The organism is Nonlabens ulvanivorans (assembly GCF_000732625.1).
Lineage (GTDB): Bacteria > Bacteroidota > Bacteroidia > Flavobacteriales > Flavobacteriaceae > Nonlabens > Nonlabens ulvanivorans.
Genome location: NZ_JPJI01000003.1, coordinates 1 through 57,671, shown reverse-complemented (window position 1 = coordinate 57,671; position 57,671 = coordinate 1). Strand labels below are relative to the sequence as shown.

Below are 57,671 nucleotides of genomic sequence, written 5' to 3'. Positions count from 1 at the left end.
ATTTGGAGTAGAAATTTTTCCAGAACAAGCCTTTCAAGTGCGACTTGGGTATAATTTTCGCAGGGCACAAGAGTTGAGTATTCAAGACACCAGAGCATTTTCTGGTGTAAGTGCAGGATTCTCTTTAAAAATTAATAAAATGCGATTCAGTTATACACATGCACGATATACACTGGCGTCACATACCAGCCTTTTTGGGGTTAATATAAATTTACAATAATGAGTGATAAGATTACGATAGCGATTGATGGACATTCTAGTACCGGTAAGAGTACTGCTGCAAAACAACTTGCGCAGCGATTAAAGTACATTTATGTAGATACAGGTGCCATGTATAGAGCTATTTCTTATTACGCTTTAAGCGAAAACATCTACCGAGATAATCAACTGCATGCACAAGAACTTATCGATTCCTTAGATAAAATTAAGGTATCATTCCAACGCAATGAAGAAACAGATCGCGCAGATGTTTATTTAAATGGTAAAAACATTGAAAAGCAAATACGCACACTCGAGGTAAGCTCTATAGTAAGTTTAGTAGCATCGGTATCTGAAGTTCGTGCTAAACTGGTTGCACAACAACAAGAAATGGGAAAAGAAAAAGGTGTGGTCATGGATGGTCGTGATATAGGAACCGTTGTTTTCCCAGATGCAGAACTTAAAGTATTTATGACCGCAGCACCAGAAGTGCGTGCGCAGCGACGTTATGATGAACTTATAGGTCGTGGTGATGAGGTTGTTTATGAAGAAGTTCTTAAGAATGTCATAGAACGTGATCATATCGATTCTACAAGGGAAGATAGTCCGCTAACACAAACAGCAGACGCAAAATTATTAGACACTAGCGAGATGAACAGAGAACAGCAGTTTGAACAACTGGTTCAATGGGCTGAAGAGGCGAAGCGATAGTTAAATAATGTCATTCCGAGAGCAACGAAGGAATCTGCTTTGTTTAACCGATTAGATTATTAAAACCATGTTATTCCGCACTTGATGCGGAATCTGCACATGAATCCTCAATAATATTTAATTCAACTTTATAAAAGTGCCAGTAGAAATAGTTATATGTAAATTTACCATGTTTTCAAATTTATAATAGTTTCCATTACAAGTTGTAATTCTATAGAAATTGTCTTTGCTATAGTTGTGTAATGTTTTTTGAAAATCTGTTAGTGAATCTTGATTGATTTCTGGATATTCGATGCTAAAAGTACCATACTCAGAACGCTCTATTTTAAAACGTTGCTCTTCAGTAAACAAACTATCATCAGTTATTTCAAAGATAAATTCTGGATAATCAGAAAATTGTTTATCATAAATGGTTTTATAGGTCCCATTAGGTATTTCGCATGAAATTACTTCATTATTGATGTTTTTATGAATTAATGCGGTCGCATTAGAGTTGTATTTATCATCTAATTCAATCATGTATTTAACAAAAAGTAAAAGCCCAACTATAACAGCGATACTACCAATAACTAGTATGAAGTTATTAATAACAAGTAATGGTTTAGGAATTTTATCTTCTTTCCCTTTTTTCATTATTTACTTCTTGATGTTCTCTTCATAAATCCCAATCCATTGATCAACACTCATTTTAGTACACAACTCTGCAATCAACTCTAGCGGAATATCATTCACCTTTTTAAAACGGATACAGCTTTTTCCCATATCTAGTTTATACTTAGAGTGTTTTGGGTATTGCTCTTTGAACCATTCCATTAGAGGTGGATGAGCATAAATTCCAGAGTGATACAGTGCTATAAAATTCTTTTGTGAAGCAACATTAATAAATGGTAATGGTGAATAGTCCTTACCTACATGATATCCTGGTTCATAAACCGATTGAGGTACATAATAACCTAACATACCATATAACATACCTTCTTCTAATTCTGCCGGCATATTTTTAAGAATAACACTTCTCAAGTCAGAAATAGGCTTTTTACGGTCTTCAGGAAGCTGATCGATATATTCTTGTGTAGTAGTGGCTTTTGAGGTCATAATCAGTATCAATGGTTTTATCAATAATACGATTATTTAAGAGTATTAAAAAAACCTCGCAGATAATGAAAAGTACTTTTGGCTTATAAGTCTTCTCATGGTCCAATCTGCGAGGTTACTGAGCATCTGTCGTTAAATTTTCATTTAATAACACGATGATTTATATTTTTCAATATTTGGGTGGGCGAATGTAAGGTTGAATTTCTGTAAATTCAAATAGGAATGAGTAAAAGATACTATTGATTGAGCCTATGATAGGTAACTGTCTAGACTACAGATATACATTACGCTTTCGCGAAAGCTAGAACAACAAGCATCACACACAGATAATTAGATCTAAAAAGGGCTATGATTTTATTAAAAAGTATTGTACTTTTGCAAACCCAAATCGAGAATAAGGAAACCGATTGGGAATCAAAACTTTATAAATAATTCTTCTAAAAAAGTTCTATTAGTTTCCACGCCTTTTTAGAATACAAATTTTAATCAGCAAACAAACATGGCTGAAGACAACAAAAAAGTAGCAGAAGTTTCTACTGAAGAAACACAGGCGCACACTGCACCAACCGCTACAGCACAACAAACTAACCCAACTGAATTTTTAGATACGTTTGATTGGGAACGTTACAGCGAAGGAATCGAAAAAGTTGATGAAGATCAATTGAAAGCTTTTGAAAAGCTTGTAGAAGATAACTTTGTAGACACTATCGATAATGATGTAATGACTGGTGTTGTTATCAAGATCACAGATCGCGATGCAATTATAGACATTAACGCAAAGTCTGAAGGTGTTATCTCTTTAAATGAGTTCCGTTACAACCCAAACCTTAAAGAAGGTGATAAAGTTGAGGTTCTTGTAGATGTACGTGAAGATGCGACAGGACAATTAGTTCTTTCTCACCGTAAGGCACGTCTTATCAAGGCTTGGGAACGCGTTAACAATGCACACGATACAGGAGAAATCGTTAACGGTTACGTAAAATGTCGTACTAAAGGTGGTATGATTGTAGACGTATTCGGTATTGAGGCATTCTTACCAGGTTCACAAATTGATGTGAAGCCTATCCGTGATTATGACGCTTATGTTGATAAGACTATGGAATTTAAGGTTGTGAAAATCAACCACGAATTTAAAAACGTAGTAGTATCTCACAAAGCTCTTATTGAAGCAGATATTGAAGAGCAGAAAAAAGAAATTATCTCTCGTCTAGAAAAAGGACAAGTACTAGAAGGTGTTGTGAAAAACATTACTTCTTATGGTGTATTTGTAGATCTAGGTGGTGTAGATGGATTAGTTCACATTACAGACCTTTCTTGGTCACGTATCAACCACCCTAATGAGGTTGTAGAACTAGATCAAACACTTAACGTAGTAATCCTAGACTTTGATGAAGATAAGTCTCGTATCCAGTTAGGTCTTAAGCAATTAGAGCCACACCCATGGGAAGCTCTATCTGACAAGATCAAGCCAGGTGACAACGTAAAAGGTAAAGTAGTCGTTATTGCTGACTATGGTGCTTTTGTTGAAATCGAAGAAGGTGTTGAAGGATTGATCCACGTTTCTGAAATGTCATGGTCTACACACTTAAGAAGTGCTGGTGACTTTGTAAAAGTAGGAGATACGGTTGATGCACAAGTTCTTACTATTGATAGAGAAGATCGTAAGATGTCTCTAGGTATGAAGCAACTTCACCCAGATCCATGGACAGACATTACTACTAAGTATCCTGTAGGTTCTCGTCACACTGGTGTGGTAAGAAACTTCACAAACTTTGGTGTATTTGTTGAGTTAGAAGAAGGAGTAGATGGATTAATCTACATCTCTGACTTATCATGGACTAAGAAGATCAAGCATCCAAGCGAATTCTGCGCAGTTGGAGATAAACTAGATATAGTTGTTCTTGAATTAGATGTAGAAGGACGTAAATTATCACTAGGTCACAAACAAACTATGGATAACCCATGGGATAAGTATGAGGCTGAATTTGGAATAGGAACAACTCACGACGTTACTATTACTGATATGGTTGATAAAGGTGCAGTAGTTGAATTTAATGAAGACATCACTGCTTTCATTCCAACTCGTCACTTAGAAAAAGAAGATGGTACTAAATTGAAGAAAGGTGAGTCTGCTCAAATCCAGATCATCGAATTCAATAAAGAATTTAAGAGAGTAGTTGCTTCTCACATGGTTATCCATAAAGAAGAAGAAGCTAAGATTGTTAAGCAGGCAGCTGCAAAATCTCAAGAGTCAACTGATAAGCCTACATTAGGTGATGCAAACTCTAAGCTTCAAGCTCTTAAAGATCGTATGGAAGGTAAAGTAGCAGCTCCAGCAGCGTCTACTGAAGAAGAGTAATCTTTTACTTCTAGTATATTTAATAAATCCCTTGTCTGTTAGACAAGGGATTTTTTTATGCTCAAGATGCGAGGATAGGAGTCTGTTTTCAGGATACAATCAATAGGACCATTTTATGTTCCTAGTTTTTCTTTTTAAGTGTATCTTTGCTTTTAAGCAGCAGCAATTAATGAGTCAAAAATTACTTCTCAACGCGCAAGAACTGGATATTATTCTTCACAGACTGGCTTGCCAATTAATTGAAAATCATAATCGTTTTGAAAATACAGCACTTATAGGTCTACAACCTAGAGGTAGATTTTTATTAAATAGATTATCCGTTATGCTACAAGAGCATTATGGTATTAAGGAGTTAAACACAGGTTTACTAGATATTACGTTCTATAGAGATGATTTCCGTCGTGGTGAAGAGCCACTCAAGGCAAATTCTACAGACATACAATTTTTAGTAGAAGGTAAAAAGGTCGTTATAGTAGATGATGTACTTTATACTGGTCGCAGTATAAGAGCTGCACTTACTGCATTACAGTCCTTTGGTAGACCAGCTTCTATTGAGTTATTAACTCTTATCGATCGCAGGTTCTCAAGGCATTTACCTATTCAACCAGATTATAATGGTCGACAAGTAGATGCGATAGGTGATCAAAAGGTAAAAGTAATGTGGACAGAAAATGCTGGTGAAGATGCCGTTTACCTATTAAAAAATGAAAACTAATGAGTGAATTAAGTGTGGACCATTTATTAGGAATAAAAGACCTCACTAAAGAGGATATCCAACTTATTCATACCACTGCAGATCAGTTTAAAGAAGTGATTAATAGGCCTATTAAAAAGGTGCCGTCGCTTAGAGACATCACCATTGCTAATTTGTTTTTTGAAAACTCTACCAGAACTAAACTATCCTTTGAACTTGCAGAAAAACGTCTCAGTGCAGATGTCATCAACTTTAGCGCAGCGCAAAGCTCTGTAAAAAAAGGAGAAACGCTGGTCGACACTGTTAATAATATTCTAGCCATGAAGGTGGATATCGTGGTAATGCGTCATCCTAATCCTGGTGCAGGTGTGTTTTTATCTAAACATGTCGATGCACGTATAGTAAACGCTGGTGATGGTGCCCATGAGCATCCTACACAGGCTTTACTCGATTCTTATAGTATAAGAGAAAAACTAGGCACGTTAGAAGGTAAGAAGGTTGTAATCGTAGGTGATATTTTACACAGTCGTGTCGCACTTTCAAATATTTACTGTCTTCAAAAACTAGGTGCCGAAGTCATGGTATGTGGTCCGGCCACTTTGATCCCTACTCATATAGCCTCGCTAGGTGTTAAGGTAGAGTATAATCTACGCAAGGCACTAGAATGGTGTGATGTGGCAAACATGTTACGTGTTCAAAACGAGCGTATGGATATATCTTATTTCCCTAGTGTACGTGAGTATGTACAACAATATGGAGTGAATAAAGAGTTGCTGGATAGTCTTAAAAAGAAGATCGTCATCATGCATCCAGGCCCTATAAATAGAGGTGTAGAGATTACCAGTGATGTAGCAGATTCTGACCAGGCTATAATATTAAATCAAGTAGAAAATGGTGTAGCCGTGCGTATGGCTGTACTGTACTTAATTGCTTCAAAAATTCAACGCAATGATTAGTGAAACGCACGATAATTATATATTACTGAGAGATGAGTATGATGACATCAGTGGATTTGCTCAGTTTTTACCAACAATATTTAATCAGTTTGAGGGAAAGAATGTAATCGTAGATTTAATACAATATACGGACGCTACTTTAACAGACTTACTACTATTTCTTGCTTTAAGTAATCAACATAGATCTACAAAACAATCGTTTGTGATGGTGAATGCCGCGTTATCAATCGACGAGATTCCTGAAGAATTAATGGTGGTGCCTACTTTGCAAGAAGCCCAAGACGTGATTGAGATGGAAGAAATTGAACGCGATTTAGGATTTTAAGCATCTAAGTCTATAAATAACCTTATCTATTGAAGTTAACCATTCTAGGTTGTCATAGTGCAACACCTACCGCATCAACCCGACCTACATCTCAAGTTCTTGAGATAAGAGGTAATCTATTCTTAATAGATTGTGGTGAAGGTACGCAAATGGCAATGCGCACTAGTCGGGTAAAGTTTTCACGCATTAAAAACATCTTTATATCTCACCTGCATGGTGATCATTTCTTTGGATTGATTGGTATGATATCCACCTTTTGCTTATTGGGAAGAGATACGCCATTGACGATTTATGGTCCTAAAGGAATCAGAGAAATCATCTTATTACAACTTAAGCTTACTAAGAGCTATACTACTTTTGATTTACGCTTTCGCGAAAGCGAGTCCAAAGATTCTCAACTCATCTATGAAGATGATAAGGTAACGGTGACCACCATACCGCTGGATCATCGTGTATATACCAATGGTTATCTGTTTGAAGAGAAACCGTTAGATCGTAAATTAGATGTTGTAGCATGTGAAGAATATGGTGTGGATCAAGCCTATTATCGCAAGGTTAAACAAGGTCACGATATTGAATTAGCGAGTGGTGAGGTAATATCTAACGATCTATTAACTTTTAATCCTGTAGCGGCAAAGAGTTATGCTTTTTGTAGTGATACGATGTACAAGCCAGATATTGTACCGATTATTAAAAATGCGACAGTGTTATATCACGAATCTACTTTTTTAAAATCACATGAAGATCTTTGTGAACGTACTAAACACAGTACAGCAGCACAAGCAGCAGATATAGCAAAACAAGCAAACGTAGGAACACTTATACTAGGTCACTATTCTACACGCTATGGCGACTATGAGTTGTTTAGAAAAGAAGCGCAAGAAATTTTCCCAACTGTAGAACTCGCAGCAGATGGTAAGGTATTTGAGTTTTAAATGCTTATGATTAATTGTCATTCCGAATTTATTTCGGAATCTGATCATTATGAAATTCGATCAATTTTAGATAAGAAGAAGCTGAAATAAATTGATGTTAAATGCATTGCTATTAATTTGACCAAACAACAAAGCCCAATCTCAAGATTAGGCTTTGTTATAAATTTAAGGTTATAAACTTAAATTTTCTTCATTTGCTGTTTCATCATTTTGATTTGATCACCCAGCATGTTGTGCTTATCTAATTTTTTAGCCTCAGTAAGTAGGGTAGTAGCTTCACGTTTTCTACGCTTGGTCATAGCGATACCTGCCAGATTAAGTTTTGCTACAGCAAGATCTTGATCCATACTAAGTCCTAGACTTATAGCTTTCTTAAAATATTTCTCTGCTTTGGTCATGTTTGTTTGTGAGATCATTAAGCCCTGCAAATAGTTATAGTAACCTTGTTGCTTAGTAACTAGTGCTGCTTCAGGATCTTTAATCTTCTCTAGCCATTTCATAGCGCCAGGAAAATCTTGTTTTCTAAGCTTTAAAAAAGCTAGTAAGATCATCTCATTTTTAAAATATAAGAAGATGAATATTCCAGCAAGTAGTATCAAGAAGATACCATTCATGATTTCGTTTAAAGTAAATTGATATACGGCAAACGCTACGATTAATACAGCGATGACGATTTTAATGTTTTTGTTAAACATGGTAGGTTTAAATTTAAGAATGCAAAGATATAGATTTAAGCTAGACTAATATCTTCAAGGTCATATTGATTTTTGAGATTGAATTACAGGCAACGGATTGAAGCCATCTTGTGTTACCCAAGAAAATAATATTTCTATGATATCATTAGGTTATCAAATCATTATTAGTACAATTTACTTTCATTTTTCGTTTTTTTTTTTTTCTTCAAATTTGTGACTCATAATCATATAAGCTGCAGTAATATAAAGGTTATTAAAATTAACCATGTTCCTTCTAAAGGAACAAAAAAACTTTACAAATGAAAAAAATAAGCCTAATTTTAAGCATGTTATTTTTCACCATGTTTATCACATCTTGTGAGACAGAAACATCTGTTCAAGAAAATAATGATTTTCAAAAGTCAACAACTTTTGATGCAGAGACAATCTACTGGAGTATTCTAGGGAATACTGAAAGTGGAATGGACCAGTTTGATGCTCTTACTAATGAGCAAAAACAAGCTGTATGGGTGTTTAAGTATGATCGCTTTCTAGCTGACAATACGTTATCAGCAAGTCAAATAGATGCCGTTAATAGCGCAAAAGACTATGTAAGTGTTTTAGATTTTTCAGGGGAACCTAATGATACAGAATTAGATGCTCTTGAGGATGAATTATTATCTGCATTTCTAAATGAAGACACTAAAAACTTTTTGTTTTTAAGTTTAGAAAATGGGGCAGGAGATATTAATGCACCAGGTTACGGTAATGATTATCAAACTACAGGTTGTTTTTGGTGTTGGCAAGAAGTTCCTGGAGCTGACCCTATATCTCCTTGTACCGCCATTCTGAATAGTGATGGTGACTTAGTGGGTTATCAAACAACAGTTCTAGCTTATCGAAGTAGGTTGTTTTTTCGCCATGGTAGTCGTACTTTTAGTGTAAATCGAAATTGCGACGAAGCCGCTTGGTCAGCGTCTGGAAGTCCTGTGTCTTATCAATAATTATTTAACTTAATAAGTTATTAGGAGTGTTTTTTAACACTCCTAATAATTTTTATTATTTCATTTCGAATGCTTGATTTTGGGCGATTTATTTATCTTAAAAACTTATATGAGAAAATTAATTATAATAATTTTATTACAGTTACAGTTATTGTCAAATGCACAGTCATTATACTCCTTTAAAACTACAACCGTACAGTCCAATGAAATATCTATTATCTCATTCAAAAACGGAACTCAAGTCAACAACCAGAAAGTTGACGACAAATTCCAATTCCGATTTGATAAAGATCAATTAAGTAGGTTAGATTCCCTAGTAGTTTATTACTCATTTTATACTAAGAGACTTTTCAACGCCGATTTTGAAAAGAAAATCATCAATTTACCAGAAGTTATTGAAAGTGAGGAGATTGTTCTGATTGCAAAGAAACCTAAATTCTTTGGGCCAGAGAAAGAAAAAGCTAGCACAACCACCTTTTTAGCAGGTAATAGATCTGGGATTCTCTTTCCTACAGACACTGTTCGTAATTTTGATTTGAGAGGTTTTAGAATCTTTTTACATAATAGGAATTTCTTATCATCTAAACCTTCTTACGGAGTTCGATATCAATTTGAAATTGTTGCATTTGATAGTATTGGTAAATATGGTAAGCCAGTTTATAGATATGAAGTTGAAAATATATATAAAGTTTCGCAAAAAAAGCGACATTGGTTTCAAGTGAAAGTTGATGATAAGATTTGGGATGAAGTTTTGAAGTACCCATATTTTGCAATTCTTTTTAAACCGCTAGATGTAAATTTGATTGTAGGACATGTGAAACGTGACATTGATAGTAAAATAATACCGATAGGCTATTGGAGTCATATTGATGCTTATCCAATTAGCTACAGGTCTCCAACAAATTATAGAATTGATTTGATATATAATGATAAGGAGGAAATTGATGAATGATAGGACTTATCTTATAGAGTTATGAGAAATAAGTTCTACATATTTATAGTAATGTTGCCATTTACGGTGCAATCACAAGTCAATAATTGCATCAATTTTCTTTCCTCAGAAACAGGAAAAAAAATAGAAAACGTTGAGCTATATATTTATAAATCTAAAAAAGCTTTAATCTTACACGATTATAAAGGTGAAATATGTTTCAATGAAGAAGAAATTAATCTTCCTAGGGTAGACTCCATAATAGTGAAACATAACTTTACTTCAGACAGACTAGATAAGAACAACTTATTTTCTTTACCTATATATCTTTCTACTAGTAATGAATTAGATGTAATTTCGTTATCCGCAAAAAAAGAGAGAAAATTTGGACCTCATAAAAATAGAAGTATTCCGACCACAATATATTCTAAACAGCAGAAAGGAATTGGTTTTGCCATAGATAGCACTATTGCTGGTAAAAGTCTTAGAACCATTTCTTTTAAAGTAAGAGGAAAAGGTCTCTTTATTCCTGATCGAAGTTATGGTACTGAATTTAAAGTAGAAGTTTATCATTATAAAGATTCTGTTAATTTAACAGATCCAGCTATATTGTACAAGGAAGAGAATGAATTGCATAAAGTGGATATAAGAGGCAAACATTTTGTTTCAGTTAATACCATAGATAAGGATATTTATATTCCCGAAACAGGATATATTGTGGTTGTTATAAAGTGTGTAAAAGGTAGTTTGAATTTAATGTGTTACAAAAGAAAATCTAATCCTCAATTTACATCAGCTTCCCAACGTAACTTAAAAAATAAAGAAGGACCTGTTTTTAAGCTTTTTACTGGCTCAGATATACCGCAACTAGAGTTAATTTTATATTAGAGGTAATTATTAAAAATTATTTCAAAAAAAATCACATCACCTATTGTCCGAGTAAAAAGACTTCTTATATTTGCACCCGATTAAAAATGGAGGTTAAAACCTCATTACTATATAGAGCATACAGAATATAAGCTATGGCACAAAAAAGAACATACCAACCGTCAAAGAGAAAAAGAAGAAACAAACATGGTTTCAGAGAGCGTATGGCTTCTGCAAACGGTCGTAAGGTTCTTGCGCGTCGTAGAGCTAAAGGACGTAAGAAACTATCTGTATCTACTGAATTAAGACACAAGAGATAATGATTCTCTAATTAATATATATAAGGCGTTACTTTTTATAGAAGTAACGCCTTTTTTTATGTCTCGTCGGGAAATGAGTAACACCTTAGTAATTAGTAGAAAACCTGTTTATTACTTCTCATATCTTACAGCATAACCATAAGTAAAACTGATTTTTATCAACGATATTTAAGCCACCTAAAAAAGCACCTTTATCATGCCTAAAAGAACCGATCTCAAATCCATACTTATCATAGGAAGTGGACCTATTGTTATAGGTCAAGCCTGTGAGTTTGATTATTCTGGAACACAAGCCCTACGTTCCTTAAGAGAAGACGGAATAGAAACAATTTTGATCAATTCAAATCCAGCTACGATCATGACAGATCCTAGCATGGCAGATCATGTTTATCTATTACCATTAAACACTAATTCCATACGCAAGATTTTAAAAGAACATCCACAAATAGACGCGGTATTACCTACTATGGGTGGACAGACCGCTCTTAACTTGTGTATTGAAGCTCAAGAAAAAGGAATCTGGGAAGATCATAATGTAGATTTAATAGGTGTTAATATAGACGCTATTAATGTTACAGAAGATCGTGAACAATTTAGAAACCTGATGGGTAAGATAGGCGTAGGGATGGCTCCACAAGCTACTGCTACTTCATTCTTAAAAGGTAAAGAGATTGCACAAGAGTTCGGTTTCCCATTATGTATACGTTCTTCATTTACATTAGGTGGTGCTGGTGCAGCCATCGTTTATAAAGAAGAAGATTATGATGAGTTATTAACTCGTGGTTTAGAAGCTTCTCCTATTCATGAAGTAATGATTGATAAAGCATTACTAGGTTGGAAAGAATATGAACTAGAGTTATTACGTGATGATAATGATAACGTCGTTATTATTTGTAGTATAGAAAATATGGATCCTATGGGAATCCATACTGGTGATTCTATTACAGTAGCACCAGCCATGACACTATCAGACCGCACGTATCAAAAAATGCGTGATATGGCTATTCATATGATGCGCAGTATCGGTGCGTTTGCTGGTGGATGTAACGTGCAATTTGCGGTTAGTCCAGATGAAAAAGAAGAAATCATCGCTATTGAGATCAATCCGCGTGTAAGTCGTTCTAGTGCACTAGCATCAAAAGCAACAGGTTATCCTATTGCAAAAATAGCAGCAAAACTAGCGATAGGTTATACACTAGATGAACTAGATAACCAGATTACAAAATCTACTAGCGCTCTTTTTGAGCCTACATTAGATTATGTCATTGTAAAAATACCACGATGGAATTTTGACAAATTTGAAGGCTCTGACCGCACTTTAGGCTTACAAATGAAGTCTGTAGGAGAAGTGATGGGAATAGGACGTTCTTTTCAAGAAGCATTGCACAAAGCAACACAATCGCTTGAAATTAAGCGTAATGGTCTAGGAGCAGATGGTAAAGGTTATAAAGATTACAACCAGGTAATTGACAAACTAACACACGCTAGCTGGGATAGAGTATTTGCTCTATACGATGCCATTGCGATGGGAATTTCTTTAGAGCGCATTCATGAGATCACAAAAATCGATATGTGGTACCTCAAGCAGTTTGAAGAATTACACTCACTAGAAATTGAAATCTCTAAGTTTGATATCAACACGCTTTCTCGAAAGCTACTTCTAGAAGCAAAACAAAAAGGATTTGCAGATCGCCAGATAGCACACATGCTGGGCTGTTTAGAAAGTGAAGTATACACTAAGCGTGACGAATTAAACATCAACCGTGTTTATAAACTAGTTGATACCTGTGCGGCAGAGTTTCCTGCGCAAACACCATATTATTACTCGACTTTTGAGGCAGAAATGGAAACCGCAGATGGAAAACGATATGCAGAAAATGAAAGTATCGTATCAGATAAGAAAAAAGTAATCGTACTAGGTTCAGGACCTAACCGTATAGGGCAAGGTATTGAATTTGATTACTGTTGTGTGCATGGTGTTTATGCCGCACAAGAATGCGGTTATGAAACCATTATGATTAACTGTAATCCTGAGACGGTTTCTACAGATTTTGATACTGCAGATAAGTTGTATTTTGAACCAGTATTCTGGGAGCATATTTATGATATTATACGTCATGAAAAGCCTGAAGGTGTTATTGTTCAATTAGGTGGTCAGACAGCCTTAAAGCTTGCAGAAAAGTTAGAGCGTTACGGTATTAAAATTATGGGAACGAGTTATAAAGCACTGGATCTAGCAGAGGATCGTGGTCTGTTCTCAAAAATGTTACAAGAAAACGATATTCCTTATCCAGAGTTTGCAACGGCGACGACACCTGCTGAAGCACTTCAAGCTGCAGAGCAATTAGACTTTCCTATATTAGTAAGACCATCCTATGTATTAGGTGGCCAAGGAATGAAAATCGTTATTAATAAAGAAGAACTAGAAGAGCATGTTGTAGATATTCTTCGCAAGATTCCAAATAACGTATTATTACTAGATCACTATCTAGATGGTGCCATAGAGGCAGAGGCTGATGCGATTTGTGATGGTGAGAATGTTTACATCATAGGTATCATGGAGCATATAGAACCTTGTGGAGTGCATTCTGGAGATTCAAACGCATTGCTACCACCATTTACTCTAGGTGACCTGGTCATGCAACAAATTAAAGATCATACTAAGAAGATTGCACTAGCACTGGACACTGTAGGTTTAATCAATATACAGTTTGCTATTAAAGATGATAAAGTTTACATCATTGAGGCTAATCCACGTGCATCACGTACGGTTCCTTTTATCGCAAAAGCTTATGGTGAGCCTTATGTAAATTATGCTACTAAGGTCATGTTAGGACACAATAAAGTAACAGATTTTGATTTCAATCCTCAACTAGATGGATATGCAATTAAACAACCTGTTTTCTCTTTTAATAAGTTCCCTAATGTTGATAAACGTTTAGGACCAGAGATGAAGTCTACAGGTGAAAGTATCTTATTTATAGACAGTTTAAAGGATGATGACTTTTATGAACTGTATGCTCGTAGAAGAATGTACTTGAGTAAATAAATACTAGATTCTTAAACAATTTTAAAAACCTTGCTTCATGAAGCAAGGTTTTTTATTTTAGAATAATTGTTAGAGATTATGGAAAAAGAAAATATACATAAAGTTTTAAAGCACGCTAGAAACCTGAGAATTTTAATTATTCTTTACAGTTTAGTGTACTTGGTGTTTGCCGTTTGGGACATATATTTAAAAGACTTTTTTTCTACTAATTTCGAATTGAAAATTTATCATATATTGGTTTTAGGCCTACCTATTAAAGCATATGCCATATGGTATGTCCTCAATATGGCGCCCAACAGAGAACAAAACAAAACAAATAATGTATTAGGATTATTGTTTTTTGGCGTTATCGGTATGTGGATGACTTATCCTCGTAAAAAGAGACTCATCAATAGACTTAAAGCTAATAACTCTATGTTTAGTTTAAAATCTTAACATGTGGCTTTCTATATTTAGGAGGCTTTTTTAGGTTACGCTTTCGCGAAAGCATAACAACCACTATCTTTCTATCACATTAAAATTATTGAAATGAAAAAACTATTCATTCTACTGTTTTTATTTGCAGTATCCACGTCTATTGCGCAAGATGTAGACTTACAAGAACTTGATACCTACATATCAAAAACAGTTAAAGATTGGGGAATTCCTGGTGTGAGCGTAGGTATTGTCAAAGATGGTGAGATTGTTTTTGAGAAAGGATATGGAGTTATGGAAGTAGGCAAGCGCAAATCACCGGACGAGCATACCTTATATGCTATAGCTAGTAACACAAAAGCATTTACAGCGGCTATCATCGCTCAATTAGTAGAAGAAGGAAAGTTGAATTGGGATGATAAAGTGCAGCGTCATTTACCATATTTTGAAGTTTATGATCCTACTATAAGTGGTATGATAACAGTTGAAGATTTATTAAGTCATAACGTTGGATTGGGAACTTTTTCTGGTGATGGAATATGGTATAAGTCTGAGCTAAGTACAGAAGAAGTGGTACGTCGTATTAAGTTTGTACCACAGGCTTATGAATTCAGAGACGGATATGGTTATTCCAATTTAATGTTTATCACTGCCGGTGATTTAATAGAAAAAATTACTGGAAAGTCTTTTAAAGAAAATGTGACCGAACGCTTATTAAATCCTGTAGGTATGGATGATACGGTGGTTAGTGTTCAAGATTTTGGTAATAATAAAAACGTAGCCACTCCACACGCAATGAATGATAAAAATGAGAATTATGTCATTCCATGGGTAGCCTGGGACAATGTTCAATCTACTGGTGGAATTATTTCTAGTGTTCACGACATGAGTAAATGGATGATTACTAATATGAATCATGGCGTCACTGCATCAAATGATACTTTATTTAGTGTTCAAAACAGAAATAATATGTGGAACTTGCATAACAGTTTTGGTGTTAATCAGGTTAAGAGAAACAGTACTGGTTCTCAGTATGCAGGATATGGTCTAGGATGGTTTCTGGGAGATTATCATGGTCATTTCAGAGTACGACATGGTGGTGGATATGATGGAATGATTTCTACAGTACAAATGTTGCCTGATGAAAAGCTAGGAGTAGTAGTATTAACTAATGGTCCTAAAGCGCCTACTAATGCTATTGCATATGCTGTTTTTGATCGTTTTTTAAGTAGAGATAAGAAAGACTGGAGTACTGAGATGCTAGAAGGTTATGACAACTGGAAAAAATCAGATACTCGAATTGCAGATCGTAAAGAAAAACAAATAAAAGGAACGCAGCCTACTTTAGAAATATCTGAAATAGTAGGAACTTATCATGCTGATATTTATGGAAACTTTTATGTAAAGCAACAGGGAAAAGATCTTGTATTAGAATGGGAACACACGCCGCTATTGAATAGCCGTCTAACTCATTTTAATTATGATTCTTATGAAATCAATTGGGACGAGCCGCAAGCTTGGTATTCTTTTGGGACTGTAACCTTTGAGAAGGACGCCTATGGTACCGTTACAGGAATTTCATTTGATGTACCTAACGATGACTTTTTCTTTTATGAAATGAATGCTAAAAAAGTAGAGTAATCATCATTAAATTAGAATTTAAAAAGGACTTGCCATCAAATGTTTGCTCGTCCTTTTTTTAAACCGATAGTATTTACTTTTTGTTTAAAATCGCCTTTACTGATATCTGAACCTCTTGTGCTATTTTATTAGAAACCACAGATGGGATTTCAATATTGAAATCAGCTGGTTTCAAATTAAAATTAGATTCTAACTGTATGTTTTCACCAGATTGACTTAGAAGAACGGGAATAGAAATCATTTTTTTCTGTCCATGTAATTCAAGAGTTCCGTTAAGAATAAATGTTGTTGAAGTGTTTTGTGAAAATCCATTAGCGTCAAAGTTTGAAAGAGTTCCTTTAAGAACGGCTTTAGGGTAATCATCACTTTCTATATAATTTTCATTAAAATGTTCTTGCATTAAGGCAATAGGAAATCTAAATCCTTTTACTAGAGCAAGTGCAGCGATATTACCCGTTTTCATATCTAATACGACTGTGGTACTCTTATTTACTGCTCGTATAGGCTCAAATGTAGGTACAGATGCTTCAAAGCTTATGGATCCGGTTCTAGTTTGATATCGATCGGTTTGTGTTGAGCTTATAGATGATATACTAACTAAGGCTAAAAATGCAAGACATATAATTTTCATATTAATTTTCTAAATAACCATCAGTTTGCCACTGCGTGATCAGGTTTATACTAGTAGGTGGTAACTGACCATTCTGAGGCATGATCAATGGATCACCTATGTTTCTTGTAATTCTATCAATTAATGAGCCAGTCTCTGTACTCATACGTACATCGTCATAGTTTTCTAATACTAATCCACCAGAAGGACTTGTTGTATTATGGCACTGAGTACATTGATTTTGTATGATAGGTGCTATATCCATATTGTAGGTTACTAGCTCTGTAATAGGCTCATTATCTGTAAGATCATCTGTGCTTGTATTTGTACAAGAAATAAGGATAAAAGCGGGAATAATGTATAACAGATTGTATTTCATGCAGTTAAATTTTGAGCTAAATATATACTCTTGTGATTTAATTGTTATAAATTTAAACAATATTTGTTTCAACAAATGATTAAAAAAATACTTTTTGGGTTTTTATTAATTGGTTTTATCGCCATTATCGGATATAATTATTTGTATCAAGATCATGTTGATGTTGAGCAAAGTAAATCATCAGCCTCTTTTACATCTCAAGTATTAATAGAGTTATTTACAGATCAAGATTTACAAAATGATCAAAGAGCTTTAGATCAAATTATAGAAGTAAAAGGTAAAGTAACTAATGTAGAAAAGAATACTATTATACTAGATGAGCAAATTTTTATTGAAATGGTTGCTGATCAAAAACTAAAAGAAAACCAATTAATAATAATTAAAGGTAGATGCTTAGGTTATGATGAACTTCTTGAAGAAGTAAAAATCGATCAAGCAATACTGACGAACTAAATTAAAAAGCTATGAAAAAAAATTACTCTTTTTACAGTCTATTAACTGCACTACCAATCGCGCTGCTGGTTTTAGTAGGATTCACAAGTGGTCAAGGTGGTAACTTTTCTGGATCACCAGGAGATTCAAACGCAAACTGTACCTCTTGTCATGCACCAGGCGCAAACCATGGTGGAACACCTGTATTAACTGGTGTGCCCACGAGTTATACTGCAGGTACTACCTATAATTTAACCTTAGCTATAAATGGATCATCCGTTAATAAATTTGGTTTTAACATCACCGCCGAAGATCAAAATGGTGTGAAAGTAGGGAACTGGACTGCTGGTACTGGTAGTCAATTGCGCAATGGTGGTACTACAGATGGATTAACCCATTCAGCCACTAATAGTCCTACATGGACTTTTTCATGGAGAGCACCTAATATGAGCGTTGGACCAGTAACATTTTATTATGCTACCATACAAGCTAATAATGCTTCTGGAAATAGTGGAGATCAAATGGTTTCAGGTAATTCTATGCAAGTTCTTTCTAATGATATAGATTTATCGATTACTAGTTTTAACATGTATCCTACCGAAGCTGATGATGTTTTAAATATCGATCTTAACCAATTAGAGCAAGGTCAGCTAGAAATATATAATATGAATGGTTCACTTATTAAGCAAGTGAATTTATTTCAAGAAAATCAGCTGGATGTTTCTAATTTAAAATCTGGTATTTATCTAGCAAATGTTACTGTAAATGGCGCTGTTACAACAGAGCGATTTATAAAAAAATAATTCTTCCCCTTTAATCCGAGCCGCTTTTTAGTTGATAAAAAGCGGCTTTTTACCGTTATGAAAAACCTAACCTACCTTTTCTATTTACTACCTATTCTTTTCTATGCTCAGGATGATTTACTAGATGGACTTGAGCCAGATCAAAGTACTACCGTCACATCTACCTGGAAATCTCTTAAAGTGGTCAATTTTGAAACGACAAAACTGGTTGCAAAAAATGAATTTCAATTAATCATTTCACATCGTTTTGGTAGTGTAGAGAATGGTTTTGATGATCTATTTGGATTGGACCAAGCGGTGACTCGTTTTCAATTTGTATATGGCATAACAGACTGGATGCATATGGAAGCCAGCCGTAGTTCTTTTAATAAAACATATCAATTAGCCAGTAAATTTAAACTCAAAGAACAAGAAACAACGGGTTTTCCTTTCAGTATATCTGCTTTTACAGCTGTTGATATTAATACGGGATTAGATAAAGAAGTGTTGCCTAAAATTGAATTTGAAAATAGACTGGGCTATACAGCGCAAGTGATTATTGCTCGTAAGATATCTAAGAAATTATCTGCTCAAATTAGCCCAACACTTTTTCATGAAAACTTTGTGAGTTATGATCCTCAAGACAATACGCAATATGCTCTAGGATTAGGTGGACGCTATAAATTGACTAATCGATGGTCTATTAATGCAGACTATGGATATCATTTAAATAGGGCAGATGGTAGTCCTTTTGTGAACCCATTGAGTATTGGGTTTGATCTAGAGACTGGTGGCCATGTTTTCCAATTACATTTTACAAATTCTCAACCTATGTTAACTAATGGCTTTTTAAGTCAGGGAACTGGAGATTGGACTGATGGTAGGTTTTTCTTTGGCTTTAATCTCGTACGTGTATTTTAAAAAAAAGTAATTGTTGTTGTTTTTCACTTTTCCCAAAGCTTAATAGTCATCAAAATATTATAACATGGTGAATTATTTTAATATGATTAAATCATTAATGTCCTAACTTTTTAATTGCCGAAAAAGCCTTATCTACCGTATCGTTTTCTACAAGTACACTGAACTCGTTTGTGGTAGAAATAACCTCATGCAACGAGATGCCTTCCCAAGCAAAACGTTTAAATATTTGATAATATAATCCTGGGACTTGGGTATTGTTTTCTGGTAATGCGATACTTATGGCGCTTAAATTGTCTTGTGTGCTGGTCATAATTTCATTGGCAAATTGAGTTTGTATTTTTTCTTTCTCACTCATGGATATAACTAGGTTACTTTCATGAATCCCTTTAGAAAATCCATAAAAAATAGTTGTGTTAATCGATTCTAAAATCTTACTATGACTTAAGAATAAAGTGCTCGAATTTTTAAAAGTAAAATTCACAAGATTAGATCGTACCGTTATATCACCTAGATTTTTTAAAATAGACTTTAAGTTAATAGAATGCCTCAAATCTTTGGGCGGATTGTAACGTCTCAATGCCATCATAATGGCACCAGTTTTCACTGGTTTTCTAAGCATACCACTTATAGGTTCTTGTAACTCTTCTGCTAGGGCAGAGAAATTAATGATGCGTCTAGATAATGCTTCTTCTAGAAATGGTTGAGTGACTAAAATTTCTTCTACACAATCTGCTACAGTTTTCATATTGTTAATTATTTAACAGCTTGTGTAAAATTAAACTAATTTTGTTATATTTTTTATATTAGGTTAGGACTAGATGTATTTTTGCCTAAAATTAAATAAAATGCTAGTTCTAAAATTTGGTGGTACTTCTGTAGGTTCTGTAGAAAACATGACTCATGTGAAAAATATCATTAATGATGGTACTAAGAAAGTGGTGGTGCTATCTGCCATGTCTGGTACTACAAATGCTTTGGTTGAAATATCTGAACAAATACGTTTAAAAGAAAGGGATTCTGCATTTGTACTTATAAAACGACTGGCTAGTAGTTATCAAAACACTATAGAGCAATTGTTAAACGATAGTGCGCTTATTAACGAATCTCAAGAATACGTCAATAAGGTTTTTACAGGCTTAATAGAGCTTGTAGATTTAGATCATACCACATTGATTTATAATCAAATTGTTGCTCAAGGAGAACTATTGTCTACCTTTCTATTCAGTAGATTTTTAAAGCAAGAAGGTATAAACGCTGCATTATTACCTGCTTTAGATTTTATGCGTATCGATAATAATGACGAGCCAGATTCTTTTTACATAAAACAAAACCTGAATAGAATTTTAAATGAAAATAGTGAGGCAGATATTTATATTACTCAAGGTTTTATATGTCTAGATGTTCAGGGAAATGTATCTAACCTACAACGTGGCGGTAGTGATTATACAGCTTCTATAGTGGGAGCAGCCATAGAGGTAGACGAAGTTCAAATATGGACAGACATTGATGGCTTTCATAATAATGATCCTCGTTTTGTAGAAAACACGACCGCTATTTCAAATATATCTTTTGATGAAGCGGCAGAGCTTGCTTATTTCGGTGCTAAAATTTTACATCCTCAAACGGTTATACCTGTAAAAGATCTCAATATTCCTGTACGTTTAAAAAATACCATGTCTCCAGATTCTTATGGTACTTTAATAACACATCATGTCCATGGAGAAGGAATCAAGGCTATCGCGGCAAAAGACGGTATTTATGCTATTAAGATAAAATCTGCAAGAATGTTACAGGCGCATGGATTTCTTAAAAAAGTATTTGAAATTTTTGAGAAATACGAGACTTCTATAGATATGATCACCACTTCAGAAATAGCTGTTTCTCTTACCATAGATAACCCATTACATCTAGATGCTATAGTAGAAGAACTAGAGAAGGTAGCTAGTGTAGATGTAGATCAAGGTATGAGTATCGTATGTCTGGTAGGTAATAATATTATTTATCATCAAGACACTCCACATTTATTTCAAGTATTACAAGATGTACCTGTGCGCATGATCTCTTATGGAGGTAGTAATAATAATATATCATTATTGATCAATACAGATCAAAAATTAAATACTTTACAAAAGTTACAGGGCTATGTATTTGAATTCCAACAGGAAAAAGCTGTTGCTTATTAATTATTTAAAAGAAGAATACGTGAAAAATAGTAATTAAGTAGCTATTCTTTTAAAGAGATATTTGAACATTATAATTCTTTAATTCTTCCTTATAACTAGCGTCTGAGAAATTTGCCTGTGCAATTTCAAGGGCGCTTTTCTTTTTAATTTGTTTTCTTTTAATCGCTCTTGCAAATCGACGTACATGAGTTTCATTGCTTATTTTAAGACCAGGAACGGCGACTGTATTCCCTTCTTCATCTTTTGCAACCATAGTTAGAAAAGAAGAATTACAATGTTTAGATTCACCAGTTTGAATATTTTCTGCATCTACTCGTATCCCTACGACCATAGATGATTTACCTACATAATTTACTGACGCTTTCAACGTCACCATTTCTCCTACTTCTATAGGCGCCTTAAAATCCACCACATCCACACTAGCTGTTACACAATATACACCACTGTGTTTAGAGGCACATGCAAACGCAATCTGGTCAATTAATGATAGGACATAACCACCATGAATCTTTCCTGAAAAGTTGGCATGCGATGGTAACATCAATAAAGAAAGCATCACTCTAGATTGCTCAGGCGATTTGAAAAGGTCTTTCATAGTAGATATGTTTACTGTTCACGCTTTCGCGAAAGCGGAATCTAAAAAGTTTTATTTATTAAAATGAGGAGAGTTTTCTAAGGTAGCCTCAGTGATAAAGTACTTAGTATCACCCCAAAAGAAAAAGGTTCCGAATTTCTCTTCGTATTTTAATTTCACATATTTACCTTGATACTCTTGTAATTTTTCAATCACTTCAGGTTCACTGTCCATTACAGAAAACGAAAAGATTTGAGCACCGCTGATACCTTGAGAAATTTCGCCTTCCCAAGTTTTAACGAGATAACCTTTACTAGAAAATTTAATTAATTCGCCAGACCTGTACCCATCAGAATAACTAGCAAAATATAGAAAGCTGTACCATAAAACGGCCATTATAAGAATGGTTGCGAGTATTACACCTAAAATCTTTTTCATATCATTAAACTATTAAAGAGCAAACCTACGAGGATTGCGATACCAAAACTAAGCAATGTGCCTATTAAAACGTACTCTGTTAGCTTCATATTTTTTGCTTTACTTAAATCGCCAAATCTAAATACGGATTTTGCGGTAAGTAAAAAGCCTACCGCGCTAAAATTGCCCGAGATGATAAATATAAATACTAGTAGTCTTTCAATCATTCCTATCCATTTACCAGCATTTTTTAAAGAGTCAATACCAGTATCTTTCTCATCTAGTTTCCATCTTGTAAAAAACACTTTGAGCATGATCCCTACGGGATTAGTAAGGAATATGGAACATAATATAAATAACCAAGTGTGCTCTGATAGTTGAAACGTGTTTATTAAGTCGACCTGTTCTATTAATAAGTAAAGTCCAAAAATGACTAGGATGTGTAATAACTGATCGATAAGAAATAACGATCTACTATTTTTTTTTGTAGTTAGCTTCAACTTTCCAGCATCAATGATAAGATGTGTAATAGTTATGATTAATGCAGCCCACCACAATTCTATTTCATTTAAAAACAGTAGTGCTAATAGCCCGTGTATGATGGCATGAATGTATAAATGTGGAGATTTGAGTTGATGTTTTTCTTTTTTCTTAGTAAAGGAATTGGTCTGTAATATAAAATCACCTAGAAAATGAGCAATAAGTAGTTTAATGAGTAGTAGCATCGTGGACGTCTTTATAGTATTGATGAAATAGGTGTAGTAGTTCTTGAGTTTCTTTCCAGTGTGCTCGATCTAGTCTTCTACTGGCTGTAGCTTGCTTAATACCTAATTGCTGGCCTAGCTCTTCTTGTGTGATGTTAGGTCTGCTCATGATTAAGTTAATCACTGCGGCTCCATTTGTTGTCCAATGGTTTAATGATAAAAGAGCCATTTTTAAGGCGGTATTCATATAGAAATCTAATGGATTACCACTGTTGACCATTAAGTTTTGATCTTTCTCTTTTAAGGAATCTAGCAGTTCTCCAGATCGGGTTAATGCACTACCTGTAGATAATGCTATGTTTTGCTCTATAAGATTGATATGACCTAAACCTATGGCAATACGTACGTCTAGTGTTTCTTTTACTTTAAGCGCCGCCTTTATTTGTAGGCTAGCATATAGGGCTAGTTCTGGTGTATTAATCCATCCTTGAAAACTATCACCTCTATATATTTGATACATACCTTCTTTACAATAATGCTTAAGAATAGGTTCTATAACGCTGAGATAATCATCTGGGATATTTTTCTTTGATCCTATAATATCACCTGCAATTACTACTTCCATATCGTTTCATTAAAATTATTACCTGATGATGTAATAATTCAAATATATTACATTATTGTGTAATATTATTAATTATTACGTAAAAGTGTAATAATGTAGTAGTATTACATAAATGAGTAATAAAAATTAATTTAAGCGTGGTTCTTCATCACTGCCTTCTAGAAAGTCAGGATCATTATCGATAGCGCGATTTAGTAATTTTTCATTTAGGCTTTTATTTGCTTTTGCTCCTAACTTTTTTAAACGTTCTACACGACCTATCAAATTACCAGAACCTTCTGTTAGTTTATTCATACTTGAAGAATAACTTTTCTTAACGGTATCTAATTGACTACCTACTTTAATAAGGTCTTCTGTAAGAAGTACAAATTTATCATACAATCCACCTGCTGCGTTTGCAATGTCTAATGCGTTCTTTTGTTGTTTTTCATTTTGCCACATTGTATCAATGGTACGTAATGTGGCCAGTAGAGTAGTAGGTGTTACAATAACGATATTCTTATCAAATGCCTCGCTATATAAATTACTATCTGCGTTGAGCGCCATGGCAAATGCTGGTTCTATAGGTACAAAGAGTAATACAAAGTCTGGACTTTCAATCTGATATAACTCGTGATAATTTTTACCAGATAGATCATTTACGTGTTTTTTAAGAGCGTTAACATGTTCTTTTAAATGACGATCTTGAATTTCTTCATTTTCTTCATTTACAAAACGTTCATAAGCATTTAGTGATACTTTTGAATCTATAATCATTTTTTTACCACCAGGAAGATTAATAACTACATCTGGGAAAACAGTCTTTCCTTCTTCTGTTTTAAAACTTTGCTGCACTTCATATTCAGAACCTTTTTCAAGTCCAGATTTCTCAAGAACTCTTTCTAATACCAGCTCACCCCAATTACCACGCATTTTAGCATCTCCTTTTAAGGCTTTAGTAAGGTTAGTTGTTTCCTTACTCATTTGTTCATTAAGCTCTTTAAGTCCTATGATTTGTTGTTTAAGAATACTTTGTCTTTCAATCGTGTCTTTATGAGTGTCTTCAACCCGTTTTTCAAACATTAATATTTTCTCTTGTAAAGGATTTAATATTTGCTCGATGTTTTTCTTATTCTGATCAGTGAACTTTGAACTTTTTTCATCTAAAATTTTATTAGCTAAATTTTCAAATTCTTTGGTGAATTTTTCATTCAGCTTTTCGATTTCTTGTTGCGCTTCGGCGTGTTTCTCATTTGCTTTTTCAAACGACGTACGCTGTTCTGCAAGAAGTATTTCTAAGTTGTTTTTTTCACGATTAACTTCTATATATTGTTTTTCAAGCTTATCAAGCCTTTGATTCAAGTCTTGCTGTGTTTCAAGCTTAGAAGCGATTTGAGCTTTAAGATTACTAGATTCTAATCTTAATTGGTCACGTTCAATAAGAGCTTCTTTTTGATGTTGAAGCTGAGACGATAACTGAGATTTTTCAGATTCAAGAAGATTTAAAGAACCCGAGAAACGCGTTTTCATAAATAACCAGGTTACTACAGCACCTAAGATGACACCTAGCAAAACAAATAACAAAACAGAAAGCTCTGAAGACATAAATAATGAATTTATGTAAAGGTAAAAAGGAAGTCTAGAGCTTAAAAATGAAAGAAGAAGAAGTTATTAAAAAGCCCAAACTATCTATACAGATAATTTGGGCTATCATTTAAACTTATTGAATAATCTTAAATACTCTCGATAACTTGATCTAGAGCAATTCTAGATTTAGGATTTTTACTAGGTTGATTGAAATCATCTTGATCTCTATAACCTATAGCAACAGCAACTAAAGTTGCGTAGTCACTTTGTCCTAAAATCTTATCATAATTTTTAGGTTCAAGCCCTTCCATAGGTGTAGCGTCTATTCCCATGTCTGCACAAGCACTAAGAAAAACACCTAACGCCAGATATACTTGCTTATCAAACCAAGCCTTAGTTTGTTCTACCGGTTGCGGCTTTACGTTTTCTTTATAGTAATCTACTGCACCTTTAGGCAGTTCTGATTCGATTTGCCTTTCGAATAGATCTAGATTATCAATTCTACTAAAAATGACAAGCGTATCACAATCAACAACTTTGCTAGTATTGATCCAGGATACTTTAGATAGTTGTTCCTTAGTATCTTGATCAGAAACAAATGTGAATTTCCATGGTTGACTATTAATAGAAGACGGACTTAATCTTAAAATTTCTTTTAACTGATTTATTGTATCTCCATCTATTTTTTTTGAACTATCATACTGCTTGGTCGTATAACGTTCTTGCATTGCATTTATAAAACTCATTATGCTATTTTTAAACTATAATTATTATAGCTACAAAAGTATGTATAGTATTATATCTTTGCAATGATGATGAAACAAGATTGTTTAATTTTTAGAAAAGTTTATGTATTCATTTAAAGGGAAAGAATATCCATGTTGTGCTAGCCTTACAATGGGGATTATAGGAGGAAAATGGAAAACTGTTATTATATATCATCTTATTGAAGGTCCATTGCGATATAATGAATTAAGAAAAGAAATGCCTACGGTAACCGAGAGAACACTAAGTCTGCAGCTTAAAACTCTTGAAGAAGATGGTATCGTAGAACGTAAAGTTTATACTACTAAACCACCATTAAAGGTAGAGTATTCGCTAACCGAATTTGGTAAAACTCTCATACCTTTAATTAAATCTATCGCAGATTGGGGAAATACTGTTTCGCAAGGTTATTCTGAATTTTAATTGGTATTGATAATTAGTAAAAGCTAATGCTTAATCAGTATTCCATCTGACATTTCAATCGTACTGGGCGCTTCAAACCATTCTTCCATAAATTCAAAGTTATCTTTAGTAACTTCAAATTCATAGGTATTTCCTTTTTCGATATTTCGTTTAGACACTCGAGACCATCGGATTTCCTTAGGTATATCTAAAAAATGTGTTTTAATTTCATAACCTTGAGATAAGGCAAAATCTCTAAATTTATTACGATGTTCTAATTTTGATAACCCTAAATCCAATATAGAATCAACGTTACATGATTCTAATTGCTCAATAAAATCCAGGATAATTACTTCGGATCTATCGATTCGTTCTAGAAACCAATCTAGGCCATCCTGAGTTTTTCTATCTGCTAAGAATAATTCTTTGTTCCATTTATCAATTGAAAATATAATCGCTTTATGTTTCTTTTTTAATTGATAGGAATAAGTCGTTTTACCAGATCCAGTATTGCCTACAATAAGATGTATCATTAATTCTTTTTCTTCTTTTTATAATTTGCTATATGCTTTGCGATAACCTCAGAGGTAAGCTCGTTTCCTGCTAATAATGGATAACCTTCCCATACTACTATACCATCTGGGTCAATCAATATAGCATGAGGGATCGCTTTTACTTCTAGAGCTGTTTTCATGCGTTGTTGAGAATCGAGTGCGCTGTAGTATTCTATTTTAGGGTTGCGCTGTCTCAGTACTTTTTCTTTTGATTCATCACTAATGCCAATAACTACCAAGTCATCCTTAAATTCTGTTTGAAATTCATTTAAATCTGGTATCGCTCTTTTACATGGTGCACACCAAGTAGCCCAAAAATCAACTAATATAAATTTACTTTCAGTTTCTGGTTGGTTAGAAACCCATTCTTCTACTACCAATTGCGGAGCAGGTTTATGAAGAAATGATTTTGCCCACATCTTTTTCTTCTGACCATGACACGTAATGCTTAATAAGGTAAATGCTATGATAATAAGATGTTTCATAATGTAAAGGCTTTAGTTGCAGAGAATATTTAAAGATACAAAAATGAGAAGTGTAATAGCTTGATTAATTATTTGAGATGATTAGATTATAATCATTAAACCATTAACGAACGTTTAAAAATTTAAAAGTATAATAACCTATAATTAGCCCAAATGATATCGTGAATAGTAAATTAATGAGGTTAGGCTCGGGATGATTGTTTGAGCTAGAACCAAAATCATAAAACAATTCCATCACGACATTAGGATTATGGAAATGATAATAACACGGATCTGGAATGAGGACATTGTTCAGCCAGCTGTAATTGAGAATAAACATTATTACACCACCTATAAACATAAAGCTTTATTTCAATACAAACTTTTTCATTCCCAAAATCTCCATCACTTCTTTCTACTTTTTCAGTATGATTATTAATAGTTTCTCAAAGTACTCTGTTGTCAATAAATTTTAAACCTTCAAATTCCATTTTGCCACCTAAGGGTATTACAAGTTTATTTAGAATCCATTGCTCTACTTCATCGATGTCTTTGAGAATACTTGGATAAAAGCTATCTATGAATTCGTTGTTATTACTATACCTATTGTGTGGATATCTCAAATTTAAACAATAATCGTAGGAAAATTTATCCATAAACGTGTATCCATAATAACCTAGATTATATAAATTTTCAATTATATTATAATAATCACCTCGTCGCTGTTTTACACAGTCTAATTGATGTAATAATGACCAAGTTTCAAGTTGACTTATTGATATTTCTTTAGAAATGAGACTTTTTAAATCATGATAAGCTGTTTCACTTTTATAATTCAAGTCTAAAAAATCAAAATAAGCATCTGCAGATAAATACTCCTTTAGTTCCTCGGATTGATAAACCCATTGTTCAAATTCTACTATCAACGATTTATTCATCCATACATTGAATAAACGTTCTTCGATTGAATTAGTGGTGATTGACATAGATTATAAATCTACAATTTAATTATGTTTCTGGTATTACTTTTTTAAGTGTCAACCTTGATAGTGACCTTATTCAAATGCATTTAAAAATAGCTCATAAAAAAAGCGCCCAAGAGGCGCTTTTAGTAAATTATGTAGGGACTGACTACCCTAAATATGACTTAAGGATTTTACTTCTTGAGTTTTGACGCAATCTTTTGATTCCTTTTTCTTTAATCTGGCGCACGCGCTCACGAGTTAAATCAAAAGTCTCACCGATTTCTTCTAAGCTCATAGGCTGCTGATTTCCTATACCGAAGTATAGAGAAATAACATCTGCCTCTTTTTGCGATAGTGTCTCTAGTGCGCGAGTAATCTCAAGTGTAAGAGATTCATGCATCAACTCTCTATCAGGATTAGGCGACTCACCACTACGTACTACGTCGTAAAGGTTAGAAGTTTCTCCTTCTTTAAGAGGTGCATCCATCGATACGTGACGACCTGCGTTTTTAAGAGATTGCTTCACGTCACTTACCGTCATGTCTAGCTCTTTTGCTAGTTCTTCTGGTGAAGGTGGACGCTCGTGCAATTGCTCAAGATGTGAAAATGCCTTATTAATCTTGTTAATAGATCCAATTTTGTTCAAAGGTAAACGCACGATACGTGACTGCTCTGCTAGTGCCTGAAGAATCGACTGACGGATCCACCATACTGCGTATGAGATGAATTTAAATCCACGAGTTTCATCAAATCTTTTGGCAGCCTTTACAAGACCTGCATTACCTTCATTAATAAGATCTGGAAGTTTAAGCCCTTGATTTTGATACTGCTTAGCCACAGAAACCACAAAACGTAAGTTTGCTGTAGTTAATTTCTCAAGAGCTCTCTGATCACCTTTTTTAATAAGCTGTGCAAGTTCCACTTCTTCCTCTGCTGTGATTAGATCAATTTTAGAGATGTCTTGTAGGTACTTATCTAGCGATTTAGACTCACGGTTAGTAACCTGCTTGGTGATTTTGAGTTGTCTCATTTAATGTATAAAGATTAAAAAGTTAATAGTCGCATGACAGCTTTTGTCATACAAAGTAATAGTAGCAATAATCATACCAAAACAACTTTCTCTGACACTTATTCAGACCAGTAATAGTGCGAGATACGCTACAATTCATTAGTCGTAATAACGCAGTTTTTGTTACATATATTGTTTGATAATTCTGCTTTCGCGAAAGCGTATACATCAACAGCGCTAGTACTACAAAGACTTTACAATTGATAAATAATTTTTATTTTATTGTTAGAATTGGGTTAAGAATACCTTTTTTGTGATTTCAGAGTACTTTATTTGTTAGTTATTTTTAAATTATGAAACAGGTTACACTCCTTATTATATTGTTGATGTCATGTTTATTTCTGTCAGGGCAAGAGTCTATAGACAAAACAGGTCTGTGGACTCAATACTTTGTAAATAGCAATATAGGTGCTCGATTAAAAGTTGCAGTTGATTTTCAATATCGAACTTATGAAATTCCTGATGATTTTCAACAATTTATAGGTCGTGTATCTATAGGCTATCAACCTAAAAGAACTCAAATTAAATTATATACTGGATATGGCTATTTTAATAGCGGTTCTTTTGGTAGTAGTGACGCTACTAGTTACGAGCACCGTTTACATCAAGACATTTGGTGGGATAGTGAGGTATCGGATTTTTTTGAAATCAAGCATCGTATAAGAATTGAAGAAAGATTTGTAGAGAATCAAGATTTCCGTACTCGTTTTAGATACATGCTTTTTGTAAATGTGCCTTTTAATAATAAACAAATTGTCGACGATACCTATTATCTCGCTCTGTGGAATGAGACCTTTATTAATGGTCAGACCAGCACAGGTTTAGGAAGTGTACAGTATTTTGATAGAAACTGGACTTTTGCAGGAATAGGTTATAAGCTTAATGATGACTTTAAGTTTCAGGCAGGCTATATGCATGAATTATCTCCATCGATTAAAAAAGGTCAATTAGTGTTGAGTGTATTTCAAAATATTTAATACAACAAGAATAGATCAAGAACTAAAATAGCATTCCATAATAGTACACGCATCCAGTTCCAGTTTGTTAACTTATTCAATAGTTTTAAATCGGTTGCGTTTTTATCTATATTGGCGTGCATTGGGATAAATAATATCATAGTTGTTAGCCATGTTAAAGAAACTAAAATGGTATATAGGATATTAGGGGCATGCATCGCTGGATAATATATCCAGAAATACACCATGATAGCTAGCTGTATTATCATCATAGGAGCTACAATAAATGTCATATTACGGGTATAAATACGATGCCAGCTGGATAGTCCTTTATTGCCAAAATATTTAAAACCAGGATATATTAATAGTTGTACCATCCAAATTAGTACAACCAAACCAAAATCTATTGCAAGCCTTATTATTTCAATTCTCATAACACAAATCTATATAATATAATTCTAGAAAGGAAGTCGTTTTGGTGGTTAGAAAATTACCATTTGTGAAATAAAATAAGCATGTCTTTTAAAACTGATAATTAGATGAATTTCTTAATCAAATTCATCATTCTTTATCATATAATATCTTCTATATTTGATGCCTGAAATAACGTTGTAGTACTAATAAAATAGCAATGTTTTAAGATATGATAGAGACCGCTAAAAAGATAGAATCCATAAGTGTATTTGACATGCTCAAAATAGGTGTAGGACCTTCGAGTTCTCATACTCTAGGACCATGGCGTGCTGCAAGACGTTTTATTAAAAAATTGCAAGACACTAATAAAATTGCACTTGTTAAAGGTATTGAGGTTGATTTATATGGATCTCTATCATTAACAGGTATAGGTCATGCTACAGACATTGCAGTTATCATGGGATTATTAGATGCAGATCCTGAGACCTGTGAGATTGATCAAATACCTGTAGAAGTTGATTATCTGAAAGAGCATAAGAAACTACAAATAGATGGTGTTCATCTTGTTGATTTTGATCCCAATACTCATATCCATTTTCACAAGAAGTTTTTACCTTATCATCCTAACGGTATGCGTTTTAGAGCGTTTTTAGAAAATGGAAAAATTGTATCAGAAAAATATTATTCTATAGGTGGTGGTTTTGTCGTTCAAGAAGAACGTAAAAGAGCAAAGCAAAAAAGACTAGATTTTGAATGTTTTCCAAGACCTATAGAGAAAGCAAAAGATCTACAAGATTATTGTGATCGAGAAGGTCGTCGTGTTTCTGATATCGTTTTAGAGAATGAACTATATCTTCATACTGAAGAGGAAATAGATAAGCGTTTTAAAGAAATATGGGACGTAATGCTAGATTCTATGTACATAGGTTGTCATACTGAAGGTACCCTACCAGGAGGATTAAATGTAAGACGTCGTGCTTATGATACACATTTTAAACTCAAAAAAGGAGCTGAATACTCTGACAAATATGAATGGATTGATGCCATCAGAGCTACTGAAGTAAAATTTAGGGAAATTTTAAAATGGGTTTCTTGTTTTGCGCTAGCCGTAAATGAGGTAAATGCTTCTTTAGGTCGTGTAGTGACCGCACCTACTAATGGTAGCGCAGGAGTTATTCCTGCAGTTATGATGTACTACATGGTAATAGAAAATCATGATGCAGATTTTGAGGATATAAAAAAATATTTACTAGTTGCCGGTGCGATAGGTTCTTTATTTAAAAAAGGAGCAACCATTAGTGCAGCAATGGGTGGTTGCCAGGCAGAAATAGGAGTGAGTAGTGCTATGGCTGCTGGTGCTCTTACTGAATTAATGGGAGGAACACCAGCTCAAGTTCTTATGGCTAGTGAGATAGCGATGGAACACCATCTAGGTATGACATGTGATCCTATAGGTGGACTTGTACAAGTACCATGTATAGAACGTAATGCTATGGGAGCGATAAAGGCTATTAATGCTTGTGAAATGGCACTAGATGCAGACGCTGCAAATGCTAAAGTGCCTCTAGATAAAGTGATCGAGACGATGTGGCAAACTGCACAAGACATGAATACAAAATATAAAGAAACTAGTGAAGGCGGACTTGCTGTTAATGTTGCATTATCTGATTGTTAGAATTGTCTTTCTTTGATATTAATGAATGTGTTATTTTTATGAAGATAAATGCGATTATGTAACATTTCTTAATCTTATTAGACTCATGAATTAATATGACTAATGAACAATTATTATCTCATCAACTTCCTGTAGTAGAACATAGCAATTTTGAAAAACATCCTAGACGTTTTTTAAATAAAAAGTTAGTAGCAAAATTATTCTTTTTTATTCCTGTACTTGCTGGAGTAATTATTCTATTCTTTATGGTAGAGGAATATCCTTGGATTTGGAAAGCTGCAGGTGTTGCTTGGTTCGTATTTTTAATACTCAGTGTTTTTATTTCTTATAAGGAATTCTTTGTTCGTGGATACGTTCTACGTGAACATGATATTACTTACAGGCATGGATGGTTATTCCATCATCAGATAACGATACCATTTAATCGCATTCAACATACAGAGATTAATCACGGACCTATCGATAGATATTTTAAGTTATGTGAATTAGATATTTATACGGCAGGTGGATCTAGTAGTGATCTTAGCATATCAGGATTAGATCCAGATAAAGCGGTCGCTATAAAAGAATACATTTCTGAAAAGACGGCACAGCATGCTTGATATTTCAAAGCCAACTAGACAAAGTAAACTTTCCATATTATTTTATCTTTTTAAAGGTATAAAAGGTCTGATTGCATTCGTTTTTTTTGCTGCATTTTCTATGCGTTCATGGAATAGTTTTATGGGGATAGCGGCAGTCTCTTTACTAGTTATAATGGCAACTTTAGTGGGGCCAATTGTACAGTATTGGTTTTTTAAATTTCATGTTGAAAACGATGAGCTAATTATCCAAAAAGGATGGATTTTTAAAAAGCGTAAAGCAATTCCTGTAGAGCGTATACAATCCATTAATATCACACAAAATATTGCGCAGCGCGTTCTAGGTCTGGTTGCTGTAGAAATTGATACAGCAGGATCTAAAGCCAAAGAATTAGAAATACCTGCGCTAGATCGACATTTTGCTGAGCAGCTTAAGGCATTATTAGGACGAGAAAAACAAAAAAAAGCTGTAGAAGCTAGTCCTATCACTTATGTCGAAACGTCTGATACAGAAGACATCCCTTCTGTAAAAAATGATTCCAAAATTATTTTGCAATTGAGTTTTATAGACCTATTAAAAGTTGGTATAACTCAAAATCATTTGCGCAGTGGTGGACTTGCTATAGGAGTGGTTGTAGGTTTTTGGTATAAAATTAAAGATGTTGTAGAGAATTTTTTTGGTGATATTTTTGAATCTGTAGATGTTGATATTGAACAAGCCGTAAAACAACCAGAAGCTTTCGGTTCATCAATTTTATTAATAGGAATAGGAGCTATTATTATATTTATAATAGCCTCAGTAGTGGTGAGTTTAGTAATGTCGATTAATAAGTTTTATGATTATAAAATGGAATTAAAAGATGATTATCTAGAAGTAAGAATGGGCTTACTGAGTAAAAAAGAAATTAAGATTCCATTATCTAAGATTCAACTTTTAGAATTTCATTCCAACCCATTACGCAAGCTTCTTGATTTTAAAACGGCTCGCATTTATCAAGCGCAATCGCAAAACAATCAAATATCTAGTGTAGAAGTCCCGGCATGTCAATCAGTTTTACAATCTCAATTACAACACCTCATTTTTGAAGATACATTAGAACAGCCAAAGAAAGAATTGTTAGCAAACCCATGGTCTCATGCGAGATTAGATATGTACATCGCTAGTATTTTTGGTTTGCCGTTGATTGGTATAGCTATATTTTTTGAGTTTTACTGGGCTATTTTTATACCAGTTGTATTTGTTGGTATAGTAGGAGTCATGGCTTACCAGTACGGTAAGTATAGTAAACTTACCAGAGATGATGATTTTATAGTCTTTTATAAAGGATGGTTATTTAATTCCATCATAATCTCACCAGTTTATAAAACACAAGCGGTTGAGAAATGGCGCAGTATTTTTATTAAACGTAGAGGAGAAGCTCATCTTAAAGTACATACTGCTGGTGGCTCTAGACAACTTAAATATCTGAAAGATGAAGATATTAACGCGATGCAAAACGATATTAATAATCAAGTCATCCAATCTAACAAAAGCTGGATGTAGTCCTTATGGGTACTGTCTAGTGTCTGTAATACCAGCAACCATCCATTTATCATCTATGTAAATTAATGTAAAAACGTTAGTCCCGTTATGTGTGAATCCTTTATTCATATAAAACTCATAACTAGCACTTACCGTAGCAATATCAACACTATTTGTGGTTTTTATTTGAATTAACCGTTCTTCAAAACTTACACTGTCAGGAATTTGAGCAATACCTTTAAGAAAATCATCGACAGTAGTATCTATCACTCTTCTTCCATTACTCTCAGATATGATCAGTGAATTAATTGTTACCTTATCGGCCATCATTTCTCTCATTGCTAGTGTATCTTTTTGATGAAAATATTCAAAAAATTTTATAACAGCATCTGCAGGTTTAACCTTTTCTACTATGCTTACTGTAGTAGTAACGCTGTCTGTAACAGTAGGTTGTTGAGCAAACGCTTTCGCGAAAGCGAGTATCATAAAACCTATCAATAATAAAGAGCTTCTCATGTTGTCCTATTTAGTGTGGTAATATTAGTATTTTTACTAAATATATATTGCCAAAATTATGTCAACTGCAAAAAAAGAGTACAAAAGAATCACAGTAAAATCCCTTACTGAGATGAAACGTAATAATGAGAAAATATCGATGCTTACCGCTTACGATTATACAATGGCGCGCATTATAGATAATGCTGGTGTAGACGTTATTCTTGTAGGCGATAGTGCTAGTAATGTAATGGCAGGTCATGAGACGACTTTACCTATAACGCTAGATCAAATGATTTATCATGCAAGTAGTGTGCTGAGAGCTGTAGAGCGATCGCTGGTTGTTGTCGATTTACCTTTTGGTAGTTATCAGAGTGATCCCAAAGAGGCGTTGCGTAGTGCTATTAGAATCATGAAAGAAAGTGGTGGGCATTCTGTAAAACTAGAAGGTGGTAGTGAGGTTAAAGATTCCATTAAGCGCATATTGCATGCAGGTATACCAGTGATGGGACACTTAGGCTTGACACCGCAATCGATTTATAAATTTGGAACCTATACTGTCAGAGCAAAAGAAAAAGCAGAGGCCGAAAAACTTAAAGAAGATGCTCTGGCTTTGCAACGTTGGGGTTGTTTTGCCATTGTTCTGGAAAAAGTTCCCGCTGCATTAGCACAAGAGGTAGCAGACAGTCTTACCATTCCTGTGATAGGAATAGGAGCTGGTAGTGGTGTGGATGGTCAGGTGCTGGTTTCTCATGATATGTTTGGTATGACTCATGAGTTTAATCCTCGCTTTTTAAGACGTTATTTAAATCTTTATGAAGAAATGGGTAATGCTGTAGGTCAATATGTAAAAGATGTGAAGGATGTTGATTTCCCTAACGATAAAGAGCAATATTAACTATCAATAGTGCTTTTTAAAATCTTTAAATCTGCTGGATTTTTAATTCCATTTTCTGCATCATGCATCATCAATTTTAATTGATGGTCTAATGCAGCTTTGTTATCATTACTAAGGTTTTTACATTTTTTCAAACGATTCATCATTTGAATTAACGACATCATTACCGTGAAATCATGGCTGCAGTAATTCCTATATGACGCAACGATATTATGCATGAAATGATCAAATGGAATAATAGATAGTTTTAAAATGGGTTTGTTGTCATTCATGATAATGGAATGATCAGATTTTTTTAATCGTATAGCAAATAGATCTGTAAGAAAGTTAATGGTATTAATAGCGGTTCCAGGATCATTAATTCCCGGAGACATTGCTTTAATACCTATTTCTGTAATTTGTTTAAAGCCTAATACGTAGTTGTCTTTTACAATTTCTGATTCTTGATATAAAAAGTTTTTAAGTATTTCGTCAATTTCCTCTTTGTCTAGTTCTTTATTGCATTTAAATAAAGGACTATCCATGATAAGGTATTCACCTTTATGAAATAATACTTCTAGTTGGATATCATTATCGGCACAATAACTTTTTAAACTTGTAGAGCTTATGTTTTGAATAGTTCCGGACTGTATAGAGTTGTAAGTTTTCCAGTTTTTACTATCAGGAAATTCCTTTTTACCATTATCATGTTCAATTTCCGTTTCTAATTGACTTTTTGAGTTTTGGTATATATTATTAAGAATATTATTGATTTGTATGCTGGTAGAAATACTATGTATAAAGTAAACAAATGCTGCTAGTGCAATTAATGCTGTTATGATACCGATGAGTACTGAAAAACCAGGTATCTGATAATCTTTTCCAGATGGTTCTATACCTATAATGGTTATGATATTGTATATTATACTAGATAAAAATGCCCCTAAAATTACCTGATGAGTTTTGTTAGAAATCAGACTAGGTAGAACTCTAGGAGAATAATTTGTTGCTGCTTGACTCAATAAAAGCATTACCATTGAAAATGAAAAAACTAATATACTAATGCCACCAGCGATAAGCGTGGTTAATATATTTCTTGCCGTTTCAATATCATTAACTACTAATGGGGAAAATGAATTTTGTAAATATCTCGATATACCGATGGATTCTAACCATTTCATAAGAAATGCAAATCCTAATGCTAGGACAGCATATAAAGTAGGGTAGAAGGCAATACTTCCCGTAATAGAATTAAAAAATGATTTTATTCTTAGATAAATGAATTTCATTACCTCAATTTAAGGCTAGATAATATAATAGCTGGTTAAAATAATCACAACTATCCTAATTTGAAATTATAGGTCATTAATCCATACATGATAAAATGTAAGAAAGGTGGCTCGCCATTGAGCCTCATTGTGTTGTGCTCCTTTTTCTTCAAGATAAGTAACTGTGGCGCCTTTGCGAAGTGTCAAATCATGCATACTCTTCATGTCTATTAACATATCTTTTCCTTCTTCTGTTCCTGCTGCAAAAAAATAATGTTGATTTTTTATTCCTTCAATTTGGTCTATGAGTTGAAAGGATTTTTTGCTCCACCAAAATGATGGAGAAAATATACCTGCTGATTGGAAAAAATTAGGATGTTGAATCGCTGCATAATATGCAAATAAACCTCCTAAAGAACTACCAGCTATGGCAATTTTATTCCTATTGATTTTTAATTCAAATTTTGTTATGGTCTCTGGAAGCGCCTTTTCCATAATCCATAGCAGAAAGTTTTCTGCATCGCCACCACCATATTTTTCATTTTCAAAAGGAGTTAATTCTGCCATACGCAACTCGTTGCCATGATCTATGGCAATCACAATAGATTGCTTATTCTCTGGAAAAGAAGCAATACTTTCGTCTACATTCCACTCACCAGAATAGCTCGTGTGTTCATCAAACAGGTTTTGCCCATCTAACATTACTAATAGCGGTAGTTGATTTGTTTGATAATTATCTGGAAGATATAATCTAACCTTACGATAGTCTTCTTTATACTGGATAGAATCAATGATTATTTGCTGAGCAGATATAATATGAGACATAAGCAAGCAAAGAATGTATAGAAATTTCATAGATTAATCAGATTAATTATAGACAGTTACAAATATAGACTCAAATAAATCTATTAAATTGCTAACTGAAAATTAGAAGAATGACTTATACTCTAGAAGAAAAGAAAGCCATATTGAGTGAACTTATTATGATGGCACATGCCGATCAGCACATTAAAAAAGAGGAAATAGCTTTTATTCATGCAATAGGTAAACGACTAGAGTTAGACGAGAAGGAGTTATCACACATGTTGGAACATCCTGAGGAGTTAGAAACTATGATACCCAAACAATTTGTAAAAAGAGTAGTGCATTTTCATAGACTTATGTTGATGATGCACATCGATGGCCATGTAGATGCTGCTGAATTACAGTTATTATATCAGACTGCTTTAAGATATGGGATTCGTAAATCGACTGTAGATACCTTACTCAATACCATGGAAAAGTATCCACATGGAGAGATTCCACCTTCTGAATTGATGTCCATTCATCAACGAAATCATAATTAATTGACATAACGTCATTATTTAATTGAAAAAGAACGACATTATGTCGTGTTTTTTGTGTTGGTATTAGTTTTGTCTAATAGAAAGCAAGTTCAACTTTAAAAATAATAATTATGAAACTTGCACATAGAACAACAACAAACAACTGGTTACCATCATTAATTGATGAAATGTTTACTAATGACTATATGGGTGGTACTGCGCCGATTAAATCATGGAATCCTGCGGTTAATATATCTGAGGCAGATGACAAATTTGAATTAGATATGATCATTCCAGGTTTTAAAAAAGAGAATATTACTATCGAGGTTGATCAAGATGTATTAACCATCTCTTCTGAAGTAATTAACGATAAAGAAGAGAAAACAGAGCAATTTACACGCAAGGAGTTTACATTAAAATCTTTCAGTCGTAGCTTCAATTTGCCAGATACGGTAAATAAAGAAGATATAGCAGCAGATTATAATGATGGTATCTTAAATATTGTACTTCCTAAAAAGGAAGAAGCATTACCACAGCCTAAGCGTATGATTACATTGAAGTAATAGCGGATAGAGATTGTGAAATTACAAATGCTGCACAATTGAAAGTTAAGAGGTTTTTTTGGTTAGTTACAAGTCCTTATACTTAACGTAAGGCAAAAAAAATCCCAGCCGATAGGCTGGGATTTTTTGTTGATTGAATTTTTCCATTAGTTATCTCTTATTGAGATTTAACTAAAATATAAGCACTATTAAATCTAACATCTCCTCCTGTATTGCTTGATGTAAATCCTGTTAATTGAATTAAACTAGGGTCTGTGCTTGGATTCCAGTTAATCCAATTACTTTCAAATAAAGCTCCAAAAGGAAGAGGAGTTGAAACAAAACTTGTATTAGTTATAGTATAATTAGTTCCATCTGTTACATTATTTGTAGTCAGTTGAAAATTGGCATTTCCTTGTCCAGATGTTACACGAATTATAACTTTTATTTGAAGATTTGCTGATGGATTGATTAATGTAGGGTTAAGTACTGTTTCGCAATTTGATAAATTGAAATCACCAGTGTTTCCTTGAGGAATAACATATTCAGATCCAGCTTGCCATAAACTGTATTGAACAGGAGCAGCAGAATTTGCATCACTCCAACTTGCTGTTCCAGATCCGTCTGTGGTTAATACTTGACCGGCATTTCCAGAAATAGTAGGCATGTCATATCCGTCGGTAGCATCCTGATTTCTTATGGCAAAACTTCTACCTTGAAACCAACCCGAGTATGAGTTTTGTGAGCCATCATTAATAACTGTACTATGTACGCCATATCTTATTCCTGAACTGTTTGTATTTCCTGTTACAGACTTAATTCCATAGGCAGTTCCTGTTGCCGTAGAGTTTCCATCAACGATATTATGAATTCCATAATTTTCTACGACACTGCTGTTATTAACTAATACCGTATTTTCGATACCTACATGGCTACCTGTTCCGGTACTACTGATATTTAAAAGAGCACCGGCTTTCTGTCCGCCTGGTGTACTAGTATTGCTCCCGTTGATTAAAGATGTGTTTGTCCCCATTGCTGTACTTGAATTTCTGTTTTCAAGATCCAATAACCTTTTATCTCCTCCAGCAGGTGTTTCGTTTTCTATACTTACAATTGCAGCATTGGATGAGTCTTGCCCAAAAGCTGTGCGTCCGATTCTGTAAGAATCAGAAGATGTATCAACAGTAACATCAGTTGTGGTACCTCGATCATAAAAGGCTCCCGTACCACTAGCACTCAATATATCAGTTACATTTTGAAAAGAGCTTCCATTACTAAAATAAAACCCAGCATTTGCGCCACCTTCAAGATATAATATAGTACCAGATGGTGCTACTGTTGCTGGTAATGCCGTTACTTTCGGAATTATAATACCATTATGTTCACCTGCAGATAAACTAGTTCTAGCCATAATCTCCAAATCAGCAGTTGGAGCAACGGTTCCTATACCGACTTGTGAAAATCCTATAAAGGAAAGTAAAAGTGCGAATAATAATATATTTGGTTTGAGCATGGTGAACGTTTTAAAGTATCTCAATATACTTGAAAACTATCGGTTTACATAGGCTCAACGGTCTTGCTTCTAAGGTTTTATGTTCTTAATCGTTATTTATATCGATATATCGAATAAAAACGTTAAAAACCGATTAAAATCGTTGAAAAAGATTGTTTTTTTAATGAATAAGTAAGTATTAAGCTTCTTTTACTTTTTCTTGTAGCATTTTAATCTGATCTCGCAGTCTCGCAGCCTCCATAAAATCTAATTCCTTTGCTGCTTTTTCCATTTGTTTGCGTGTATCCCTTATTTTTTGCTCTAGTTTATCCTTACTTAAATAAGTAGCTTCTTCTTCAGCAGCAGCTAGATTAAGAGATTTTTCGATGGTATATGTCGCTTCCCGCTTTTTAGTAAGAGCTGTTTCTAAACTTTTCTTGATCGCCATAGGTTTTAAACCATGATCTTTATTGTAAGCAATTTGTTTGGATCTTCTATATTCAGTCTGGTCTATGGTCTGTTGCATGCTGTTTGTAATCTTATCTGCATAAAGAATTGCTAGTCCGTTGACGTTACGTGCGGCACGTCCTATAGTTTGCGTTAAGGATCTATTATTTCTTAAAAAACCTTCTTTATCTGCATCTAAGATGGCTACTAATGACACCTCTGGTAGATCTAATCCTTCTCTCAATAAATTAACTCCGATTAGTACGTCAAAAATACCACTACGTAAGTCGTGCATTATAGCAACACGTTCTAAAGTGTCTACGTCACTATGGATATATCGACATCTTATAGAAATACGCGACATGTATTTCGTTAATTCTTCAGCCATTCTTTTAGTAAGTGTAGTTACTAAAACACGTTCATCAAGATCAACACGCTTTTGAATTTCTTCTACTAGATCATCAATTTGATTTTGACTAGGTCTCACTTCAATAATCGGGTCTAACAGTCCTGTAGGTCTTATAATTTGCTCCGTATATACACCTTCAGTTTTTGCAAGCTCATAATCTGCTGGTGTTGCACTCACATATAAGACTTGGTTTTGCAACATCTCAAATTCTTCAAATTTTAAAGGTCTGTTATCCATTGCTGCAGGCAAACGGAAACCATAATCGACTAAATTTTCTTTACGAGAGCGATCACCACCGTACATAGCGCTTACCTGAGGTACGGTAACATGACTCTCATCAATAACCATTAAAAAATCTTCAGGGAAATAATCAAGAAGACAAAAAGGTCGTGTGCCTGGCAATCGTCCATCTAAATAGCGACTATAGTTTTCAATACCAGAACAGTAACCCAATTCTCTTATCATTTCTAAATCAAATTCTGTACGTTCCTGAAGTCGTTTAGCCTCAAGTGGTTTTCCTATTTCTTTAAAATAATCAACCTGCTTTACCAAGTCTTCTTGTATGCTGTGTATAGCATTCTGCAATACATCTGGTGATGTAACAAACATATTTGCAGGATATATGGTGATTTCTTGCCATTGTTCCATCAATCGTCCATCGACAGGATTAAAAGTTTCTATTAACTCAATTTCATCGCCAAAAAAATGAATTTTAAAGGCATAATCTGCATAACTCGGGAACACGTCAATGGTATCACCATTGATTCTAAAATTACCTCGATTAAAATCTGCAGTGGTTCTAGAATAAAGGCTTTGAACTAGTTTATGTAATAATTGTGTGCGAGCGATAACTTCATCGCGCTTTAGTCTAATAACGTTTTTCTGAAACTCAACAGGATTCCCTATACCATATAAACAAGATACAGAAGCCACTACAATAACATCACGACGACCTGATAATAGGGCAGATGTAGTGCTCAATCGCATCTTTTCAATATCCTCGTTTATAGAGAGATCTTTCTCAATATAAGTACCGCTACTAGGTATAAATGCTTCTGGCTGGTAATAATCATAATAAGACACAAAATATTCTACAGCATTATCTGGAAAGAAAGCTTTCATTTCAGAATAGAGTTGTGCGGCTAGTGTTTTATTATGTGAAAGGATTAATGTAGGACGCTGTGTTTGTTGAATCACATTTGCCGCAGTAAATGTTTTACCACTACCTGTAACACCTAAAAGTGTTTGATATTGATCTCCATTATTGATTCCTTCGACTAATGATTTAATCGCTTTAGGTTGATCACCTGTGGGCTTAAATTCTGACTGTATCTTAAATTTCATGTATTGTAAAAATAAGATTTTTTGAATTCCGCTTTCGCGAAAGCGAAGTTAAAAACTTACCTTTTTAAACTAAAATGTCCTCTAAAAGATTGACCATCATTTAGCACCACCTTAAACCAATAATCGGTACTAGGCATCGGGTTTCCATTGTATGTACCATCCCAACCGATACCAGTAGGAGAGAGCTGTTTTAATAATTTACCAAATCTATCAAATATAAATATTTGTGCATCGGGTTCGGTTTCTATGGCAATTACTTGCCAGTAATCATGAAATCCATCTTGATTAGGTGTAAAAAAGTTAGGTGCTGCAATTATTGTTGCTGGAGCAGTTACTTGATCACAGCCATTTAAAGAACGTACATAAACATCATAATAACCTGGTAATAAATTAGCGAAAACTGGTGACGATTGATAAAAGAAGTTATCGATGCTATATTCCCATGGGCCACTACCGGTAACACTCACTTCTAATCGATTGTCTCTTAAAGTAAATTGTCTCACCTCAATATTAGTAATGATTGTAGTTTCATAATTTGAGACTGTGATGGTTTCTGTATCCGTACATCCATTATCATCTGTAACGGTTACCGTATAATTGCCTGCCGCTTGAACATTTATACTGCGTGTTGTTTCTCCACTATCCCAACTATACTGGTCAAATCCAGGAGATGCTGCTATAGTGACCACATCATCTAAACATTTAGTTATATCTTCAGGTAAATCAACCACAGGATGCGGAAAAACAGTAAGTTGTAATGGTTCAATTGTGTAACAAACTTGCTGTTGATTATTTTCTAATCGTGCCCATATCATGGTTGTCCCAGAATCGATATTATTAGGTAGCGCATTAATATTTTGTTCTGCCTCCATCATACTATTGTGATAGCTAATAACAAATGTTGATGGTTGATTGCCTAACACTTGAGCATCCATTGTTGATAAATCAAAATTTTCGATTCCGTCGTTACTCTCATCATCACACAATTCATAATCATTTAAAAGATTAATTTCTGGCTGTTGTATCAGGTTAATGGTAAAGTTATCTATGGCATAGCAGTTCGTATTATTTACATTTTCAATTCTTAACCATATTGATTCGTTTATTGTATTGTTATCATAAAATGAGCTAATCGAATTTGAATTACTCATTGCGTCGCCCATACTATTGTGATATGAAATATCAAATACTATAGGGTCTTGAGTTCCTAGAGCTTGTAAACCTGCAATATTAAGATCAAAATTTTCTACATTATCATTATCTATATCGCACAAGTACAAATCATCTATATTATTAATTATAGGTAGAGGATTGATAATAATATCGAATGCTGTAATAGCATAGCAGCCGTTTGAGACACTACTATCTAATCTGGCATAATATGTACCAGTTACAGCATCATAACTATCTGGTAAAGCATTAAAATCATTTTGTGCATCTGTAAGTGTTTCATGTATGGTCACTTGAAAATCTGTAATGGATTGAGAGCCTAAAACAGTAGATCTAATTGGTACTAAATCTAACGTTGCTATTCCATCGTTGCTCATATCATCGCAAATTATAATATCACTGACTGTATTTGTTACAGGTTGTGGTACTATAGTGATTTCTTTACTGGTCGTATAATTGCCTCTAATTGTATCAATACTCAGTGTCACGTTAAAAGTACCAGCACTATTGTAAATATGTGTTGGGTCTGGTAATGTTGATGTGTTATTTAAACCGCTAGAAGGATCTCCAAAATCCCAAATAACGCTGCTGCCAGGACAGTTTGCAATATCATCTGCAAAAAACTGACTAGCGTCTGTTTCACAAGCTTCTATAAAAGAGAAAGACGGGTTAAAAAAGGCATTATAGAATGGAGGCAATCCTTCATTCACTTGTGTTCCTGTAGCAACTTGTACACCATCAAACATAAAATTACTGGCAGCGCCTAATTGATCAGGATCATTAATAACGCTTAACCATTGTGTAGATTTCCGGGAATAGTATATTTTATTATCTGGGCCTATTTGTAAAGCGCCGCGTGCGACATCATCTGTAAAATCTGTAGGATCTGTGCTATAAATTGTTAAAGGGTTGTCTTCAAAATTAGGAGCGTCCAAATTGTATTGCAGTAAAATACGATCTCCATCATTTCCATTGCTTTGAGTATTGATATCCACATAAATTTTTCTAGAGTCAGGAGAAAATTCAGCACCGTAAGCCTGATGTGTTAAGGGAAAATTGAGTCTTACTGAATTACTAACCAATCCAGTACTATTGTCAAAGTCAAATAACCAAGCACCACGACCAGTCTGTCCTACTATTCCTGGAGTTACCGGTAATTGAGTCATGATTGCTATTTTTGATCCATCTGGTGATATTCTTAGATAACCTCGACGATCGTCTGCTTGAACATTATTGAATGTAGAGGTAACGGTAGCACTTAAATCCATACCGCTAGATGTTAATTTAAAGGCGTAAAAGGTATCAAATAAGCCAGAACCTATAACATCTTCTGCATAAGTAACAATCCAAGCATCACCATTATCTGTAACTGCTGCAGCTACTTTTTCAGTGCTATCTGCAATCAAATTAACGTTTTTTTGAGAAGGAATTATATCACCTAGTCCACCGTTAAGAGTCATATCCACCACACTATAATTAAGTCCATTTCTAGGGTTAAAATCACCTACCGTAAAGATGTAATACAAATCTGGTGTATCTGGCTGTGGTATTATTAATGCAGATTGTGAACTAGATGGATCTCCTAATAAGTTCATACCATTAGGCATGACCATATGATTTTGATTCCATACGGTAATACCATCGGTATAAAAGAGTAGGGAACCACAAGCATCTGCAATGGATGCACATCCTTCATTGGTGCTCAATTGCCCGAGATTATTAGGAATAGGTGTGCCGGTATTAAAGTCTAATCCTGCATTATTCCCAAAAAACCACCAGTTTGCTTGATTCTGGCTATAGGAACTTATAGATAGTATAAGAAAACAGATATAGAGAAGATTCTTTTTCACATCTATAAAAATATGGAATTGTTAGTTATGATTTTTATCGCTTTCGCGAAAGCGTTATTAAAAATTAGACTCATAAAAAAAGCGAGCCTAAGCTCGCTTTTATATATATAGATTATTGGGTTATCTCTTCAGGGCAAAGTGTCCTTTAAAGCTACGTCCATCGCTTAGTTCTACTAAATACCAGTAGTCACTTGATGGCATTGGGTTACCATTATATGTTCCATCCCAACCGATTCCTTGTGCATCGATTTGCTTGATCAGTTTTCCATAACGGTCAAAGATGTAAATATTAGCATCTGGGACGGTTTCTATGGCAATTACTTGCCATGTGTCGTGGTAACCATCTTGGTTAGGAGTAAAGTATGGTGGTCCACCTATAATTACAGCATCCATAGATACGGTTCCACAACCGTTTTTATCTTTTACATAAATCGTGTAGTATCCAGGATACAGATTGTTGAATCTAGGACTGTCTTGGTATACAAAATCGTCTAGTGAATATTCATAATCACCGCTACCTGTTACGATAGCTGTAAGTTGATTTGTATTTACTTCAAACTGTCCGATGTCGATACGTTCTATCACGGCTACATCAGATTCGATTACCGTGATCGTTGCTGTAGAATCACAACCGTCTGCATTGAAAACAGTCACGTCATAATCACCACCTTGATTAACGGTAATGGTTTGTGTCATTTCTCCTGTAGACCATAAGTAGCTGCTGTATCCTGCACCTGCATCTAGCACTTCATCAATTCCTGCACATATAGTGATAGGTCCTTGATTTGCGATGACTGGTCTAGCAAATACTTCAATTCCAAAAGTAGAAGTATCATAACAATCAGTATTCACATTGTTCTCAATTCTTGCATAAATAGTTTGCGATTGAGATACATTAGTGTATGGGAAAGTAAGTGCATTTGCACCACTGTCTGCATTTGCTTGAGAGGTGTGATAAGTAACTGTAAAGTCTGCCGCAGACTGTCCATTTAAAATATCTACATCTACATTACTGAAATCAAATTCCTCAATTCCATCACTGCTTACATCATCACAACCACGTTGATCTAATGCTACTCCAGCGGTAGGTTGCTCACTTACTGTAAGAGTAAAGCTAGTGGTATCATAACATTGCGTATTAGTATTACTTTCTATTCTTACATAAACAGTTTCTGGTGTCGTCGTACTACTTGGGTAAGATGTAGGTAGTGCTGCGGTATTAGCATCAGCATCTGCTTGAGATGGGTGATAAGTAATATTAAAGCTAGCAGCATTTTGTCCGTTGAGTACTTGAGCATCTGCATTAGATAGATCAAAAATTTCAGAACCATCGTTACCAGCATCATCACAGGCAATCATGTTTTGAACAGTATTTGCTGTAGGTGTAGGGCTGATTACAAACTGGAAGCTAGTGGTAGTATAACAGCTGTTGTTATCTCCATTATCTATTCTAGCAAATAGGTTAGGTGTCGTTGTACTTACGGTAAACGGACTTGCTAGTGCAGCGGTATCATTATCAGCATCTGCTTGTGATGCGTGATAAGAAACTACAAAACTAGGATTAGTCTGTCCATTTAGAATTTCAGCATCAAACTGTGCAAGGTTCACATCTTCAACACCATCATTAGATGGATCGTCACAAACAATCACATTTGCTGGTGTACCAGCTATAGGTAATTCATCTACAAAGATGTCAAAGCTTGTGGTGTTGTAACAGTCTGCATTTGCAATAGTTTCAATTCTTACAAAGATGGTATCGTCACCACTATTATAAGGAATTGTCAATGGTGTCGCACCACCTACAGAACCTAAGTCAGCATCTGCTTGAGAGGTGAAGTATTCTATATTAAAGTTAGCTGCTGTTTGAGCTCCTAGAACTTCTACATCTTTAGTAGAAAGATCAAAGTCTTCTAACCCATCATTTGAAGCGTCATCACAGATTCTATATTCAGTTACTGTATTTGCAATCGCTTGTTCATTCAAGATTATATCAAAGGACACTACTGATGCACAAGTCTCATTGTCTGAGTTGTCAATACGGGCATAAACGGTTGTAGTACCTAAGCTTACTTGATAAACAGCTGGTAGTGGACTCGCGTCATTATCAGCATCTGCTTGAGAAGCGTGATAGCTAATTACAAAAGTAGTTTGTGTCTGACCATTTAACACATCTGCATCAAATTGAGATAAGGTGATATCTTCTATTCCGTCATTGGTAGTATCGTCACATACGACTAAAGTCATCGGTGCTGCGGCAACTGGGATATCATCTACTACTAAATCAAATGTTGTTGTTTCATAACAAGAAGCATTAGTTGCATTCTCAATACGTACATACATGGTTTGTCCTGCACTACTATAACTAGGCATTACCGGTGAAGCTCCACCAGCGATACCAGCATCAGCATCGGCTTGTGATACAAAATATAAGACATTAAAATCTGCTGGGTTTTGAGCACCTAATACTTCAATATCTTTTGTAGATAAATCAAATACCTCTGAACCATTATTGGAAACATCATCACATAAACGATATTCGGTTACCGTATTGGCAACTGGTTGTGCGTCCAAGGTAATCGTGAATGATGAAGTATCATAACAAGGCTCATTACTTGAGTTATCTATACGTACATAAAATGTAGTTGTTCCTACCATACTATGTGGAGAAGTAAGAGCTCCAGTATCTGCATCAGCATCTGCTTGTGTTAAATGGTAAGTGATTACATAGTTTGTATTAGTTTGTGCTAATAAAACGTCAGCATCAAAAGAGGTTAAAGTAACATCTTCAGTGTTATCATTTCCAGTATCACAAAGAGATGAATCAGGAACAACGTTTGCTGTAGGAGTATCAAATACTGAAATATCAAAATCGGTAGTAGAATTACATCCACCTGGATTCATGTCTTCTAATCTTACAAAGATTGTTTCTGGTCCATTTGCTATCGTATTCACATAACTAGCAGGATTAGGGATGTCAGCCGTACCATTCTGGGCATCTGTTAAAGTAGTATGGTAAGTAATGGTGAATTGCGCTGCTGGCAGACCGTTCAATACTTCAGTTTCTACAGATGTTAAATCAAAAGTAAAGAAGCCATCATTATCATCATCACAGACTACTAAATCTGCCGGTGCAGTTGCACCAGATCCATTTGCTACAATAACGTCAAAAGAAGTCGTTTCATAACACTCTCTAGAAGCTGCATTAAGATCATTTGTAATTCTAGCATAAATTGTTGTTGTACCTACGTTGAATGTGTAAGGTAGAGCAATGGCACCTGTATTGTTATCTGCGTTGTTTTGAGTGAGATAATAGGTAACAGCAAAGTTAGGATTAGTTTGAGCACCTATCACTTGTGCAGTTTCTGATGTAGATAAATCTCTATCTTCAGTACCGTCCATGTCAGAATCACATAAGAAAACATTATTTACTGGATTAGCCACTGGGATCTCATAAATACTGATAACATCAACAGCTGTATTAGAATAGAAGCCACTAGTTACAGTAAGTGTTACCGTATAATCACCAGGAGCTGGGAATGTGTGAACAGGATTAAAGGTATTATCTGTAGTACCATCACCAAAATCCCAATTTACCGTCGCTGTAGCACAAAGACCACTACCACTAGAGTCAAACTGAATAGGAGTCCCATCACAGAAATCTGTTTCTGGATTATTGTTTCCACCACCAGATCCCATGTTAGCATCAGTAGCTAAGAAAGATGGTTCAAAGAAGGAAGTAATAAATGGAGGTAAACCTTCTCTAGATGTTGTTCCTGCTGCAAGGGCAACACCATCATCCACATAATTAGCACCAGTACCTAAAGAGTTAGGATCTCTTATAACTCCTAACCAAGGTAAACAAGTTCTTGCTTGATAAATTTTACCATCTATTCCTAATTGCAAAGCACCACGACCAGATGCTGTACCTGTTACGTTACCTAAAGCAACTGGAGAAGATTGCCATCCTGCTGGACCATTTATATTAAATTGGATGACCTCTCTAACATTAGAAGTTCCACAACCATTACCTGAATCTTGACTATTTGCATTTAAATATAATAGTTGTGAATTAGGAGAAAATTCAGCACCATAAAATCTATTTGAAGCACTCGAGCCATTAGATAAAGTTACTGGGTTACTAACTACACCAGTAGAATTGTCAAAATCACATAAGAAAGCACTACCAGCACTACCTATAGAAGTATTTGCGATTTTAGATCCATCAGGTGATAATCTAATATAACCTCGGGCATCTGTTAAAGCACTTGTTACAGGAATAGTAGAACTTACTACACGAGCTGGATTGGTATCAATTAGACCACCACCAGCTTGATAAGCAGTGTAAGTCGGATCATCAAATGTTACAATCCAGTATCGATCGCCATTGGCATTAAGTGACGCAGTTACTTTTTCTTGTGTATTTTGTTGAATCTGGATGTTTTTACGACCTGGGACAACATCTCCAAGACCAGCATCTAAATTCATATTTACGATACTATATTGTAAACCTGCACCGGCACTAATTGTAACTACAAAATAAACATTGCTAACTTGTAAATCAGGAATGATAATAGCAGACTGTGCACTACTGGAATTTCCAGATAGTCCAGTACCATTAGGCATAGAAACGTGATTTCTATTCCAAACTGTAGAACCATCAGAGTACATCAAAAGATTACCACACTCATCAGATATTGTTGAACAACCTTCAAATGTGAATAAAGCACCTGATCCGTTACCTAGCGGCACACCAGAATTAAAATCTACACCACCATTATGACCAAAAAACCACCAAGAGGCTTCACCTTGGGCATTTGATAAAAGCGGTAGAATAAATAAAAAAGCGAGTAAAATCTTTTTCATAAGAGTAAGTTTTGAGGTTGGGAAATTAAGTTAATTTTATGAGTTCTATGAACCTATAAATTCATCGTTTAAAGGTATTGTCACTACCTTATTAACATTTTTAATTTTCCCGTTTTTAATCAGTTAGTTAGTATTTTATTTGATAGATAGATGTATTAATTGTTAAAAGGTTGCGTCATCGATCTTATTTTTTTAGTTCTTTTTATGAATCATAAAGATAGTAGGCCTTTTGTGCAAATCAGGCACCTGTTTTTTCCATAAATTCACAGACATCGTTTTAATGAATTCTGTAGGTAAAGTAATATCACAAGCGATACAAACTTCAGTACTAGGATGAAGCTGTAATAGTAATTCTTCCATCATTTTATTATTTCGGTATGGCGTTTCTATAAACAATTGTGATTGTTGTTCATTAAAAGAACGACTTTCTAGTTCTTTTATTCTTTTACGTCGCTCCATATTATCTATGGGTAAGTAACCGCAAAATGCAAAATTCTGGCCATTTAGTCCACTAGCCATCACTGCCATTAATATGGAACTAGGACCTACTAGTGGTACGACCTGAATCCCTTTTTGGTGTGCTATTTTTATAACATCAGCTCCAGGATCTGCGACTCCTGGTACGCCAGCTTCACTCATCACGCCCATATCATGGCCTTGTAAACATGGTTCTAAAAAACTCGGGATTTCTGATGGGTCCGTATATTTATTTATAGAAAATAGAACGAGTTCTGGCTGTGGTTTTGATGGTACAACACTTTTTATAAATCGACGTGCTGTTTTTTCATTTTCTACCACGTAATGGTTGATGTTTTCTACCACTTTTTTAATAGAAAGAGGTAGTACTTCAAAAGGATTGATATCTCCTAATGTTACAGGAATAAGGTATAATTTTCCTTTATGATCCATGATGATATTTTTCAAATACGCTTTCGCGAAAGCGTAATATTAATACTCTATAATTCTTTTAACTTTCTTATGTCTTAAATAACTTTGTACTATATGCCTCGAATCGAGATTATTTGAAAGTGGAGTAATAACTTTTTTAAGAACTTGTGGATGTGTTACTTGAAATTGTAAGTCAACAAAGCCATAGCCTAAAACGATTCCATCTTCTATCATAATTGCACTGCGCTCTGTAGCCTCGCGACCATTGTCAACGATAATAATATTCTTATTTACAAAACTGTTTTGATCAATAATTTCTTGAACTCTGTTGTTATAAGATTCTTTATCTTCTTTTCTTATACAAGCACCTAAACATTTTTCAATAGGATAATTTTCACAACTTGAATCAGTTTTTTCAAGTCCCACCAGTTTCTTGCATAGTTGATGTTCAGAAACCATTTTTTCTAGAAAGTTCTTACCAGATTTCAAAGAGCTGAAGCTGGTAATGTAGCTCATATCTTTTCCTATATTTTTTACCGCCAGATTTATGTAGCCATGATCATCGATAAAGGAATATAGGCCGTGAGAAAAGTTTTTTCTTTTTAATGGTTTATTAAACTTAGGCTTGTTCTTTTTAACTTCAACATTCTCTTTAAGTAATGCGATAAGTTCGTTACCAGTTTTTTCAAATGAGATATCGGTAACAAGTTTCTTGATCTTTTTCTGTTTTGGTTGCGAGCTGGTAAAAAGTTGCGTGATTCTTTTCTTAATATTTTTACTTTTGCCTAAATATATTAATTCATTATCCTGATTATAAAAGTAATAGACACCTGTTGTTGATTCAGATTTCTCTATTAATTTTTTAAGGTTAGGCTCTACTTTTCTACGAGTTTCTGACTTAAGGCTTGTAGAGATAATTGTTTTATCAGTATCCTTTGCCATTAACATTTTAAATAACTTAACTGTAGCAAGTGCGTCACCAGTAGCTCTATGTCTGTCTATTATAGGTATGCCTAGAGAGCGCGTTAATTTACCGAGACTATAGCTGTCTTCCTCGGGCATTAATTTTTGTGCTAGTTCTACCGTACATAACGTTTGTGTTTGAAATTCATAACCTAGTCGTTCAAACTCTATGCGTAGCATACGGTAGTCAAAGTTTGCATTGTGTGCGACTAACACGGCTCCATCCATTATTTCAATCACACGTTTTGCAACTTCATAAAATTTAGGAGCACGTACTAACATTTTGTTATTAATACCTGTTAGTTTAACAACAAAAGGTTGAATTTCTTTTTCTGGATTTACAAGACTAGCAAATTGATCTACAATTTCATGTCCGTCAAATTTATAGATGGCAATTTCTGTAATGCCTTCTTCATTAAATTTTCCTCCTGTAGTTTCTACATCTACTATTGCGTACAAATGGATATAATGTTTGTGAATTGAAAATAAAAGAGCCGCGCACGTGGCGCAGCTCTATAGTTTATGTTAAGTAATTAGATTTTTGAATTACCATATATAAGGTCATAAAGATCTTTATAACGTGCCTTTATGATACGTCTTTTAAGTTTTAAAGTAGGAGTGAGGTGCCCTTCTTCAATAGTCCATTCTTCTGGAGTCAGTTCAAATTTCTTGATACGTTCCCAGTTTCCAAACTTAGCGTTATAGATATCGATTTCTTTTTGGTATCTATTGATAATACGTTCTTGTGAGCATAAGTCTTTCCAATCGTCATAGACTATTCCTTTACGTTGTGCCCAATCTGCAAGAAATTCAAAGTTGGGTTGTATAAAGGCAGCTGGCATCTTTTCACCTTCACCTATAACCATAATTTGCTCTATGAAACGACTTTGCTTCATAGTGTTTTCTATTAATTGTGGAGCAATATATTTACCACCAGATGTTTTAAACATCTCTTTTTTACGGTCTGTAATTCTAAGGAAGCCTTCGCTATCTATTTCTCCTATGTCTCCTGTATGAAAGTATCCGTTTTCATCTATAGCCTGTGCCGTTTTTTCAGGATCTTTATAATATCCCATCATGCGCTGTGGACCATTGATGATAATCTCTCCATCTTCGGCAATTTGCACATCAGTATTAGGTAATATTTTACCAACGGTACCTATTTTGAATCCACCGTTTCGTAAATCATTTACCGATATTACCGGAGAGGTTTCTGTAAGACCATAACCTTCCATTACAGGAACACCTGCAGCATTAAAAACTCTTGCCAATCGTGGTTGTAAAGCGGCGCTACCACTAGCTATAGCTTTAAGATTACCTCCTAAAGCTTCTTGCCATTTTGAAAAAATCAGTTTTTTAGCTAGACCTAATTTTTTCTCATACCACCAACCGTTTGCACCATAAGGTTCCCATTCTAGACCCAATTCTACAGCCCAGAAGAATAGTTTCTTTTTAATACCAGTTAGATCGGTACCTTTTGCAATTATTTTATCGTACACTTTTTCAAGTAATCGAGGCACAGCACTCATTACTTCTGGTTGTATTTCTTTTAAATTATCAGAAATCGTTTCAATCGACTCTGCAAAGTAAATTCCTGTACCAGTATAGGTATACATATATTGAAGCATGCGCTCATAAATATGACATACTGGTAAAAAGCTTAACGCCTTTGATCTACCTAAATCGATAGGTAATCTAGAAGCACTAGTAATCGCGTTGCTAGATATATTTTTATGAGATAACATAACACCTTTAGGTCTTCCTGTTGTACCAGAGGTGTATATTAGAGTGGCTAAATCATCTTCTGTGATTACTGTCATTCTTTTCTCTAGCTCTGCTTGATGATCTTGAGAAGCACCCAATTGTTTTACTTCTTCCCAGTTTTTGCAACCTGAAATACTATCAAAACTATAAACTTCAATAAGAGAAGGTACTTGATCTTTAATACTTAATACTTTGTTTCTTACTTCATCGTCAGAAACAAATACATACTTAGATTCACTGTGATTAAGTACATATTGATAATCTTCTTCAGAAATTGTAGGGTAAACTGGTACATCTTGTGCGCCGGTTTGCATGATGCCTATATCTACAATATTCCATTCACTTCTATTAACAGAAGAGATAATAGCAACTTTATCATTAGGTTGTACACCTAGTTCAATTAAACCTCTCGATATCTCGTTTGCTTGATCTATAAAAGATTGGGTGGATGTTTTTTTCCATTCACCGTTATATTTTGTTACCAGCGAATCTTCTCTAGGAAAATTTTTAAGCTGATATAGGGGAAAGTCAAATAATCTTTTTACCTGCATGTTGTCCATTTATATTTAATCTGGCTAAATATAAGGAATAGGGCGGTTATTAAAATGACAATTTTTAAAATTAAATTAACGATTAATGTAAAAATATCCTGCCAAATCTTCTTGTTCTGGTAATTTTAGAACATAATAATATGTTCCAGCGGCCAATTCTTTATCACTTTTAATGGTTGCATTTTCATTTGCAATACCACTAAAAGAATTGTCATAGTTATCTTTTTGGTATACTAATCGTCCCCATCGATTATATATATAAAGTTGATTTCCAGGTAGGGCTTCAATACCTCGTATAATTAAAGTATCATTTAAACCATCACCATCTGGTGTCATACCGTTATACACTACGATTTCATTTCCTGCTTTAAGGATAGACGCTATAGTATATATTTTATAATCATTGGTGTTAGGTATTCTTGAGGTAATAGTTCCATTGTTTAAATCTCCCGTAGTGCTAGTATTACCTAGGTTTACCCAAATTTTTTGAATATCATCCCATCCCGCAATTCTTAAATCAGTTAGATTGTTTGCCGTTAGGGAAATGTTACTAGAACTAGTCCATGTAAGTGTCAGATCTAGGTCTTTAAAACCATCAAAGTACCAAAACTCTACTGTAGATATTACATCTAAACTAGGTTGAAAGCTACTGGTGTCAAAAGAGTTTGTAAATGTCGTAGGTACATTAGGATCTTCTTTAAAATAAGCAGCAGCATAGGTAATAGAATTATTGTAATTGTCAATGATAAGCGGTTTTATTTCAAAATCATCGCCGATAGGGAAGCTGAATTCAAAATCACCGTTAAATTGAGCATATCCATCTACATGCTCATTATTACCTTCACCACTATAAATATTATCATTAAGAAATTTGAATTTAACATCAGGATTGATTCTAGGTGTATTAATCCTTCCATTTGTAAAAAATACTTCTTCGTTGACACCTATAGAAGTAAATAGATTGAGATCATCTTCAACATCAACTTCAAAGTTTTCAAAGTTCATTTGATTCAACCCACTAAAGCTGAGAGGATTATTTTGATTATAAAAACCAGCAAAGCCTTCATTTTCTACTGAATCACCATCATTAATGACATCAATATGAAAACCGATCTGACCATTATTATGGACTTTTAAATTTCCATAATTTGTAAGTGCTGTTTGTGCTAATATTATTGATCCGTTTAAAAGTAACACAATCAATAAGATAGTATTATCGATATATTTTTTATCTATGAGCTTCATATATTACAACTAAACCGTCGATATAATTATCAACATTAATAACAAATCCAGTAGGAGTAAAGCTAGTCACTCTTGCTGTAAGCAGCCCTAAAGAAATTCCATTTTGATTTCCGTATCGTACTCCTATACAATGGATACTTGATGCAAACCTAGAAATATCATTTATCGAGTTTCCACTACCACCTACATAGATAACTTGTTGTACTATCGTCCCATTGTCGTCCCTTGCAAATCCGGTCATCGAACCGAAAGAATTTCCAATACCTGTTTCATTATCTCTGGTGCCATTATCAGAATTTAGATTTGTGGTTTCGACATTTGCATAGGCATGAAAGGTAACGCTAGTAGGTGTAAAGTTCAATCCTGATATGGTATAATCTCCAGCAGCATTAATTTCAACAACACCAACGCTCTCCACACTACCGCTTACCAATATTTCTTCCCAACCGTTATTGGTATATTCTAATACTCTGTTTAAATCACTATCATAAACTAATGTTCCCAATTCAACACCTGTAATTGAATTGATTTCAACAGTGGAATATCTAGGTAATCCTAACAGTGAATTGGGACTAATTTGTGCTTTCGCGAAAGCGGAACTTAAAACAATGATAACTAAGACAATTACTTTTTTCATAACTTAATTTTATGGAAGTTTAATTACGGTAAACATAAATTCTAGGTCAATATCGACTTTAGGACTTGTACCATTGTCGCTGTCTCCTATGTTAACATTAAAACCATTTGCATCAATGCCATAGTATGATATTCCTGGGTCATCATAGTTAGAACCACCAGCAGGCGGACAGTTTCCATCACAATCTAACACAGTAAGTTGAACAACATAAGCACCAGTTATAGGTGTTACAAAATTGATGCGATAATCACCTGTATCAATTCTTACAATATTTGAAGTTCCGAAACTCGATATGGTTCCACCGTCTCCTGCTACATTTCCTGCTGCTGCAATGGTAGGACCAGCAAAAAATGCTCCTCCATCAGACCCAACTTGTATATTATTGTCAGCATCACTACTTACAACTTGAGCTGTAGTGGTTGTACCGTTTTCATTTGTATAAGATATTTCCCCAGTAGCATTAGGGTCACTGGAGGTTGGTGTATCGTTTTGTGAAAATGCAGTAACGGTTTCATTAACAGTTACATCATCACCATTCTCATCGGTATAAGTTGCGATAGTATTTGCATCACCAGCAGTCACATCAGCATCCGCATTACCAGTAGCTTGTGCAACAGCAGTAATTGTTTCTAATATTGTTGTTGTTGACGTTCCACTTGTATGAGTAGCAATTGTATTTCCAGTAGTTACTGTCTGTGTTACCGTAGAGCTTAAGTTCTCAAGGTTCACTGTAGAAGTGTTACCATCTTCGAGAGTAATGGTCAATACGTTTGTAGCATCATCGTATGAGAAATCAGTAATGGTTTGA

At 34.4% G+C, this 57,671-nt stretch carries 56 protein-coding genes (1 of these 56 running past the window's edge); 26 read left to right on the top strand and 30 right to left on the bottom strand.

The features are described 5' to 3' along the window. Both porQ and cmk read left to right on the top strand, forming a co-directional pair. A protein-coding gene (gene porQ, locus IL45_RS00285; protein WP_051788588.1) for a type IX secretion system protein PorQ crosses the window boundary here: on the top strand, positions 1-220 show its 3' portion. 812 nt of this gene lie to the left of the window's left edge; only the last 220 of its 1,032 coding nucleotides appear in the window; its start codon lies beyond the left edge, outside the window; the stop codon is at positions 218-220. Next, positions 220-909: a (d)CMP kinase gene (gene cmk / locus IL45_RS00280; RefSeq protein WP_036578955.1), complete on the top strand. Its 690-nt coding sequence runs from the start codon at positions 220-222 to the stop codon at positions 907-909. Before porQ ends, cmk begins: the two co-directional genes overlap by 1 nt. A gap of 117 nt (positions 910-1,026) precedes the next feature. Here cmk and IL45_RS14650 read toward each other — a convergent pair whose 3' ends face one another. Beyond that, positions 1,027-1,542: a hypothetical protein gene (locus IL45_RS14650; protein WP_051788587.1), complete on the bottom strand. Its 516-nt coding sequence runs from the start codon at positions 1,540-1,542 to the stop codon at positions 1,027-1,029. Positions 1,543-1,545: 3 nt separating this feature from the next. Next, entirely contained in the window at positions 1,546-2,004 is a 459-nt protein-coding gene (locus IL45_RS00270) for a DUF1801 domain-containing protein (RefSeq protein ID WP_036578954.1), read from the bottom strand. Positions 2,005-2,503: 499 nt separating this feature from the next. Between IL45_RS00270 and rpsA the strand changes: the two genes are divergently transcribed. The 5 genes from rpsA (at position 2,504) to IL45_RS00245 (ending at position 7,273) form a co-directional block, all read left to right on the top strand. Continuing rightward, positions 2,504-4,363: a 30S ribosomal protein S1 gene (rpsA, locus tag IL45_RS00265; RefSeq protein WP_006795042.1), complete on the top strand. Its 1,860-nt coding sequence runs from the start codon at positions 2,504-2,506 to the stop codon at positions 4,361-4,363. Between the two features lie 169 nt (positions 4,364-4,532). Beyond that, a complete protein-coding gene (gene pyrR, locus IL45_RS00260; RefSeq protein WP_006795043.1) occupies positions 4,533-5,078 on the top strand; it encodes a bifunctional pyr operon transcriptional regulator/uracil phosphoribosyltransferase PyrR in 546 nt (181 codons plus the stop codon). Beyond that, positions 5,078-6,013, top strand: coding sequence for an aspartate carbamoyltransferase catalytic subunit (locus tag IL45_RS00255; RefSeq protein WP_006795044.1), 936 nt, complete (start codon positions 5,078-5,080; stop codon positions 6,011-6,013). Before pyrR ends, IL45_RS00255 begins: the two co-directional genes overlap by 1 nt. After that, complete coding sequence (locus IL45_RS00250; protein ID WP_036578953.1) at positions 6,006-6,338, top strand: hypothetical protein; 333 nt, start codon at positions 6,006-6,008, stop codon at positions 6,336-6,338. The genes IL45_RS00255 and IL45_RS00250 overlap by 8 nt, the downstream gene beginning before the upstream one ends. Before the next feature lie 29 nt (positions 6,339-6,367). Continuing rightward, on the top strand, positions 6,368-7,273 hold the full coding sequence (locus tag IL45_RS00245; protein WP_036578951.1) for a ribonuclease Z: 906 nt from the start codon (positions 6,368-6,370) through the stop codon (positions 7,271-7,273). 179 nt (positions 7,274-7,452) lie between these two features. Here IL45_RS00245 and IL45_RS00240 read toward each other — a convergent pair whose 3' ends face one another. Beyond that, the gene (locus IL45_RS00240) at positions 7,453-7,968 is read right to left on the bottom strand and encodes a tetratricopeptide repeat protein (RefSeq protein WP_006795047.1); all 516 of its coding nucleotides are present in this window, start codon (positions 7,966-7,968) and stop codon (positions 7,453-7,455) included. A gap of 299 nt (positions 7,969-8,267) precedes the next feature. Between IL45_RS00240 and IL45_RS00235 the strand changes: the two genes are divergently transcribed. The 7 genes from IL45_RS00235 (at position 8,268) to IL45_RS00210 (ending at position 16,173) form a co-directional block, all read left to right on the top strand. Next, entirely contained in the window at positions 8,268-8,951 is a 684-nt protein-coding gene (locus IL45_RS00235; RefSeq protein WP_146128696.1) for a hypothetical protein, read from the top strand. Between the two features lie 109 nt (positions 8,952-9,060). Beyond that, positions 9,061-9,903 (top strand): hypothetical protein, encoded by an 843-nt coding sequence (locus IL45_RS00230; RefSeq protein ID WP_036578947.1) that lies wholly within the window; start codon positions 9,061-9,063, stop codon positions 9,901-9,903. 51 nt (positions 9,904-9,954) lie between these two features. Next, positions 9,955-10,770, top strand: a complete 816-nt coding sequence (locus IL45_RS00225) for a hypothetical protein (protein ID WP_036578945.1) — start codon at positions 9,955-9,957, stop codon at positions 10,768-10,770. Between the two features lie 134 nt (positions 10,771-10,904). Then, positions 10,905-11,069, top strand: a complete 165-nt coding sequence (gene rpmH / locus IL45_RS14885) for a 50S ribosomal protein L34 (protein WP_042249657.1) — start codon at positions 10,905-10,907, stop codon at positions 11,067-11,069. Between the two features lie 196 nt (positions 11,070-11,265). Beyond that, positions 11,266-14,118 carry a carbamoyl-phosphate synthase large subunit gene (gene carB, locus IL45_RS00220; protein WP_036578944.1) on the top strand — a complete coding sequence of 951 codons (2,853 nt, stop codon included), beginning with the start codon at positions 11,266-11,268 and terminating at the stop codon, positions 14,116-14,118. 78 nt (positions 14,119-14,196) lie between these two features. Next, entirely contained in the window at positions 14,197-14,553 is a 357-nt protein-coding gene (locus IL45_RS00215) for a hypothetical protein (protein WP_036578942.1), read from the top strand. A gap of 93 nt (positions 14,554-14,646) precedes the next feature. Beyond that, positions 14,647-16,173: a serine hydrolase gene (locus tag IL45_RS00210; protein WP_036578941.1), complete on the top strand. Its 1,527-nt coding sequence runs from the start codon at positions 14,647-14,649 to the stop codon at positions 16,171-16,173. A 73-nt stretch (positions 16,174-16,246) separates the two neighbouring features. Here IL45_RS00210 and IL45_RS00205 read toward each other — a convergent pair whose 3' ends face one another. Next, the gene (locus IL45_RS00205; RefSeq protein WP_036578940.1) at positions 16,247-16,804 is read right to left on the bottom strand and encodes a YceI family protein; all 558 of its coding nucleotides are present in this window, start codon (positions 16,802-16,804) and stop codon (positions 16,247-16,249) included. Position 16,805: 1 nt separating this feature from the next. Next, positions 16,806-17,162 (bottom strand): hypothetical protein, encoded by a 357-nt coding sequence (locus tag IL45_RS00200; protein WP_235183301.1) that lies wholly within the window; start codon positions 17,160-17,162, stop codon positions 16,806-16,808. 75 nt (positions 17,163-17,237) lie between these two features. On the opposite strand from IL45_RS00200, the gene IL45_RS00195 reads away from it, so the two are divergent. Genes IL45_RS00195 through IL45_RS00185 form a run of 3 tightly spaced genes read left to right on the top strand, consistent with a single transcriptional unit; the run spans position 17,238 to position 19,297 of the window. After that, positions 17,238-17,615 carry a tetratricopeptide repeat protein gene (locus IL45_RS00195; RefSeq protein WP_036578936.1) on the top strand — a complete coding sequence of 126 codons (378 nt, stop codon included), beginning with the start codon at positions 17,238-17,240 and terminating at the stop codon, positions 17,613-17,615. 11 nt (positions 17,616-17,626) lie between these two features. Further along, positions 17,627-18,397 (top strand): choice-of-anchor V domain-containing protein, encoded by a 771-nt coding sequence (locus IL45_RS00190; protein WP_036578935.1) that lies wholly within the window; start codon positions 17,627-17,629, stop codon positions 18,395-18,397. Between the two features lie 57 nt (positions 18,398-18,454). Further along, positions 18,455-19,297: a DUF5777 family beta-barrel protein gene (locus IL45_RS00185; protein WP_036578933.1), complete on the top strand. Its 843-nt coding sequence runs from the start codon at positions 18,455-18,457 to the stop codon at positions 19,295-19,297. Positions 19,298-19,391: 94 nt separating this feature from the next. Here IL45_RS00185 and IL45_RS00180 read toward each other — a convergent pair whose 3' ends face one another. Then, positions 19,392-20,042 carry a hypothetical protein gene (locus IL45_RS00180; RefSeq protein ID WP_036578932.1) on the bottom strand — a complete coding sequence of 217 codons (651 nt, stop codon included), beginning with the start codon at positions 20,040-20,042 and terminating at the stop codon, positions 19,392-19,394. Positions 20,043-20,142: 100 nt separating this feature from the next. Between IL45_RS00180 and IL45_RS00175 the strand changes: the two genes are divergently transcribed. Further along, positions 20,143-21,480, top strand: coding sequence for an aspartate kinase (locus IL45_RS00175; protein ID WP_036578931.1), 1,338 nt, complete (start codon positions 20,143-20,145; stop codon positions 21,478-21,480). 49 nt (positions 21,481-21,529) lie between these two features. Here the strand turns inward: IL45_RS00175 and IL45_RS00170 are convergent, their stop codons facing one another. From IL45_RS00170 to IL45_RS00145, 6 genes are all read right to left on the bottom strand, one after another. Further along, complete coding sequence (locus tag IL45_RS00170; protein ID WP_036578930.1) at positions 21,530-22,075, bottom strand: acyl-CoA thioesterase; 546 nt, start codon at positions 22,073-22,075, stop codon at positions 21,530-21,532. Between the two features lie 51 nt (positions 22,076-22,126). Then, positions 22,127-22,492, bottom strand: a complete 366-nt coding sequence (locus IL45_RS00165; RefSeq protein WP_036578928.1) for a hypothetical protein — start codon at positions 22,490-22,492, stop codon at positions 22,127-22,129. Then, positions 22,489-23,196: a DUF3307 domain-containing protein gene (locus IL45_RS00160; protein ID WP_036578927.1), complete on the bottom strand. Its 708-nt coding sequence runs from the start codon at positions 23,194-23,196 to the stop codon at positions 22,489-22,491. The genes IL45_RS00165 and IL45_RS00160 overlap by 4 nt, the downstream gene beginning before the upstream one ends. Next, complete coding sequence (locus IL45_RS00155) at positions 23,180-23,800, bottom strand: MarR family transcriptional regulator (RefSeq protein WP_036578925.1); 621 nt, start codon at positions 23,798-23,800, stop codon at positions 23,180-23,182. The genes IL45_RS00160 and IL45_RS00155 overlap by 17 nt, the downstream gene beginning before the upstream one ends. 126 nt (positions 23,801-23,926) lie before the next feature. Beyond that, on the bottom strand, positions 23,927-25,384 hold the full coding sequence (rmuC, locus tag IL45_RS00150; RefSeq protein WP_036578923.1) for a DNA recombination protein RmuC: 1,458 nt from the start codon (positions 25,382-25,384) through the stop codon (positions 23,927-23,929). A 128-nt stretch (positions 25,385-25,512) separates the two neighbouring features. Beyond that, on the bottom strand, positions 25,513-26,112 hold the full coding sequence (locus tag IL45_RS00145) for a nitroreductase family protein (protein ID WP_036578922.1): 600 nt from the start codon (positions 26,110-26,112) through the stop codon (positions 25,513-25,515). Positions 26,113-26,215: 103 nt separating this feature from the next. Here IL45_RS00145 and IL45_RS00140 point away from each other — a divergent pair, with 103 nt between their 5' ends. After that, on the top strand, positions 26,216-26,554 hold the full coding sequence (locus tag IL45_RS00140; RefSeq protein WP_051788586.1) for a winged helix-turn-helix transcriptional regulator: 339 nt from the start codon (positions 26,216-26,218) through the stop codon (positions 26,552-26,554). A 23-nt stretch (positions 26,555-26,577) separates the two neighbouring features. On the opposite strand, the gene IL45_RS00135 is transcribed toward IL45_RS00140, so the two are convergent. The 4 genes from IL45_RS00135 to IL45_RS00120 all read right to left on the bottom strand — a co-directional run bounded on the left by IL45_RS00135 (position 26,578) and on the right by IL45_RS00120 (position 29,546). Beyond that, entirely contained in the window at positions 26,578-27,066 is a 489-nt protein-coding gene (locus IL45_RS00135; protein WP_036578919.1) for an AAA family ATPase, read from the bottom strand. Then, on the bottom strand, positions 27,066-27,572 hold the full coding sequence (locus tag IL45_RS00130) for a TlpA family protein disulfide reductase (protein WP_036578918.1): 507 nt from the start codon (positions 27,570-27,572) through the stop codon (positions 27,066-27,068). Before IL45_RS00130 ends, IL45_RS00135 begins: the two co-directional genes overlap by 1 nt. A gap of 425 nt (positions 27,573-27,997) precedes the next feature. Beyond that, entirely contained in the window at positions 27,998-28,537 is a 540-nt protein-coding gene (locus tag IL45_RS00125) for a hypothetical protein (RefSeq protein WP_036578917.1), read from the bottom strand. Positions 28,538-28,682: 145 nt separating this feature from the next. After that, on the bottom strand, positions 28,683-29,546 hold the full coding sequence (locus IL45_RS00120; RefSeq protein WP_006795068.1) for a sigma-70 family RNA polymerase sigma factor: 864 nt from the start codon (positions 29,544-29,546) through the stop codon (positions 28,683-28,685). A gap of 332 nt (positions 29,547-29,878) precedes the next feature. Between IL45_RS00120 and IL45_RS00115 the strand changes: the two genes are divergently transcribed. Next, positions 29,879-30,562, top strand: a complete 684-nt coding sequence (locus IL45_RS00115; RefSeq protein ID WP_036578914.1) for a DUF2490 domain-containing protein — start codon at positions 29,879-29,881, stop codon at positions 30,560-30,562. Here the strand turns inward: IL45_RS00115 and IL45_RS00110 are convergent. Next, entirely contained in the window at positions 30,559-30,975 is a 417-nt protein-coding gene (locus IL45_RS00110) for a hypothetical protein (protein WP_036578912.1), read from the bottom strand. The genes IL45_RS00115 and IL45_RS00110 overlap by 4 nt on opposite strands. Before the next feature lie 209 nt (positions 30,976-31,184). On the opposite strand from IL45_RS00110, the gene IL45_RS00105 reads away from it, so the two are divergent. The 3 genes from IL45_RS00105 (at position 31,185) to IL45_RS00095 (ending at position 34,754) form a co-directional block, all read left to right on the top strand. Then, positions 31,185-32,630 carry an L-serine ammonia-lyase gene (locus IL45_RS00105; RefSeq protein ID WP_036578911.1) on the top strand — a complete coding sequence of 482 codons (1,446 nt, stop codon included), beginning with the start codon at positions 31,185-31,187 and terminating at the stop codon, positions 32,628-32,630. A 95-nt stretch (positions 32,631-32,725) separates the two neighbouring features. Beyond that, on the top strand, positions 32,726-33,232 hold the full coding sequence (locus IL45_RS00100; RefSeq protein ID WP_036578909.1) for a PH domain-containing protein: 507 nt from the start codon (positions 32,726-32,728) through the stop codon (positions 33,230-33,232). Positions 33,233-33,386: 154 nt separating this feature from the next. Next, on the top strand, positions 33,387-34,754 hold the full coding sequence (locus IL45_RS00095) for a PH domain-containing protein (RefSeq protein WP_235183300.1): 1,368 nt from the start codon (positions 33,387-33,389) through the stop codon (positions 34,752-34,754). 3 nt (positions 34,755-34,757) lie between these two features. On the opposite strand, the gene IL45_RS00090 is transcribed toward IL45_RS00095, so the two are convergent. Then, on the bottom strand, positions 34,758-35,249 hold the full coding sequence (locus IL45_RS00090; RefSeq protein WP_051788585.1) for a hypothetical protein: 492 nt from the start codon (positions 35,247-35,249) through the stop codon (positions 34,758-34,760). Between the two features lie 58 nt (positions 35,250-35,307). Here IL45_RS00090 and panB point away from each other — a divergent pair, with 58 nt between their 5' ends. Beyond that, positions 35,308-36,126: a 3-methyl-2-oxobutanoate hydroxymethyltransferase gene (gene panB, locus IL45_RS00085; protein ID WP_036578906.1), complete on the top strand. Its 819-nt coding sequence runs from the start codon at positions 35,308-35,310 to the stop codon at positions 36,124-36,126. Here panB and IL45_RS00080 read toward each other — a convergent pair. Then, a complete protein-coding gene (locus IL45_RS00080) occupies positions 36,123-37,394 on the bottom strand; it encodes a DUF2254 domain-containing protein (protein WP_036578904.1) in 1,272 nt (423 codons plus the stop codon). The genes panB and IL45_RS00080 overlap by 4 nt on opposite strands. 66 nt (positions 37,395-37,460) lie before the next feature. Further along, the gene (locus IL45_RS00075) at positions 37,461-38,228 is read right to left on the bottom strand and encodes an alpha/beta hydrolase (RefSeq protein ID WP_081866497.1); all 768 of its coding nucleotides are present in this window, start codon (positions 38,226-38,228) and stop codon (positions 37,461-37,463) included. 80 nt (positions 38,229-38,308) lie between these two features. Here IL45_RS00075 and IL45_RS00070 point away from each other — a divergent pair, with 80 nt between their 5' ends. Beyond that, positions 38,309-38,719, top strand: a complete 411-nt coding sequence (locus IL45_RS00070; RefSeq protein WP_036578903.1) for a tellurite resistance TerB family protein — start codon at positions 38,309-38,311, stop codon at positions 38,717-38,719. A 110-nt stretch (positions 38,720-38,829) separates the two neighbouring features. Beyond that, positions 38,830-39,261 carry an Hsp20/alpha crystallin family protein gene (locus IL45_RS00065; protein ID WP_036578901.1) on the top strand — a complete coding sequence of 144 codons (432 nt, stop codon included), beginning with the start codon at positions 38,830-38,832 and terminating at the stop codon, positions 39,259-39,261. A 157-nt stretch (positions 39,262-39,418) separates the two neighbouring features. On the opposite strand, the gene IL45_RS00060 is transcribed toward IL45_RS00065, so the two are convergent. The 10 genes from IL45_RS00060 to IL45_RS15040 form a co-directional block, all read right to left on the bottom strand. After that, a complete protein-coding gene (locus IL45_RS00060; protein WP_036578900.1) occupies positions 39,419-40,753 on the bottom strand; it encodes a hypothetical protein in 1,335 nt (444 codons plus the stop codon). 178 nt (positions 40,754-40,931) lie between these two features. Next, positions 40,932-42,932 (bottom strand): excinuclease ABC subunit UvrB, encoded by a 2,001-nt coding sequence (gene uvrB, locus IL45_RS00055; RefSeq protein WP_036578898.1) that lies wholly within the window; start codon positions 42,930-42,932, stop codon positions 40,932-40,934. Between the two features lie 56 nt (positions 42,933-42,988). Beyond that, positions 42,989-45,952 carry a T9SS type B sorting domain-containing protein gene (locus IL45_RS00050; RefSeq protein ID WP_036578897.1) on the bottom strand — a complete coding sequence of 988 codons (2,964 nt, stop codon included), beginning with the start codon at positions 45,950-45,952 and terminating at the stop codon, positions 42,989-42,991. A gap of 120 nt (positions 45,953-46,072) precedes the next feature. Continuing rightward, entirely contained in the window at positions 46,073-50,815 is a 4,743-nt protein-coding gene (locus IL45_RS00045) for a T9SS type B sorting domain-containing protein (protein ID WP_036578895.1), read from the bottom strand. Positions 50,816-51,007: 192 nt separating this feature from the next. Continuing rightward, on the bottom strand, positions 51,008-51,724 hold the full coding sequence (locus tag IL45_RS00040; protein ID WP_036578894.1) for an SAM-dependent methyltransferase: 717 nt from the start codon (positions 51,722-51,724) through the stop codon (positions 51,008-51,010). A 39-nt stretch (positions 51,725-51,763) separates the two neighbouring features. Beyond that, the gene (locus IL45_RS00035; RefSeq protein ID WP_036578889.1) at positions 51,764-53,125 is read right to left on the bottom strand and encodes an exonuclease domain-containing protein; all 1,362 of its coding nucleotides are present in this window, start codon (positions 53,123-53,125) and stop codon (positions 51,764-51,766) included. 74 nt (positions 53,126-53,199) lie between these two features. Further along, positions 53,200-54,981, bottom strand: a complete 1,782-nt coding sequence (locus IL45_RS00030; protein ID WP_036578968.1) for an AMP-dependent synthetase/ligase — start codon at positions 54,979-54,981, stop codon at positions 53,200-53,202. 75 nt (positions 54,982-55,056) lie between these two features. After that, on the bottom strand, positions 55,057-56,226 hold the full coding sequence (locus IL45_RS00025; protein WP_051788583.1) for a gliding motility-associated C-terminal domain-containing protein: 1,170 nt from the start codon (positions 56,224-56,226) through the stop codon (positions 55,057-55,059). Next, positions 56,210-56,863, bottom strand: coding sequence for a hypothetical protein (locus IL45_RS00020; protein ID WP_036578888.1), 654 nt, complete (start codon positions 56,861-56,863; stop codon positions 56,210-56,212). The genes IL45_RS00025 and IL45_RS00020 overlap by 17 nt, the downstream gene beginning before the upstream one ends. A gap of 9 nt (positions 56,864-56,872) precedes the next feature. After that, positions 56,873-57,671: hypothetical protein (locus IL45_RS15040; protein ID WP_036578886.1), on the bottom strand; the 799-nt coding region annotated here is incomplete at its 5' end.

Coding starts and splice junctions, on each gene's coding strand:
- pyrR (WP_006795043.1), top strand. CDS start 4,533: ATGAGTCAAAAATTACTTCTCAACGCGCAAGAACTGGATATTATTCTT.
- IL45_RS00160 (WP_036578927.1), bottom strand. CDS start 23,196: ATGCTACTACTCATTAAACTACTTATTGCTCATTTTCTAGGTGATTTT.
- IL45_RS00130 (WP_036578918.1), bottom strand. CDS start 27,572: ATGAAACATCTTATTATCATAGCATTTACCTTATTAAGCATTACGTGT.
- IL45_RS00070 (WP_036578903.1), top strand. CDS start 38,309: ATGACTTATACTCTAGAAGAAAAGAAAGCCATATTGAGTGAACTTATT.
- cmk (WP_036578955.1), top strand. CDS start 220: ATGAGTGATAAGATTACGATAGCGATTGATGGACATTCTAGTACCGGT.
- IL45_RS00140 (WP_051788586.1), top strand. CDS start 26,216: ATGTATTCATTTAAAGGGAAAGAATATCCATGTTGTGCTAGCCTTACA.
- IL45_RS00170 (WP_036578930.1), bottom strand. CDS start 22,075: ATGAAAGACCTTTTCAAATCGCCTGAGCAATCTAGAGTGATGCTTTCT.
- IL45_RS00230 (WP_036578947.1), top strand. CDS start 9,061: ATGAGAAAATTAATTATAATAATTTTATTACAGTTACAGTTATTGTCA.
- IL45_RS00175 (WP_036578931.1), top strand. CDS start 20,143: ATGCTAGTTCTAAAATTTGGTGGTACTTCTGTAGGTTCTGTAGAAAAC.
- IL45_RS00145 (WP_036578922.1), bottom strand. CDS start 26,112: ATGAGTTTTATAAATGCAATGCAAGAACGTTATACGACCAAGCAGTAT.
- IL45_RS00205 (WP_036578940.1), bottom strand. CDS start 16,804: ATGAAAATTATATGTCTTGCATTTTTAGCCTTAGTTAGTATATCATCT.
- IL45_RS00025 (WP_051788583.1), bottom strand. CDS start 56,226: ATGAAGCTCATAGATAAAAAATATATCGATAATACTATCTTATTGATT.
- IL45_RS00105 (WP_036578911.1), top strand. CDS start 31,185: ATGATAGAGACCGCTAAAAAGATAGAATCCATAAGTGTATTTGACATG.
- IL45_RS00215 (WP_036578942.1), top strand. CDS start 14,197: ATGGAAAAAGAAAATATACATAAAGTTTTAAAGCACGCTAGAAACCTG.
- IL45_RS00100 (WP_036578909.1), top strand. CDS start 32,726: ATGACTAATGAACAATTATTATCTCATCAACTTCCTGTAGTAGAACAT.
- IL45_RS00020 (WP_036578888.1), bottom strand. CDS start 56,863: ATGAAAAAAGTAATTGTCTTAGTTATCATTGTTTTAAGTTCCGCTTTC.
- IL45_RS00235 (WP_146128696.1), top strand. CDS start 8,268: ATGAAAAAAATAAGCCTAATTTTAAGCATGTTATTTTTCACCATGTTT.
- IL45_RS00185 (WP_036578933.1), top strand. CDS start 18,455: ATGAAAAACCTAACCTACCTTTTCTATTTACTACCTATTCTTTTCTAT.
- IL45_RS00075 (WP_081866497.1), bottom strand. CDS start 38,228: ATGAAATTTCTATACATTCTTTGCTTGCTTATGTCTCATATTATATCT.
- IL45_RS00190 (WP_036578935.1), top strand. CDS start 17,627: ATGAAAAAAAATTACTCTTTTTACAGTCTATTAACTGCACTACCAATC.
- IL45_RS00240 (WP_006795047.1), bottom strand. CDS start 7,968: ATGTTTAACAAAAACATTAAAATCGTCATCGCTGTATTAATCGTAGCG.
- rpmH (WP_042249657.1), top strand. CDS start 10,905: ATGGCACAAAAAAGAACATACCAACCGTCAAAGAGAAAAAGAAGAAAC.
- IL45_RS00180 (WP_036578932.1), bottom strand. CDS start 20,042: ATGAAAACTGTAGCAGATTGTGTAGAAGAAATTTTAGTCACTCAACCA.
- IL45_RS00200 (WP_235183301.1), bottom strand. CDS start 17,162: ATGAAATACAATCTGTTATACATTATTCCCGCTTTTATCCTTATTTCT.
- IL45_RS00095 (WP_235183300.1), top strand. CDS start 33,387: ATGGCAACTTTAGTGGGGCCAATTGTACAGTATTGGTTTTTTAAATTT.
- IL45_RS00165 (WP_036578928.1), bottom strand. CDS start 22,492: ATGAAAAAGATTTTAGGTGTAATACTCGCAACCATTCTTATAATGGCC.
- IL45_RS00155 (WP_036578925.1), bottom strand. CDS start 23,800: ATGGAAGTAGTAATTGCAGGTGATATTATAGGATCAAAGAAAAATATC.
- IL45_RS00030 (WP_036578968.1), bottom strand. CDS start 54,981: ATGCAGGTAAAAAGATTATTTGACTTTCCCCTATATCAGCTTAAAAAT.
- IL45_RS00080 (WP_036578904.1), bottom strand. CDS start 37,394: ATGAAATTCATTTATCTAAGAATAAAATCATTTTTTAATTCTATTACG.
- IL45_RS00195 (WP_036578936.1), top strand. CDS start 17,238: ATGATTAAAAAAATACTTTTTGGGTTTTTATTAATTGGTTTTATCGCC.
- IL45_RS00225 (WP_036578945.1), top strand. CDS start 9,955: ATGTTGCCATTTACGGTGCAATCACAAGTCAATAATTGCATCAATTTT.
- IL45_RS00060 (WP_036578900.1), bottom strand. CDS start 40,753: ATGCTCAAACCAAATATATTATTATTCGCACTTTTACTTTCCTTTATA.
- IL45_RS00115 (WP_036578914.1), top strand. CDS start 29,879: ATGAAACAGGTTACACTCCTTATTATATTGTTGATGTCATGTTTATTT.
- panB (WP_036578906.1), top strand. CDS start 35,308: ATGTCAACTGCAAAAAAAGAGTACAAAAGAATCACAGTAAAATCCCTT.
- rmuC (WP_036578923.1), bottom strand. CDS start 25,384: ATGTCTTCAGAGCTTTCTGTTTTGTTATTTGTTTTGCTAGGTGTCATC.
- IL45_RS14650 (WP_051788587.1), bottom strand. CDS start 1,542: ATGAAAAAAGGGAAAGAAGATAAAATTCCTAAACCATTACTTGTTATT.
- IL45_RS00250 (WP_036578953.1), top strand. CDS start 6,006: ATGATTAGTGAAACGCACGATAATTATATATTACTGAGAGATGAGTAT.
- IL45_RS00090 (WP_051788585.1), bottom strand. CDS start 35,249: ATGAGAAGCTCTTTATTATTGATAGGTTTTATGATACTCGCTTTCGCG.
- IL45_RS00210 (WP_036578941.1), top strand. CDS start 14,647: ATGAAAAAACTATTCATTCTACTGTTTTTATTTGCAGTATCCACGTCT.
- IL45_RS00270 (WP_036578954.1), bottom strand. CDS start 2,004: ATGACCTCAAAAGCCACTACTACACAAGAATATATCGATCAGCTTCCT.
- IL45_RS00120 (WP_006795068.1), bottom strand. CDS start 29,546: ATGAGACAACTCAAAATCACCAAGCAGGTTACTAACCGTGAGTCTAAA.
- IL45_RS00125 (WP_036578917.1), bottom strand. CDS start 28,537: ATGTCAATCACCACTAATTCAATCGAAGAACGTTTATTCAATGTATGG.
- uvrB (WP_036578898.1), bottom strand. CDS start 42,932: ATGAAATTTAAGATACAGTCAGAATTTAAGCCCACAGGTGATCAACCT.
- IL45_RS00065 (WP_036578901.1), top strand. CDS start 38,830: ATGAAACTTGCACATAGAACAACAACAAACAACTGGTTACCATCATTA.
- IL45_RS00255 (WP_006795044.1), top strand. CDS start 5,078: ATGAGTGAATTAAGTGTGGACCATTTATTAGGAATAAAAGACCTCACT.
- rpsA (WP_006795042.1), top strand. CDS start 2,504: ATGGCTGAAGACAACAAAAAAGTAGCAGAAGTTTCTACTGAAGAAACA.
- IL45_RS00135 (WP_036578919.1), bottom strand. CDS start 27,066: ATGATACATCTTATTGTAGGCAATACTGGATCTGGTAAAACGACTTAT.
- IL45_RS00040 (WP_036578894.1), bottom strand. CDS start 51,724: ATGGATCATAAAGGAAAATTATACCTTATTCCTGTAACATTAGGAGAT.
- carB (WP_036578944.1), top strand. CDS start 11,266: ATGCCTAAAAGAACCGATCTCAAATCCATACTTATCATAGGAAGTGGA.
- IL45_RS00110 (WP_036578912.1), bottom strand. CDS start 30,975: ATGAGAATTGAAATAATAAGGCTTGCAATAGATTTTGGTTTGGTTGTA.
- IL45_RS00045 (WP_036578895.1), bottom strand. CDS start 50,815: ATGAAAAAGATTTTACTCGCTTTTTTATTTATTCTACCGCTTTTATCA.